General features: G+C 67.9%; 51 protein-coding genes and 1 pseudogene. 24 read left to right on the top strand and 28 right to left on the bottom strand.

What is annotated here, in order from left to right; genetic code table 11:
• The first annotated feature begins 530 nt into the window (after positions 1-530).
• The 5 genes from MFF07_RS15480 (at position 531) to MFF07_RS15460 (ending at position 4,703) form a co-directional block, all read left to right on the top strand.
• Positions 531-743 carry a hypothetical protein gene (locus MFF07_RS15480; protein WP_147818009.1) on the top strand — a complete coding sequence of 71 codons (213 nt, stop codon included), beginning with the start codon at positions 531-533 and terminating at the stop codon, positions 741-743.
• A 365-nt stretch (positions 744-1,108) separates the two neighbouring features.
• A complete protein-coding gene (gene gmd / locus MFF07_RS15475; RefSeq protein WP_147818008.1) occupies positions 1,109-2,092 on the top strand; it encodes a GDP-mannose 4,6-dehydratase in 984 nt (327 codons plus the stop codon).
• Between the two features lie 268 nt (positions 2,093-2,360).
• On the top strand, positions 2,361-3,320 hold the full coding sequence (locus MFF07_RS15470) for an NAD-dependent epimerase/dehydratase family protein (RefSeq protein WP_147818007.1): 960 nt from the start codon (positions 2,361-2,363) through the stop codon (positions 3,318-3,320).
• Positions 3,321-3,403: 83 nt separating this feature from the next.
• On the top strand, positions 3,404-4,453 hold the full coding sequence (locus MFF07_RS15465) for a cysteine synthase A (protein WP_238232315.1): 1,050 nt from the start codon (positions 3,404-3,406) through the stop codon (positions 4,451-4,453).
• 97 nt (positions 4,454-4,550) lie between these two features.
• Positions 4,551-4,703, top strand: a complete 153-nt coding sequence (locus tag MFF07_RS15460) for a DUF3309 family protein (RefSeq protein ID WP_147818005.1) — start codon at positions 4,551-4,553, stop codon at positions 4,701-4,703.
• A 131-nt stretch (positions 4,704-4,834) separates the two neighbouring features.
• On the opposite strand, the gene MFF07_RS15455 is transcribed toward MFF07_RS15460, so the two are convergent.
• The 4 genes from MFF07_RS15455 to MFF07_RS15440 form a co-directional block, all read right to left on the bottom strand.
• The gene (locus tag MFF07_RS15455) at positions 4,835-5,617 is read right to left on the bottom strand and encodes an ABC transporter permease subunit (protein WP_147818004.1); all 783 of its coding nucleotides are present in this window, start codon (positions 5,615-5,617) and stop codon (positions 4,835-4,837) included.
• Entirely contained in the window at positions 5,614-6,525 is a 912-nt protein-coding gene (locus MFF07_RS15450) for an ABC transporter permease (protein WP_147818003.1), read from the bottom strand. The genes MFF07_RS15455 and MFF07_RS15450 overlap by 4 nt, the downstream gene beginning before the upstream one ends.
• Positions 6,522-7,616 carry an ABC transporter ATP-binding protein gene (locus MFF07_RS15445; protein WP_373322362.1) on the bottom strand — a complete coding sequence of 365 codons (1,095 nt, stop codon included), beginning with the start codon at positions 7,614-7,616 and terminating at the stop codon, positions 6,522-6,524. The genes MFF07_RS15450 and MFF07_RS15445 overlap by 4 nt, the downstream gene beginning before the upstream one ends.
• 79 nt (positions 7,617-7,695) lie before the next feature.
• The gene (locus tag MFF07_RS15440; protein WP_147818002.1) at positions 7,696-8,400 is read right to left on the bottom strand and encodes a Crp/Fnr family transcriptional regulator; all 705 of its coding nucleotides are present in this window, start codon (positions 8,398-8,400) and stop codon (positions 7,696-7,698) included.
• A gap of 406 nt (positions 8,401-8,806) precedes the next feature.
• Between MFF07_RS15440 and MFF07_RS15435 the strand changes: the two genes are divergently transcribed.
• Positions 8,807-9,295, top strand: coding sequence for a BA14K family protein (locus MFF07_RS15435; protein WP_238232314.1), 489 nt, complete (start codon positions 8,807-8,809; stop codon positions 9,293-9,295).
• A 58-nt stretch (positions 9,296-9,353) separates the two neighbouring features.
• Here MFF07_RS15435 and MFF07_RS15430 read toward each other — a convergent pair whose 3' ends face one another.
• Together MFF07_RS15430 and MFF07_RS15425 are read right to left on the bottom strand one after the other, a co-directional pair.
• Positions 9,354-10,358 (bottom strand): LLM class flavin-dependent oxidoreductase, encoded by a 1,005-nt coding sequence (locus MFF07_RS15430; RefSeq protein ID WP_147818019.1) that lies wholly within the window; start codon positions 10,356-10,358, stop codon positions 9,354-9,356.
• A gap of 114 nt (positions 10,359-10,472) precedes the next feature.
• The gene (locus MFF07_RS15425; protein ID WP_238232313.1) at positions 10,473-10,781 is read right to left on the bottom strand and encodes a hypothetical protein; all 309 of its coding nucleotides are present in this window, start codon (positions 10,779-10,781) and stop codon (positions 10,473-10,475) included.
• A 184-nt stretch (positions 10,782-10,965) separates the two neighbouring features.
• Here MFF07_RS15425 and MFF07_RS15420 point away from each other — a divergent pair, with 184 nt between their 5' ends.
• Positions 10,966-12,834 (top strand): ABC-F family ATP-binding cassette domain-containing protein, encoded by a 1,869-nt coding sequence (locus tag MFF07_RS15420; RefSeq protein WP_147818001.1) that lies wholly within the window; start codon positions 10,966-10,968, stop codon positions 12,832-12,834.
• A 308-nt stretch (positions 12,835-13,142) separates the two neighbouring features.
• Here MFF07_RS15420 and MFF07_RS15415 read toward each other — a convergent pair.
• The 4 genes and pseudogenes from MFF07_RS15415 to MFF07_RS15405 form a co-directional block, all read right to left on the bottom strand.
• Positions 13,143-14,251 (bottom strand): annotated as a pseudogene (locus MFF07_RS15415) (IS3 family transposase); the annotation flags it as partial.
• A 30-nt stretch (positions 14,252-14,281) separates the two neighbouring features.
• Positions 14,282-15,187, bottom strand: coding sequence for an autotransporter-associated beta strand repeat-containing protein (locus MFF07_RS15410; protein WP_238232311.1), 906 nt, complete (start codon positions 15,185-15,187; stop codon positions 14,282-14,284).
• Positions 15,188-15,208: 21 nt separating this feature from the next.
• On the bottom strand, positions 15,209-15,340 hold the full coding sequence (locus tag MFF07_RS22545; RefSeq protein ID WP_281407172.1) for a hypothetical protein: 132 nt from the start codon (positions 15,338-15,340) through the stop codon (positions 15,209-15,211).
• A 507-nt stretch (positions 15,341-15,847) separates the two neighbouring features.
• Positions 15,848-17,389: a porin gene (locus MFF07_RS15405; RefSeq protein WP_147817999.1), complete on the bottom strand. Its 1,542-nt coding sequence runs from the start codon at positions 17,387-17,389 to the stop codon at positions 15,848-15,850.
• Between the two features lie 413 nt (positions 17,390-17,802).
• Between MFF07_RS15405 and MFF07_RS15400 the strand changes: the two genes are divergently transcribed.
• Positions 17,803-18,813 (top strand): alpha/beta fold hydrolase, encoded by a 1,011-nt coding sequence (locus MFF07_RS15400; protein ID WP_147817998.1) that lies wholly within the window; start codon positions 17,803-17,805, stop codon positions 18,811-18,813.
• A 135-nt stretch (positions 18,814-18,948) separates the two neighbouring features.
• Positions 18,949-20,736, top strand: a complete 1,788-nt coding sequence (locus tag MFF07_RS15395; RefSeq protein WP_147817997.1) for an ATP-binding protein — start codon at positions 18,949-18,951, stop codon at positions 20,734-20,736.
• A gap of 121 nt (positions 20,737-20,857) precedes the next feature.
• Here the strand turns inward: MFF07_RS15395 and MFF07_RS15390 are convergent, their stop codons facing one another.
• The 3 genes from MFF07_RS15390 to MFF07_RS15380 all read right to left on the bottom strand — a co-directional run bounded on the left by MFF07_RS15390 (position 20,858) and on the right by MFF07_RS15380 (position 25,863).
• Positions 20,858-22,090 carry an MFS transporter gene (locus MFF07_RS15390; RefSeq protein ID WP_147817996.1) on the bottom strand — a complete coding sequence of 411 codons (1,233 nt, stop codon included), beginning with the start codon at positions 22,088-22,090 and terminating at the stop codon, positions 20,858-20,860.
• A gap of 182 nt (positions 22,091-22,272) precedes the next feature.
• Positions 22,273-24,630, bottom strand: coding sequence for an OmpA family protein (locus MFF07_RS15385; protein ID WP_444543602.1), 2,358 nt, complete (start codon positions 24,628-24,630; stop codon positions 22,273-22,275).
• A gap of 234 nt (positions 24,631-24,864) precedes the next feature.
• Positions 24,865-25,863, bottom strand: coding sequence for a DUF2865 domain-containing protein (locus tag MFF07_RS15380; protein ID WP_147818368.1), 999 nt, complete (start codon positions 25,861-25,863; stop codon positions 24,865-24,867).
• 152 nt (positions 25,864-26,015) lie between these two features.
• On the opposite strand from MFF07_RS15380, the gene MFF07_RS15375 reads away from it, so the two are divergent.
• Positions 26,016-26,546 carry a CreA family protein gene (locus MFF07_RS15375; RefSeq protein ID WP_147818369.1) on the top strand — a complete coding sequence of 177 codons (531 nt, stop codon included), beginning with the start codon at positions 26,016-26,018 and terminating at the stop codon, positions 26,544-26,546.
• A gap of 10 nt (positions 26,547-26,556) precedes the next feature.
• Here MFF07_RS15375 and MFF07_RS15370 read toward each other — a convergent pair whose 3' ends face one another.
• Together MFF07_RS15370 and MFF07_RS15365 are read right to left on the bottom strand one after the other, a co-directional pair.
• On the bottom strand, positions 26,557-26,811 hold the full coding sequence (locus MFF07_RS15370; RefSeq protein WP_147818370.1) for a type II toxin-antitoxin system Phd/YefM family antitoxin: 255 nt from the start codon (positions 26,809-26,811) through the stop codon (positions 26,557-26,559).
• A gap of 83 nt (positions 26,812-26,894) precedes the next feature.
• Positions 26,895-27,221 (bottom strand): hypothetical protein, encoded by a 327-nt coding sequence (locus MFF07_RS15365; protein ID WP_147818371.1) that lies wholly within the window; start codon positions 27,219-27,221, stop codon positions 26,895-26,897.
• 318 nt (positions 27,222-27,539) lie between these two features.
• Between MFF07_RS15365 and cysS the strand changes: the two genes are divergently transcribed.
• Both cysS and MFF07_RS15355 read left to right on the top strand, forming a co-directional pair.
• A complete protein-coding gene (gene cysS / locus MFF07_RS15360; protein WP_147818372.1) occupies positions 27,540-28,922 on the top strand; it encodes a cysteine--tRNA ligase in 1,383 nt (460 codons plus the stop codon).
• A 103-nt stretch (positions 28,923-29,025) separates the two neighbouring features.
• Positions 29,026-29,334, top strand: a complete 309-nt coding sequence (locus tag MFF07_RS15355) for a hypothetical protein (protein ID WP_187272615.1) — start codon at positions 29,026-29,028, stop codon at positions 29,332-29,334.
• Between the two features lie 43 nt (positions 29,335-29,377).
• Here the strand turns inward: MFF07_RS15355 and MFF07_RS15350 are convergent, their stop codons facing one another.
• The gene (locus MFF07_RS15350; RefSeq protein ID WP_147818387.1) at positions 29,378-29,980 is read right to left on the bottom strand and encodes an LOG family protein; all 603 of its coding nucleotides are present in this window, start codon (positions 29,978-29,980) and stop codon (positions 29,378-29,380) included.
• Between the two features lie 324 nt (positions 29,981-30,304).
• Between MFF07_RS15350 and MFF07_RS15345 the strand changes: the two genes are divergently transcribed.
• Positions 30,305-31,933: a LysM peptidoglycan-binding domain-containing protein gene (locus MFF07_RS15345; protein ID WP_147818374.1), complete on the top strand. Its 1,629-nt coding sequence runs from the start codon at positions 30,305-30,307 to the stop codon at positions 31,931-31,933.
• A gap of 91 nt (positions 31,934-32,024) precedes the next feature.
• Here the strand turns inward: MFF07_RS15345 and MFF07_RS15340 are convergent, their stop codons facing one another.
• The 3 genes from MFF07_RS15340 to leuS form a co-directional block, all read right to left on the bottom strand.
• Positions 32,025-32,492, bottom strand: a complete 468-nt coding sequence (locus tag MFF07_RS15340; RefSeq protein ID WP_147818375.1) for a YaiI/YqxD family protein — start codon at positions 32,490-32,492, stop codon at positions 32,025-32,027.
• A 131-nt stretch (positions 32,493-32,623) separates the two neighbouring features.
• Positions 32,624-33,187 (bottom strand): LPS assembly lipoprotein LptE, encoded by a 564-nt coding sequence (gene lptE, locus MFF07_RS15335; RefSeq protein ID WP_147818376.1) that lies wholly within the window; start codon positions 33,185-33,187, stop codon positions 32,624-32,626.
• A gap of 121 nt (positions 33,188-33,308) precedes the next feature.
• Positions 33,309-35,894, bottom strand: coding sequence for a leucine--tRNA ligase (leuS, locus tag MFF07_RS15330; protein WP_147818377.1), 2,586 nt, complete (start codon positions 35,892-35,894; stop codon positions 33,309-33,311).
• Positions 35,895-36,087: 193 nt separating this feature from the next.
• Here leuS and MFF07_RS15325 point away from each other — a divergent pair, with 193 nt between their 5' ends.
• The gene (locus MFF07_RS15325; protein ID WP_147818378.1) at positions 36,088-36,813 is read left to right on the top strand and encodes a YggS family pyridoxal phosphate-dependent enzyme; all 726 of its coding nucleotides are present in this window, start codon (positions 36,088-36,090) and stop codon (positions 36,811-36,813) included.
• Between the two features lie 7 nt (positions 36,814-36,820).
• On the opposite strand, the gene MFF07_RS15320 is transcribed toward MFF07_RS15325, so the two are convergent.
• Entirely contained in the window at positions 36,821-38,086 is a 1,266-nt protein-coding gene (locus tag MFF07_RS15320; RefSeq protein ID WP_147818379.1) for an FAD-dependent monooxygenase, read from the bottom strand.
• A 154-nt stretch (positions 38,087-38,240) separates the two neighbouring features.
• On the opposite strand from MFF07_RS15320, the gene tesB reads away from it, so the two are divergent.
• The 5 genes from tesB to MFF07_RS15295 all read left to right on the top strand — a co-directional run bounded on the left by tesB (position 38,241) and on the right by MFF07_RS15295 (position 43,535).
• A complete protein-coding gene (tesB, locus tag MFF07_RS15315) occupies positions 38,241-39,116 on the top strand; it encodes an acyl-CoA thioesterase II (RefSeq protein WP_147818380.1) in 876 nt (291 codons plus the stop codon).
• A gap of 319 nt (positions 39,117-39,435) precedes the next feature.
• A complete protein-coding gene (locus tag MFF07_RS15310; RefSeq protein WP_147818381.1) occupies positions 39,436-39,774 on the top strand; it encodes a P-II family nitrogen regulator in 339 nt (112 codons plus the stop codon).
• 192 nt (positions 39,775-39,966) lie between these two features.
• Positions 39,967-41,463 (top strand): ammonium transporter, encoded by a 1,497-nt coding sequence (locus MFF07_RS15305; RefSeq protein ID WP_147818382.1) that lies wholly within the window; start codon positions 39,967-39,969, stop codon positions 41,461-41,463.
• Between the two features lie 360 nt (positions 41,464-41,823).
• Entirely contained in the window at positions 41,824-43,101 is a 1,278-nt protein-coding gene (locus MFF07_RS15300) for an outer membrane beta-barrel protein (RefSeq protein ID WP_187272612.1), read from the top strand.
• A gap of 134 nt (positions 43,102-43,235) precedes the next feature.
• On the top strand, positions 43,236-43,535 hold the full coding sequence (locus MFF07_RS15295) for a hypothetical protein (protein ID WP_147818383.1): 300 nt from the start codon (positions 43,236-43,238) through the stop codon (positions 43,533-43,535).
• 99 nt (positions 43,536-43,634) lie between these two features.
• Here MFF07_RS15295 and MFF07_RS15290 read toward each other — a convergent pair whose 3' ends face one another.
• Complete coding sequence (locus MFF07_RS15290) at positions 43,635-44,105, bottom strand: Hsp20 family protein (protein WP_147818384.1); 471 nt, start codon at positions 44,103-44,105, stop codon at positions 43,635-43,637.
• A gap of 157 nt (positions 44,106-44,262) precedes the next feature.
• Between MFF07_RS15290 and MFF07_RS15285 the strand changes: the two genes are divergently transcribed.
• From MFF07_RS15285 to MFF07_RS15275, 3 genes are all read left to right on the top strand, one after another.
• Positions 44,263-45,252 carry an alpha/beta fold hydrolase gene (locus tag MFF07_RS15285; RefSeq protein WP_147818385.1) on the top strand — a complete coding sequence of 330 codons (990 nt, stop codon included), beginning with the start codon at positions 44,263-44,265 and terminating at the stop codon, positions 45,250-45,252.
• Positions 45,253-45,371: 119 nt separating this feature from the next.
• Positions 45,372-46,028 carry a DJ-1/PfpI family protein gene (locus MFF07_RS15280; RefSeq protein ID WP_147818389.1) on the top strand — a complete coding sequence of 219 codons (657 nt, stop codon included), beginning with the start codon at positions 45,372-45,374 and terminating at the stop codon, positions 46,026-46,028.
• A gap of 128 nt (positions 46,029-46,156) precedes the next feature.
• Positions 46,157-47,653, top strand: a complete 1,497-nt coding sequence (locus MFF07_RS15275; RefSeq protein WP_147818386.1) for an amino acid permease — start codon at positions 46,157-46,159, stop codon at positions 47,651-47,653.
• Between the two features lie 133 nt (positions 47,654-47,786).
• On the opposite strand, the gene selD is transcribed toward MFF07_RS15275, so the two are convergent.
• On the bottom strand, positions 47,787-48,836 hold the full coding sequence (gene selD, locus MFF07_RS15270; RefSeq protein WP_238232309.1) for a selenide, water dikinase SelD: 1,050 nt from the start codon (positions 48,834-48,836) through the stop codon (positions 47,787-47,789).
• 158 nt (positions 48,837-48,994) lie between these two features.
• On the opposite strand from selD, the gene MFF07_RS15265 reads away from it, so the two are divergent.
• Both MFF07_RS15265 and MFF07_RS15260 read left to right on the top strand, forming a co-directional pair.
• Positions 48,995-49,882: a putative selenate ABC transporter substrate-binding protein gene (locus tag MFF07_RS15265; protein WP_147817455.1), complete on the top strand. Its 888-nt coding sequence runs from the start codon at positions 48,995-48,997 to the stop codon at positions 49,880-49,882.
• 383 nt (positions 49,883-50,265) lie between these two features.
• Positions 50,266-50,496 carry a hypothetical protein gene (locus MFF07_RS15260; protein WP_238232308.1) on the top strand — a complete coding sequence of 77 codons (231 nt, stop codon included), beginning with the start codon at positions 50,266-50,268 and terminating at the stop codon, positions 50,494-50,496.
• A 170-nt stretch (positions 50,497-50,666) separates the two neighbouring features.
• Here the strand turns inward: MFF07_RS15260 and dnaQ are convergent, their stop codons facing one another.
• Genes dnaQ through MFF07_RS15230 form a run of 6 tightly spaced genes read right to left on the bottom strand, consistent with a single transcriptional unit; the run spans position 50,667 to position 55,351 of the window.
• Positions 50,667-51,401 (bottom strand): DNA polymerase III subunit epsilon, encoded by a 735-nt coding sequence (dnaQ, locus tag MFF07_RS15255; RefSeq protein WP_147817456.1) that lies wholly within the window; start codon positions 51,399-51,401, stop codon positions 50,667-50,669.
• A 42-nt stretch (positions 51,402-51,443) separates the two neighbouring features.
• Complete coding sequence (gene coaE, locus MFF07_RS15250) at positions 51,444-52,067, bottom strand: dephospho-CoA kinase (RefSeq protein ID WP_147817457.1); 624 nt, start codon at positions 52,065-52,067, stop codon at positions 51,444-51,446.
• Positions 52,064-52,903 (bottom strand): shikimate dehydrogenase, encoded by an 840-nt coding sequence (locus MFF07_RS15245; protein WP_147817458.1) that lies wholly within the window; start codon positions 52,901-52,903, stop codon positions 52,064-52,066. Before MFF07_RS15245 ends, coaE begins: the two co-directional genes overlap by 4 nt.
• Positions 52,900-53,865, bottom strand: coding sequence for a cation diffusion facilitator family transporter (locus MFF07_RS15240; protein WP_147817459.1), 966 nt, complete (start codon positions 53,863-53,865; stop codon positions 52,900-52,902). Before MFF07_RS15240 ends, MFF07_RS15245 begins: the two co-directional genes overlap by 4 nt.
• 17 nt (positions 53,866-53,882) lie before the next feature.
• A complete protein-coding gene (locus MFF07_RS15235) occupies positions 53,883-54,509 on the bottom strand; it encodes a Maf family protein (protein ID WP_147817485.1) in 627 nt (208 codons plus the stop codon).
• 11 nt (positions 54,510-54,520) lie between these two features.
• On the bottom strand, positions 54,521-55,351 hold the full coding sequence (locus MFF07_RS15230) for a pyruvate, water dikinase regulatory protein (RefSeq protein WP_147817460.1): 831 nt from the start codon (positions 55,349-55,351) through the stop codon (positions 54,521-54,523).
• Between the last annotated feature and the right edge of the window lie 273 nt (positions 55,352-55,624).

Genomic DNA, 55,624 nt, shown 5'->3' with positions numbered 1-55,624 from the left:
TCTGCGCCTCGTCAGGCCGAGGCTTCACTGCGTGTTTTCGAGAAGATCTCATCGGAAAACCCGAAAATGTCTTTCCCGAAATCTGTTCGAAGCGGAAGCCGGCCCTAGAACCTGCTTCGTTCACGGCCGTCCTTCGGCGAAACGGGCACCGTTTCGCCGAGTAGGACTTCAATCGAAGGCGACGGCGACGAGAGAGAACAGCCCGGCGAGAAGAAGATTGCCGGCGAGCACGAGAGCGATGACCGTCATGGGGATGTCGGGAACCTGATCCGGAGATTCGGGATGGGCTGTGTAGCGGTTCGGGCCGCGCGCCGCTGCTACGCTCCCGCCTCACGTCGCCGGAAACCGGCAGCCGAACCGAGTGCGATGCAACACGGCAACGCTTTCCGTCCCGCACAGGCCACGTTTGCGCCCGAACACTTGCCGAGACTGCAAATTCTCGCTGCCGCGGACCGATTCGCCGCAAATCGGTTGCAATTGGGTTAACGGTTGTCCGCAGCGGCCATGGCGCGCCGCGAGGGCTGTCGGCGATGATCACGGCAAGCGATACGATCCTGGCAGCCGCCGGGTTCTTCGGCCTCGGCGCGTCCGGGCTCGTGGTGAAAAGCTCCAGCTCGGAGGTCGACGCGGAGCCCGTCTCCCAATCCGACGGGCCGGCCTCTCCCGACCAGCTCTCGGTGGGCGAGCCGTATTTCGAGGCGGTTGCCGCAGCGCTTCGCAGGACCGGCTACCTGGATTCGTGACCCGGACGCCCGTCCTTCTCGGATCCCGCCGGCCGGCCGGTCCCGGCCTTGCGCGATGGTTGACCGATCGGGGAGACTGGCTATAGCGGCCCGCACGTACCCGAAGGCCGGGTGACGCAACGGCCGGTCTGTCGGCAGTGATCGCGGGCGGCTACGAGGGTGGATCGCCACTCCCGGCTACTGCCTCGGATTGGACGACAGACCGACGACTTGAGAATATTCCATGAAGATCGAAATATTCGGTTTTCATTCGCCCACTGGATCGAGTTTTCTTGATCCGAAGGACACCGTTCCGGATGTATTACGTCTATAATACAATCAGATTATAGGCAGATACTGCATTTGCGACAAGCATAGAGTGCTTCATGACTGGCAAGCGTGCGTTGATCACAGGCATCACGGGGCAGGACGGCGCCTATCTGGCGCAACTGCTCCTGGGCAAGGGCTACGAGGTGCACGGCGTGGTGCGCCGCTCGAGCCATGCGGGTGTGTTCGACCACCGGCTGAAATGGCTCGGCATCGAGAACGACGTCGAGCTCCATGACGGCAACCTGCTTGACCTGTCGAGCCTCGCCCGCATCGTGCAGCTGGTCCAGCCCGACGAGGTCTACAACCTCGCGGCGCAGTCCTTCGTCACCGCCTCCTGGCAGCAGCCGATCCTGACGGGCCAGATCACCGGCCTCGGCGCCGTCAACCTGCTCGAATGCGTGCGCACGCTGAAGCCCGATGCGCGCTACTACCAGGCCTCCTCCTCGGAGATGTTCGGCCTGATCCAGGAGCAGGTCCAGAGCGAGGCGACGCCGTTCTACCCACGCTCGCCCTACGGTGTGGCCAAGCTCTACGCCCACTGGATGACCATCAACTACCGCGAGAGCTTCAAGCTGCACGCCTCGAACGGCATCCTGTTCAACCACGAGAGCCCGCTGCGCGGCGTCGAATTCGTCACCCGCAAGGTCACGGACGGCGTCGCCCGGATCAAGCTCGGCCTCGCCAGCGAGCTGCGGCTCGGCAACATCGACGCCAAGCGCGATTGGGGCCACGCCAAGGACTACGTCCGGGCCATGTGGATGATGCTGCAGCAGGAGACACCGGACGACTTCGTCATCGCCACCGGCCGCACCACCACGGTGCGCGACATGTGCGAGATCGCGTTCCGGCATGTCGGCCTCGACTCGGCCGCCCACCTCATCATCGACGAGAAGCTGTTCCGGCCGGCCGAGGTCGAGGTGCTGCTCGGCAACCCCGCCAAGGCGGAGAAGGCCTTCGGCTGGAAGGCCGAGATCTCGCTCGAAGAGATGATCCGCGAGATGGTCGATGCCGATCTCGCCCGCTTGAAGCCCAGGGTCTGATCGCCGGTCGAATCGAGACGGCCCGTCGGCCACTGTTCGGGCTGCGTGCCGGCGTGCGCGGTCCCGCTCAGCCCAGTGGGGTCTGCGCGACGCTCGGCCGGTGCCGGCTCGGATCAGGACCTCATCCCTATGAGCCGATGTCCTGTCCTCAGACCCGCCTGCACCGTTATCTCGGTGGAAGTTTTGCCGTGTTCACCAAAAACGGCGTGGTTTGGCGCTAGAAAGCATGGAGGCCGGGGTAACGGGTTCTGAGCGAGCCGAGCAGCGTATGAGACGGATACTCGTCACGGGGGCGGCCGGCTTCGTCGGTCGCCACGTCGTCACGGCCCTGCGCGGCCGGTTCGGGGCCGGTGACGCCATCCTCGGCCTTGGCCGGAGCGCGCTTGCTCATCCGCTCGACGGCGTCGAGTACCGGCAGGTCGACCTGCTGGATGCCGATGCGCTGGCGCAGTGCCTTGCCGCGTTCCGGCCCACCGACATCCTGCATCTCGCCGCGATCTCGGCCGTGCAGCAATCGGCGGCCGATCCGCTCTCGGCTTGGCGGGCGAATGTCGGCGGCCTGTTCAATCTGGTCGACGTCGTTCTGAAGGAAGCCTCGAACGCCAACCTGTTCTTCGTCAGTTCGGGGGAGGTCTACGGCCGCGCCTTTCTCTCGGGGCGCTCCACCGACGAGACCGTCTTGCCGGAGCCTGCCGGGAGCTATGCCCGCTCGAAATGGATCGGCGAGCAGATGCTTCTCGACATCCTCGCACCCACGGACGTGCGGCTGGTGATCCTGCGGCCGTTCAACCATACCGGCCCCGGCCAGGACGAGCGCTTCGTCGTGCCGAGCTTCGCCGGGCAGATCGCCCGGATCGAGGCCGGATTGTCCCCGCCGCGCCTGGAGGTCGGCAACCTTACCGCGCAGCGCGATTTCCTCGACGTCGCCGACGTGGCCCGAGCCTATGTCGATCTGATCGCCTCAGCCGAAAATCTCCCGAGCGGCACGATCCTCAACATCTGCTCCGGCCAGCCACGCTCCATCGAGAGCATTCTGAACGATCTGAGAGCGCTGGCGCTACGGCCCTTCACCGTCGCGCAAGCCCCGGACCGGATGCGCCCCTCCGAAATCCCGATCGCCATCGGCGATGCCGGCCGCCTCCACGCCGCCATCGGCTGGGCACCGTCGATCGATTGGGCCAAGACGCTGTCCGACGTCCTCGCCGCGGCCCGCAGTGCTATCGGTTGAGGAGCGGCTTCATCTCCCGCGGCCACGGCATAGAAAAAACCCTTCTCTCGCCAAGCGCTCCGGCCCCGCTTAAATCTGCGGCCATGCAGACGAAATCCGACATCCTCGCCGCGATCGGCGGAACCCCGCTGATCAGGCTCGCCCGTGCCTCGGGCGAGACCGGATGCACCATTCTCGGCAAGGCCGAATTCCTCAATCCCGGCCTCTCCGTAAAGGACCGGGCGGCGCTCTCGATCGTGCGGGATGCCGAGGAGAAGGGGCTGATCCGGCCCGGCGGCACCATCGTCGAGGGCACGGCCGGCAATACCGGGATCGGGCTGGCGCTCGTGGCGGCGGTGCGCGGTTACCGCACCGTCATCGTCATCCCGGAGACCCAGTCGGCCGAGAAGAAGGCGACGCTGCGCCTCGCCGGTGCACGCCTCGTCGAGGTGCCGGCCGTGGCCTTCGCCAACCCGAACAATTACGTCCATGCCGCACGGCGCCTTGCGGACAAGCTGGCTGCGAGCGAGCCGGCCGGCGCCTTCTTCGCCGATCAGTTCGACAACACCGCCAACAGGCAGGCGCATGTAGATACGACCGGCCCGGAAATCTTCGATCAGACGGGTGGAACGGTCGATGGCTTCGTCTGTGCGGCCGGCACCGGCGGTACGCTCGCCGGCGTCGCCGAGGCGTTGCGGGCGAGAAAGCCCGGCGTGACGATCGCCCTGTCCGATCCCGAGGGTTCGGCGCTCCACGCGCACTACACCACCGGCACGCTCAAGGCCGAAGGTTCGTCCATCACGGAAGGCATCGGCCAGGGCCGGATTACGAAGAACCTCGAAGGCTTCACGCCCGACGTCTCGTTCCGAATCCCCGACACCGAGGCGGTCGCAATCGTCTTCCAGCTGATGCGGGAGGAAGGGCTCAGCCTCGGGGGGTCCTCGGGCATCAACGTCGCCGGCGCGATCCGTCTGGCGCGCCATCTCGGCCCGGGCCACACCATCGTGACCATCCTCTGCGACGGCGCGGCGCGCTACGCCTCGAAGCTGTTCAACCCCGAATTTTTGAGAGAACGCGGCCTGCCGACGCCGGATTGGCTGGGGGCGGACACAGGTGCGTTACCGGATTGGCGGGCTCCATCCCCAACGTCCTGACAAATCTTTGCAAAATCACGTGAACGGAATGCCGCGTCACCGCGTTGCAACGGTCTAGCTCAAGCGACGACGCTTGGGCGTATCGGAGTTCCCGTCGATGCTTACCACCATCATTCTCATCATCCTGATTCTGGCTCTGTTCGGCGGCGGCAACTTCCTCGGCGGCGGCAATTATCGCGGTGCCGGCTTCGGCCTCGGCGGCATCCTGATCATCGTCCTGATCGTGCTGCTGCTCACCGGACGCATCTGATTTTTCACGCGGCTTCGCGTGTTTCAGGTGAAGCATTTTTGTGTGTTTTCCGACGAAGCGGTCACCGCTTCATCGGGATAGGACGTTTCGAAACAGAACAGCCGCGGATTCGTCCTGCGGCTGTTCTGCGTTCAGACAGTCTCCGTCGTGCCCCGACGTGCACCGAGCCAGGACGCGGCGAGCACAACGAGGCTGACCGCGCCGATCAACAGGGTCGAGGCAGCGTTGATCTCCGGGTTCACCCCAAGCCGCACCTGGCTGTAGAGCCGCATCGGCAGGGTCGTCGCGCCCGGTCCCGAGACGAAGCTCGCGATGACGAGGTCGTCGAGCGATAGTGTGAAGGCGAGCAGGAACCCCGCCGCGAGTGACGGGGCGATCAGCGGCAAGGTCACCGTCAAAAACACCCGTGCAGGGCTGGCCCCGAGATCGGCCGCGGCTTCTTCGAGCGAGCGGTCGAATCCTTTCAGCCGCGCGCCGACCACCACCGCGACGAAGCCGGTGCCGAAGGTCGCGTGGGCGATCACGATGGTGGGAATGCCACGCTCAACGTCGAGGCCGACGAAGAGCAGCAACAGCGACAGTCCGGTGATCACCTCCGGCATCACCATCGGCGCGTAGAGCAGCCCGGTGAAAACGCTTCGTCCGGTGAAGCGCCCATGCCGGTCGAGCGCCAGCGCAGCGAGAGTCCCAAGGGCTACGGCAATCGCCGCGGCCAGGGTCGCGACCTTCAGCGAGACGAGGGCCGAGGCCAGCAGCGGGCCGTCGCCGAACAGCACGCCGTACCAGCGCGTCGAGAACCCGCCCCAGACGGTCACGAGGCGCGAGTCGTTGAAGGAGTAGACGATCAGCACGAGGATCGGCGCGTAGAGAAAGCCGAGCCCCGCCGTGAGGGCGATGCGATTGAACGCGGTCACCGCAGCGCCTCCTCCCGCTGCTCCTCCGCCCCGCGGAAGATCACCACGGGGCCGACGACGAGGATCAGCAGCAGCACCGCCACGGCCGAGGCGATCGGCCAGTCCCGGTTGGAGAAGAACTCGATCCAAAGCATGCGGCCGAGCATCAGGGTCTCGGAGCCGCCGAGCAGGTCCGGGATGATGAACTCGCCGACCATCGGGATGAAGCAGAGCAGCGCCCCGGCCACCAGCCCCGGCATCGCCAGCGGCAACGTAATGGAGAAAAAGATGCGGCTGCGAGAGGCGCCGAGATCAGCCGCAGCCTCCGGCAGGGCGGTGTCGAGCCGGCTCATCACGGCATAGAGCGGCAGCACCAGGAAGGGCAGGTAGGCGTAGGTCAGCCCGATCATCACCGCGAGCGGCGTATTCAAGATCTCGAGCGGCTGCACGAGGAGCCCGAACTTGAGCAGTGCCGCATTGAGCAGGCCCTCGGGCTTCAGGATCGCGATCCAGGCATAGACCCGGATCAGAAAACTCGTCCAGAACGGCACCACCACCAGCGCCACAAGAAGCGGCTGCGTCCGTGCGCTTGCCCGGGCCATCGCGAGCGCCATCGGCGTGCCGATCAGAACGAGGATCGCGGTGGCCCCGGCCGCGTAGGCCAGAGAGGACAGCGTCGCCTCCCAATAGAGGGAATCGGCCGCCAGCATCGCGTAGTTGGTGAGTTCGAGTCCCTCGAAGAACGCGCGCCAGCCCGCGATGCCGGCGCTCCAGTCGAGCACCGGCCGGTAGGGCGGCTGCGCGGTGACGGGCGTCGACAGGCTGATCTTAACCGTGATCGCGAAAGGCACGAGGAAGAACACGCCGAGCCACAGGACCGGCGGTGCCCGTACCAGCCAGCGCCCGAGAACGGGGCCGCCGCGTCTCATGCCGGCAGCACCCATCCGGCCTGCGGCGCGAAGCCCAGGCTGACGCTGTCGCCGACGACCGGACCTCCCGCCTCGTCCAGCAGGCTCGCGCTAGCGCACAAAATGGTGCCGTCGGCCATGCGGATCCGCCGCCGCACACGGTCGCCGAGATAGGCCGTGTCGACGAGTGTGCCGGAGAGGGCATTGTCGCCCACTCCGAGCCGCAGCCGTTCGGGCCGCAAAGCCACGACGACCGGATCGCCCGGGCCCGCACCGGCGAGCGCCTCCGAGGCGAGGGCGCGGACCGGCCCAAGCTCCGTGTGCACGCTTCGCAACCCTCCATCGGCGAGACCCAGAAGACCGGCGATCAGGTTCACATCTCCCAACAGCCCGGCGACGAAGCGGCTCGCCGGGCGTTCATAGAGTTCGCGCGGCGGCCCGACCTGTACGAGCCGGCCGCGATCCATCACGCCGATGCGGTCGGCGAGCGCCATCGCCTCTTCGGGATCGTGCGTGACGACGACGAAGCCCGTGCCGAGCCGGCGCTGCAGGGCCCGCAGCTCGCCTTGCGTCTCTTCGCGCAAGGCGCGGTCCAAGGCACCCAGTGGTTCGTCGAGAAGCAGCAGCCGCGGCTCGCGGGCGAGCGCCCGGGCCAGCGCCACCCGTTGACGCTGCCCGCCGGAGAGCTTGTCGGGTCGGCGCCTCTCGAAGCCTTCGAGCTTCACGAGCCGCACGAGCCCCTCCACCCGTTCGGCGATGGCGGACCGCGACAAACCGAGCCCCTGCAACCCGTAGGCAAGGTTCTGAGCCACGCTCATATGCGGAAACAGCGCGTAGGATTGGAACATCATGTTCACCGGCCGCCGATGCGGTGGCAGCCCGGTAAGGTCCTCGCCCCCGAGCCGGATCATGCCCGCATCCGGCGTCTCGAAGCCGGCAAGCAGCCGCAGCAGGGTGCTCTTCCCACAGCCGGAAGGCCCGAGCAGACAGAAGAACTCGCCCTGAGCCAGATCGAGCGAGACCGTGTCGACGGCGCGATGCGCGCCAAAAGATTTCGTGATGCCGTCGAGGCGCAGCAGCGGTTCGAGGCTTTGGGGAATTGGAATGGGCAAGGTGGCGCTGCGATCGGCGAGTTTGTGCCGCCAAGCTATAGGCGATTCCGACGCTGCGACATCGCGGGCGACACCGGAGCTACCCGTCCTCCCGCAACGCCTCCGCCACCCGCGCCTCGAGCAGGTCCGGCCGGCGCAGCACGAGGGCGCCGCGGGTGCGGTCGATCAGGCCCTCGCCGGCCATCACCGTGAACTCGCGGGTCACCTGTTCGCGGCGGCAGCCGATGCGGGCGGCGAGCACGTGGTGGTAGGGCGGGGGGGTGACGACGCGCTCGCTCGATGAATCGCCACCCTGGCCGGCCCGCGGCACCGAGAGGCGCAGCAGCTCCGAATAGAGCCGGTGGCGCAGGTCGAGCAGCGCGTGCTCCATCAGGCGGGTGTTCAGCTCGCGCACGCGCTTGGCGAGGAGCCGAAAGAGACGGTCGGCGATGATCTCGGAGGCGGAGACCATCTGGCGAAACACCGCGGCCGGCACCACGCAGACCTCCCCGCGGGTCAGCGCCGTGACGTTGGCCGAGCGGCCGATGCCGTCGATCGCCGCGAGTTCGCCGAAGAAGGCGCCCGCACGCATCTCACCGAGAATCACCTCCTTGCCGGACTGGGTCCGGTTGAGGATGCGCACTTCGCCGGTGGCGAGAAAATAGACGTCGGTCGAGATGTCGTCGAAGTCGACCAGCACCTCGTTCTCGTCGAACCGGCGCCAGTGGCAGCGGGTCTCGTAGGGTGCGAGATCGATCTCCGGTTCCTTGAAGAACGGAATACTCGCCAGCCGGCCACTCGACACTGCTCACCCCCCGCCCCGACGCCGCACCGCCGTAGCACGATCGAGCGGGGGAAAGATCCGCGAAGTCGCTGCGACGGCGACCTCAGGCACCGCATGCGGCCCGACGCCTCCGATCACGCGGGCGTCGTCGGCCTGAGGGCCTCCGTGATCGTGGCGCTCCGCTGGGGCAGGGTCAAGGCGTCGTCGGCGGAGATCGTTCGCCAATAGTTCCGCGAGGCCGCGCGGGTGCGGCGTCGCGCGATCCATCGACGAGTCGGTTACGGGCGAGCCGGCTCGGCAATCCCGCGCAGACCATGAAACAAACTCCAGAAAATCCTTTCGAAACAAGGCCCTCACCATTCGTTCGCCGCAGATACCTTCGGGTCGTGTTGACGGTCAGGCCGTCGTTCGAAGAAGAGTTTTGTCGATGTTTCGTATGTTGAAGCCGTTGTTCGTCGCCGGCATGATCGGGTCCGCCGCGATGCTGGCAGCGCCCGCCTCCGCGCAAGAGGCCGGACAGGGGGTTGGATCGCTCCTGACGCAACTCAAGCAGAGCGGGGCCGAGACGGCCTATATGCAGGGCCGCAGATTTCGCGGGGGTCGTGGCGGCTTCGCGGGACGCGGCTTCGGCGGCGGGCGCGGGTTCCGCAACCGCGGTTTTGCCGGGCGCGGCGGCTATGGCCGAGGCTATGGCTACGGCCGCCGTGGTGGCATCGGTGGCGGAGCAGCGGTCCTCGGCGGGCTTGCGGCAGGCGCCCTGATCGGCGGTGCGATCGCGTCGCAGGCGGCGCCAGCCCCGGTCTACGGTGCCCCGGGCAGCGACGCGGTCGCCTATTGCCAGCAGCGCTTCCGCTCCTACGACCCGGCGTCGGGCACCTATCTCGGCAACGAAGGCGCACGGCACGCCTGCCCGTAGTCGCCGATCACCCAGATCGCTTGAAGATCGAGCCCCGCACACACGTGCGGGGCTTTTGTCAGGCGACGTGCCGCAGCGCCTCGCCGCCGTGGACCTCCGACAGGATCTCGTAGGACCGAAGCCGGGCACCGTGATCGTGGATGGCGGAGGCGACCATGAATTCGTCGGCGCCCGTCTCGGCGATCAGGCGATCGAGGCCGAAGCGGATCGTTTCCGGCGAGCCGACCAGGGCGCGCGACAACATCCGCGAGGCGTGCAGTTTCTCGGTCGGCGACCAATACGCCTCAATATCGTCGACCGGCGGCCGGAGCAGGCCGCGCGTACCGCGGATCAGGTTGGTGAATTGCTGCTGGGCCGAGGTGAACAGGCGGCGCGCCGCGCTATCCGTTTCCGCCGCGACGACGTTGACGCCGACCATCGCATGAGGGCGCTGCAGCTGCTCGGAGGGGCGGAAGCCCGAGCGGTAGGCGTCGAGCGCCGGCAGCAGCGCATCGGGCGCGAAATGCGAGGCGAAGGCGTAGGGCAGCCCCAGGGCGGCGGCGAGCTGCGCGCCGTACAGGCTCGATCCAAGAATCCAGAGCGGCACGTTGGTGCCGGTGCCGGGTACCGCCTGGATGGCTTGGTCCGGCCGCGCCGGCCCGAGCAGCGCCTGCAACTCGATCACGTCCTGCGGAAAGGTGTCGGCCCCACTCGACGAGCGGCGGAGCGCGCGCATCGTCGGCTGGTCGGTGCCGGGAGCCCGCCCAAGTCCGAGGTCGATCCGGCCGGGATGAAGCGTCTCGAGCGTGCCGAACTGCTCGGCGATGACGAGGGGCGAGTGGTTCGGCAGCATGATGCCGCCGGCCCCGACCCGGATCGTACGCGTGCCGGCCGCGACATGGCCTATCACCACCGCCGTCGCCGCGCTGGCGATGCCGATCATGTTGTGGTGCTCGGCGAGCCAGAACCTCGTGTAACCGAGCCGCTCGGCATGGCGCGCCAGATCGAGGCTGTTGCGTAGGGCGTCGGCCGGCCCAAAACCTTCGGGCACGAAGGCGAGATCGAGGATCGAGAGCGGAGGCATGGTGCGCACGTCATCACCTTCGGGCCGCACGCGATGCGGCCATAACGCTCCCTCACCGCCGAAGATCGTGCGCCTCACGCCGCTTCGCAAGGAAGTCCCAGCGATCGACGGGGCCTATCGCCCGCCGACCTGCCGTCCGGCCTCGGCGACGAGGCGGGAGAACGCCACGGCGGCGGCGGAAGCCTGGACGCGGCTCGGATAGTCGACATGCGACTGGGCGACTTCCTCGCCATAGGCGTTGCGCAGGGCCCATCCCCAGCTGCTGCTCTCCCGCTCCAGCAGGTCGAAATGCACGGAGCGTGCGCCCAGCCGACGCGCGAGATCCGCCGGCGGGCGGGTCGGCCCGCGCCGGGCGGCCGATCGTCCCGGCTGGAAGCCATCGCCGAGCCCGTTTCCGGTTGTCCACAGGTCCGCAGTCTGCATGATGCCCTCGACGCTTGATTCTATGTTCTTGATATGTTCTCAAGCGCGGCTTGTCCAGACGTCCCGCAAATCCGACGTCAATTTTCTCGGCGTGCACGCGACCGGATGCGGGATGCGCATCCGCCGGGATCGGCGACGCGCATCCCGCCTTGCACCGGAGCCCCGCGGCCCTCAGAACGCGCGCATGCTGCGCGTCAACGACCTCTCCTATCGCATCGGCGAACGGCTGATCCTCGATGCGGCGACCTTCGCGATTCCCGATGGGGCGCGCGTCGGGCTCGTCGGCCGCAACGGCGCCGGCAAGACCACTTTGTTCCGGGCGATCCTCGGCGAGCTGCCGGTCGATGGAAAGTCTGTCTCGATGCCGAAAGGCATGCGCATCGGCGCGGTGGCGCAGGAAGCGCCGGCCGGCCCCGAGACCCTGCACGCGGTCGTGCTCGCGGCCGACACCGAGCGCTCGCGCCTGATGGCGGAGGCGGAGGACGCCGACGGGATCCGCCGCGCCGAGATCGAGACGCGGCTGGTCGATATCGGCGCGCATTCCGCCCCGGCCCGCGCGGCGGCGATCCTGCACGGCCTCGGCTTCGATGCGGCAGCGCAGTCGCGTCCCTGTGCCGACTTCTCCGGCGGCTGGCGCATGCGTGTGGCGCTCGCCGCGGTGCTGTTCTCCGAGCCCGACCTGCTGCTGCTCGATGAGCCGACGAACTATCTCGATATCGAGGGCACGATCTGGCTCTACGACTACCTGGAGCGCTACCCGCGCACCGCGATCATCATCAGTCACGATCGCGACCTGCTCGACGAGTGCGTCGACCACATCCTCCATCTCGACCGGGGCAAGCTCACGATCTACCGCGGCGGCTACACCAGCTTCGCCCGGCAGCTCTCGGAGAAGCGCGTGCTGCAGGCCAAGGCCAAGGCCAAGCAGGACGTCGAACGGGCGCATCTCCAGAGCTTCGTCGACCGATTCAAGGCCAAGGCGACCAAGGCCCGGCAGGCGCAGTCGCGCATGAAGCGCCTCGCCAAGATGGAGCCGATCGCGGCCTTGCTCGAGGACGACGTGCCGGTGATCCACCTGCCGAGCCCCGAACGCCCGCTCTCGCCGCCGATCATCGCGATGGAGCGGGTGCAGGCGGGCTACGGCGAGCGCGTGGTGCTGTCGGGCCTCAACCTCAGCCTCGCGCCGGACGACCGCGTGGCGCTGCTCGGCGCCAACGGCAACGGCAAATCGACCTTCTGCAAGCTGATCGGCGGCCGGATGCCGCCGCTCTCGGGCGAGATGAAGCGATCGTCGAAGATGGAGGTGGCGTATTTCGCCCAGCACCAGCTCGACGAGCTGCGTCCCGCCGAGAACGCCGTCGCCCATGTCCGCGACCTGATGCCGGACGCTCCCGAAGCCCGCGTGCGCTCGGCCGCGGCGCGGCTCGGCTTCCCCGCCTCCAAGGCCGACACGCCTGTCAGCCAACTCTCGGGCGGCGAGAAGGCGCGGCTGCTGATGGGGCTCGCGGCCTTCTCAGGTCCGCACCTGCTCATCCTCGACGAGCCCACCAACCACCTCGACATCGAGAGCCGTCAGGCGCTCGTCGAGGCGATCAACGATTACGAGGGTGCCGTGATCCTCGTGAGCCACGACCGCTTCCTGATCGAGGCCTGCGCCGACCGGCTCTGGATCGTCGCCGACGGCTCGGTGAAGAGCTTCGACGGCGACATGGACGACTATCGCCGTCTCGTTCTTTCGGGCCCGGAGCGCCCCGACGACCGCGCCGCGGAGAGCGCTGGCGGCAAGCAGGCCGAGGCCCGCCGCTCCGCCGTCGAACGCCGCGCTGCGCTGGCGCCACTCCGCAAGAAGCTCGAAGCGGCGGAGGCGCGCATGCAAAAGCTCTCGGCCGCCATCGCCAAGATCGACGCCGCGCTCGGCGACGGCACGGCGTTTCTCAAGGACGCGGCCAAGGCCGGCGAACTCGCGAAGATGCGGGCGGACGCAGCCACCGCGCTGGAGCGGGCGGAGGAGGAGTGGCTGGAGCTGAGCACGGAGATGGAGGCGGCGGCCTGACGGCCTGCTGAAGGCACTTGGTCTCCACTCGGCGGCCCGCGACGAGCGCTTGATGCCGGTGCCGATTGATCTCTTCGGGAGCGCAGACTCGTCCAGGACGCCAACGGCGAGGCGGAAGACGCTCGGGATGCAGGGGAACGTAAGGCTGATCCTACTCCAGCGTCAGGACGATGGAGCGGATCTCCTTCGGCCCCATCCGGGCTTGATCCTCCCCCGGTTTCACGGACAGAGGTTTAGCTCGCGTTCCGTTCGGCTTGCTCGGGCGTGATGTACCCGAGAGCGGAATGGATGCGCTGGCGATTGTAGTAGTCTTCGATGTAGACGAACAAGTCGCGTCGGGCCTCGTCCCAGGTTGCCCATCGTCGCTGATGGACGAGTTCGACCTCGAGGGTGTGGAAGAAGCTTTCCATCGGGGCGTTGTCGTAGCAGCAGCCGGTCCGGCTCATGGAGGGCGTCGCCTTCATGTCGGCGAGCTGCGATCTGTAGGCCTCGGCGGCGTATTGGCTGCCGCGATCCGAGTGACAGATGAGCCCAGCCGCTGGTCGCTGCCGTTGGGTAGCCATCATCAGGGCCGCCGAGGTCAGTTCGGTCCGCATGTGCTTGCGCATGGACCAGCCAACGATCTTGCGGGCGGCGAGATCGAGGACGGCGGCCAGGTAGAGCCAGCCCTCTCCGGTCGGCAGTAGGTGATGTCGGCCAGCCAGACCGTGTTGGGCAGCGCGGCGGAGAACTGCTGCTTCAGGAGGTTGGCTGCAATCGGCAGGTCGTGACGGCTGTCGGTTGTGCAGGGCCGGAATCGACGCACTGCCAGGGCCCGAATGCCATGACGGCGCATCAGACGCTCCACCCGCCCGCGACCGACTGTTCGGCCCTCTGCCTGCAGGGCAGCATGCACCCGAGGCGAGCCGTAGCGCCTGTGATGCCCGGCGTGGATTCGGCGGACGTCGTCGAGAAGGCGACCGTTGGACGCCGACCGCGCGCTCTCGGGGCGTGATCGCCAATCGTAGTAGCCGCTGTGAGAGACTTCGAGCACGCGGCACATGAGACGCACCGGCTTGGGTCGCTCGCATGCTGCTCGATGAAGGCGAACGTCACTTGGGCATCTCTGCGAAGATGCCGATCGCTTTTTTAGGACGTCGCGCTCCATGCGCGTCCGGTCGAGTTCACGCCGCAGGCGAGCGATCTCGGCTGCCTGGTCGGAGGGGGAAGCCACCGGGCTCGCGGATGCAGTTCCTGGCGATCCGGCTGCGCGCTGCGGTGGGGAGCCCCCCACCAGCCCCGCGCGCCACTGCCTCAGCATCGAGGGTTGGATCCCGAGTTCAGCCGCGATCTGCATCTGCGGTCGGCCGCTGCTCTCCAGCAGCGCCACCGCCTCGCGTTTGAACTCCGGGGTGAACGCGCGTCTCGTCTTCGCCATCAAACACCTTCCCCGCCCGCAAGGAGCGTATCAGAGGTGTCCGTGAAACCGGGGGAGGATCACTTGGCCAGGCTGCCCCCACCCGTGATCGCGCCGCTCAGGGTCGTGATCGTCCCGGTATCGACCTGCACGGTGCCGGCGGTGCTCAGCGTGACGGCGCGCGCTGGTGAGATCGGCCGTGGTTTCCAGGGTGCCGCCGGTGAAGGTCAGCCTGCCCGATGCCGCGCCGAGATTGGTGTCGGCGCCCACGCTCAGGATGCCGGCGCCCAGCGTGGTGCCACCGGAATAGGTGTTCGCGCCCGCCAAGGTCAGCGTGTTGGCGCTGTCCTGGATGACGCCGCCGGCACCAGTGATGACGTTGGCGAGCGTCGAGCCGCCGGGGGCCGCATTGATCTGCAGCGTGCCGGCGAGGATGCCGATGGCGCCGGAGATCGTCCCGCCCGTGGCGAGGGTCAGGCTGTTCGTGTTTCCGAGAAAGATCAGGGCATTCGCACTGCCGCCACCGCTGATCGTGCCACCGCTGAGCGTGACGGCAAGTCCGGTGCCGACGACACCTGCACCGCCCGGAGCGACCTGCGCGCCCGTACCACCGGTAATGCTGCCACCGGCGACGAGGAGGGAGGACCCAGCGGTATCGAAGTAGATGCCACCGCCGCAGGCACCAGCACCATCACCACTGAATTGGCCGCTGCCGCCTTCGCCGCCCGTGATCGTCGCGTTGACCGTCAACGCCGAAAGCCCGATGCCGGCCAAGCCGTAACCGCCCGCGCCGCCTCCACCGCCAGCAAAGAAGCCGCCTCCGCCGTTACTTCCTAGTGCCGTCACGTTGATTGTTTGCGTGCCGCCGGTCTCGATCCCGGCGCCGCTGCCGGCGCCGTCGAGCCGAGCCAGCAGCGATGCCGGCGTCTCGATCGCCAGCGCGAGGAGGCGGGCCAATCGCGCCTGCAGCAGCGATTGCTAAGAGGCGACGTGCAGCACGCTCGGCGCCGGCTGCGGCAGGAGCCGGATCCCGACCAGTGCCGTCGAGGCGAGCCACAGGCCACGCATCCGGAACGATCCCGATACGGCCGTGCCGTTGACGCTCTCCATGACTATGCCCCCTCAGGCGATCACCGCGGGCGCTGCCGCGCCCCTTTGCGGGGTTTTCGGCGCGCTCTCAGCCTGCTCGGGTTAGAGAGGAGTCAGACCGGGCGCCATTGACTGGGTCTACCAATCGACAGTCGCGCCCCGGCAATCGATTCGCGGCAAGGGAAAAGCCGAGGGTCTCGATCAGCGTGCCGGCCCGCGTCATCCCGTCGGTCGTGTCGAGGGCAACACGCCGATGCCGACGATTCCGATCGTGATGAGCGCCTGCAGCATGACCGCGACGACGGCCCGGCAAGTCTAGGATCGGGCTTCGCCGGTGGTCCATCTGTCCGCAGAAGGGCACGTCATGAAACCGAAGCGATCAGCCTGGAACCATGGAACGCATGAAAACGGCCCCGCTCGTGCGGGGCCGTTTTGCTTGTCGGGCTCATCCGGATCTGCGGATCGAACCCTGTCTGTCCCGGTTTCCGCCCATCGGGCGAAAGCGGTCTCCGGGAAACGAGGTTCCAATCAGTAGTTGATCTGCAGCTGCCCGCGGAACAGGTCGCCCTCGGCGCGGCCGAAACGGCGCTCGTCGGCCTCGTTCGCCCGTCGCTTCGCATAGGCCAGGGTCAGCTCGACCTGCTTGATCGGCTGGAACTCGATGCCGACCTCGACTTCGTCGGAGGCCAGCCGGGGCGTGTTGACGCTGGACTTGTAGCCGCCGTCGTAGTGCTGGAAGCGCAGGTACGGGTAGAAGGGTCCGACCGGCGAGTCGTCGACCTTGTACATCGCCTGGATGTAGCCGCCCTCGAGACCCTTGCTCTGGATCGTCCGGGTGGCGACGTCGAATTCCGGCCCTCTGCCCCAGTTCCACTCGGCCTGGATGCCGAAGGGCTGCGGATACAGGATGGCGTGCAGGCCGAGGCGGGCATCCTCGAAGTCGCGCGCGCCGAGGGTGGTGCCCGCCGTCGGCGTGAGCCGAACCTCGGGCCGGAACCGGTTGTGGTAGGCCGAGGCGCCGAACTCCACCACCTGTCCCTTGGCCCACGGACCCAAGCCGTCGAGTTCGAACGGCCAGGTCACCATGCCGGCGACCATCAGGGCATCGTTCTGCTCGACCCGGTTGATGGTCTGGCCGTTGTAGATGCCGACGCCGAAGGTGCCGTAATTGCCGAACAGCTTCTGGCCGCTCTTGGCGAGCCGGTCCCAGATCGCCTGCACGTGCCACGGCGTGTAGTAGGCCGTGATGCCGATGTCGCGCTCGCCCGGGACGGCGCTGTTGATGCCGTCCGAGCGGTCGAGGGCGAGGCGGTTCTGCGAGGATTGCAGGTTCTCCCAGCCGTAGGGCACCTTCTGCTGACCGAAGCGGAGCTTCGTGCGGCGCTCGTCGTCGAGGAACACGTCGGCGAAGGCGTCGCGCAGAGCCGCGAAGTGCAGGCGCTGCTCGGTGCCGCTCTGGCCGGCCACGCTCACCGCGAAGTCGGGCTGCAGGTATAGGAACACGCGCTCGTGGATGTCGCCCTGGATGATCAGGCGCACCCGGCGGAAGGTGAAGTTGTTCTTGTCGGTGATGCCGCCGTCGTTGACGCCGCGCAGGCGCGAGATCCCGGCCGGAGCCGTGCGGTCGCCGGCGATGAACTCGTTGCCGCGCAGCTGGGTGTAGCCGCGGATCTGGATCCGCTCGAACCAGGTCTTCGGGGCGGTGCCGGGCTTGTCGATCAGCGGATCGTAGTCCGGCGGCACGATCGCCGGCCACCAGGTCTCCGGGTCCTCGATGTGGAAGGGATGCTCGGCGGCGTGTTCGGCGGCCGTCTTGTGATGCACCGGCGACGCCGCGGACACCACCGGCCGGCCAGCGGCCGGGATGGTGCCGGCATCGGTGTTGCGGGCCGTGAGGACCATGCCGCGGGTCCCGCGCCGCGGGGCGTTCGCGGCGGCCTGCGCGGCCACCATCGCCTTGAGCTCGTTGATCTGCTTCTGCAGCTCCGCAACCGTCTGTGCCTGTGCGCCGACGGACGGCAATGTCACGGCACTCAAGCCCAGCGCCGCCGCGAAGATGTGCTGTTTCATGACTTGATCTTTCTTCGGCTAACCTTGAGACCCGCGCGACCCTGCGAGTGAATGCCGCGCCGCGTTTGATGCCGGCACCGAAGATCCCGGCTGCAAGCATTCATATCGGCCAACTAGCATTCGGGTTGGAACCAAGAAAGTGGACTCCGAGTTGTTCGGAGCAGGTGTCTCATCGAAACCATAGTCAGTTCTGTTGATATATTGCTGAATCCATCTTTAGTTGCGTGGGGCATGTCACGGGCCCGTCATAGTGATTTGTGTAGGGATTAAGACGTTCGGGTTATCCGTGACGGGTCATTCCGGCAGGGACTCAGAGCGGCGGCGTCCGGAATCGGTTGGAGCCGTCGTTCGTTCGGGCGGCACAAACCCCCGCGTCCGGCGTTGTCGCGCGATCTCCGCCACGCGAGCCAGCCATGCGCGAAACGCCGAACAGCCGACTCCCCCGGGCAAAAGGGCCCGCCGCCAAGGCACTCGCCCTGCTGCCGCTGGCCGTTGCAGGCGCCTGGATCGCGCGGAGCCACCTCGGGCTGAACCGTCCGGCGCTGCCGCCCGCCCTGTCCGGCCGCCGCCGGGTGCTGCGCACGGGGGCCGGCGCCGTGAGCTTCTACGCGGCCGACACGCGGGCCGGGGTGCCGCTGCTCCTGATCCATTCGATCAACGCGGCAGCCAACGCCTACGAGGTCCGGCCGCTCTACGAGCATTACCGCCGAAGCCGGCCGGTCTACGCCATCGACCTGCCGGGCTTCGGCTTCTCCGAGCGCTCGGACCGGATCTACACGCCGCGCCTGATGACGGACGCGATCCACGCCGTCACCGCCGAGATCCGCCACCGTCACGGCGGCCCTGCGATCGATGCACTCGCCCTGTCTCTGCCGAGCGCCTACCTCGCCCGCGCCGCCCTGGAGCGCCCTTCGGACTATGCGAGCCTCGGCATGATCAGCCCGCCAGGCTTCGACGGCCGGCTCTCCGGCTCGGGGCCGGATGGCGGCGACCGACGCCGCCCGCTGGCGCGAGGGATCGTCGGCTTCCCGCTCTGGGGGCGTCCGCTCTTCGACGCCTTGGTGAGCCGGCCGAGCATGCGCTATTTTCTGGAGCGGACCTGGGGCTCGAAGGACATCGACGAAAGCCTGCTGGAATACGACCGGCTTTCCGTCCGCCAGCCCGGCGCCGAATACGCGCCGTTCTCGTTTCTCTCGGGCTATCTGTTTCCGACGGATGTGAGCCGAATCTACGGAGAGCTGCGCCTGCCGGTCTGGATGCTACGCGGGGCACGGGGCGATTTCGTCGACTACGACCGGATCGGAGACGTGGTCGCCCGGCCGAACTGGACCGTGCGACGGCTGCCTACAGGCGCCTTTCCGCACTTCGAGAACGAACGAGCCGTTTTCCAACTCTACGATGATTTCCTGAGCCGGATCGGGTGAGTTACCGTATCGATGCAACCTGTGCTGCGCTGTATTCCTGCACAGACCGATCGAATTCCGGGTCCATGACTTGCTAAACTCGGATCGTGTCATGATGGTCGCGAACGAATCGCCTCGTGCGAGCAGGACGCGGGTATGCGCGAAGTCATGGGAGGTCGTCTGCGGAAGGTCGAAGGTGCCGTCGGCGTTCTGCGAATTCTGCTCATCCTGTCTCTGACTGGCCCGATAGCGGTTCTGGCCTTCGTGACGCTGCAGGGTCGCGCGCTATTACTCGACAATGCGACGAACCGTACCACGCGTATGGCGGAGCTTCTGGCGCAACAGGTCTCGTCGACCTTCGACGGCTACAACGTCGCCCTGAGCCGGATCGAGGAGCACCTTCAGCACGCCGAAGGCGTGTTCCAGGAACGGCCGCTGCACGACTATCTTGCCGAGATCGACCAGGACATGAGCACCGTCGACAGCTTGTCGCTCGTGGACGCGGACGGCAGCGCCATCGCACATAGCCGCTACTTCCCCGTCCCCAGGACCTATGTCGGCGACCGCGAATATATCCGCAACGTGGATGCGGCGCCCGAGGAGGATGCCGCCGGGCGCGACCGGCTTGCTCTCCTCCAGGGCCGCGATGGCCTTGCGCTCGGCCTGCCGGTGACGAGCCGCTATTCCGGCAAGGTCGTACTGGCGGCCTCCCGCGCCCGCCGCGACGTCACCGGCCGCCCGTCAGGCACCTTCGTGGTGTCGATGTCGCAGCGCTATTTCGAGGACTTCTTCAGCACGCTCGCTCTCACGAAGAGCGACCGGGTGGCGCTGGTCAGGGCCGATTCGCGCGTGCTCGTGCAAATTCCGGCTCCCGCCGGCCACCCCTCGATTGACCCGCAGGAAACGGGAACCCTCGATGCCGTCGGCCTCGCGTCGCGCCATCCAAACCTCGCACGCCGCCTCGAGGAGGGCACGATCGACTATGTCTCGCCGCTTGACGACACCCGACGGATCTCGGGTTTTCGCAAGGTCGACGGCTACCCGGTCTATGTCGAGGTGGGCTTTGCCGTCGACAGCGTACTGGTGCCATGGCGGCGGCAGGCGGCGATCAATCTCGTCATCGCGGCGATCGCTACCCTGGTGCTGTTCACCGTAGCCCGCCTCGCGCTGGTGAAGACGCGCGACGAGGCGGCGATGCATGGGCTGTTGCTCGCCGAGGCGCGCCAGCGGGTCGAGGCGGAATCGGCGCTTCGGCAGGCACAGAAGATGGAGGCGCTCGGCCAGCTCACCGGCGGCATCGCGCATGATTTCAACAATCTGCTCAACGTCGTCCTGGTGAACCTCGAACTCGCGACCAGACGCCTGCGCGACCGCCAGGGTCCGGACCTCGACAAGCTCGACGGCTACGTGAGGGGCGCGACGCAGGGGGCGGAGCGCGGCGTTGCGCTGACCCGCCGGCTCCTCGCCTTCGCCCACCGGCAGGAATCGACGCCCGATCCCGTCCAGGTCTCGGACCTCGTGATCGGCGTGGTCGATCTGCTGGGGCAGGCGGCAGGCGCGCGGGTGCGCATCACCCTCGACACGCCGAGGGGTCTACCCGCTGTGCTGGCCGATCCGAACGAATTGGAGACGGCGCTGCTCAACCTCGTGGTCAACGCCCGCGACGCCATGGCGGATAGCGGGCGCATCCACATTGCCGTGCGGGTGGAAGGGACCTCGCCCCGCTTCCTCATCCTCTCGGTGAAGGATACCGGCTGCGGCATGGACGCGGCGATGCTCGAGCACGTCACCGAGCCCTTCTTCACCACGAAGGAGTTGGGCAAGGGCTCCGGCCTCGGCCTCACCATGGTCGAGCGTTTCGCGACCCAGTGCGGCGGCAGCCTCAAGCTGGAGAGCTCCCCCGGCGCGGGCACGACCGTCGAGATTCAGCTGCCGGTCGCGTGAACGGGGGTTGGACCCATTCCGTTGTCGCGAACCGATCCGGAACCGCGCCTTCGATGGTCAGGGCGTTGGCCCGGATCGCTTGGCGGCGATGATGGTGATGGTGAGGGCTGGATCCCTTCCCTCACGACCTCGGGATTTCAGCCGCGATCAGTTCGGGCAGCGGCGGCAACCGCGAGAGCCGGATCGCGACCAGGAGTGCCAGGACGTAGAGGCCGCCGAAGAATCCGGCCACGCCCGGCCAGCCGGCATGGGCGAAGAACCAGCCGCCCGTGGTGCCGAGAACGGAGGAGCCGAGATAGTACAGGCACAGGTAGATCGAGGAGGCCTGCGCCCGATCGGTCATGGCACGACGCCCGATCCAGCTCGACGCCACCGAATGCGCGCCGAAGAAGCTGATCGTGATCACGACGATGCCGGCGATGATCGCGATCAGATTGTCGGACAGGGTGAGCAGGATGCCGGCAAGCCCGAGCAGGATCGCCAGCCAAAGCACCTTGCGCCGCCCGAGCCGGCTCGCGATCTCGCCGGTGATCGCGGAGCTCGCGGTCCCGGCGAGATAAACCACGAAGATCGCGCCGATCGCGGTCTGGCTCAGCGAGAAGGGCGGATCGAGCAGGCGGAACCCGATGTAGTTGTAGACGCAGACGAACCCGCCCATGAGCAGGAAGGATTCAGCGAAGAGCCAAGGCAGGCCGGCATCGGTGAAGTGATGCCCGAAACTCGCCGGCACCTCGCGCCAACGCATCGGATGTGCCTTGAAATGCCGCGAGGCGGGCAACGCGAACTGGAAGGCGACCGCCGCCAGCAGCGCCAGCACGCCGATGAGTCCGAGGCCGAGCCGCCAGGAGGCGTGGTCGGCGATGATGCCGGCAAGCAGCCTCCCTACCATGCCGCCCAGCGCGTTGCCGCCGATCAGCAGGCCCATGGAGAGGCCGATCGCGCGCCCGTGCATCTCCTCGCTGAGATAGGCCATCGCCACGGCCGGCAGGCCGCTCGCGGCGATGCCCGTCAGGGCGCGCAATAGCAAGAAGCCGTGCCAGCTCGGCATCATCACCGCGGCGATGGTGAGGATCGCCGAGGCGAACAGCGAAACCGCCATCACCGGCTTGCGGCCCCACACCTCGGAGAGTGGGCTGACGATCAGCAGGGCGATCGCGAGAGTCGCGCAGGGCAGCGACAGGGCGAGGCTGCTCTCGGCCGGCGAGACCTGGAAGGCGTCGGCGAAGACCGGCATCAGCGGCTGCACGCCGTAGAGCACGGCGAAGGTCGAAAAGCCGGCGGCGAAGAGGGCAAGCGTGGTGCGGCGGAAGTCCGGCGTCCCGGCCTCGATCAATCGGTTGGGCGCCTCGTCCATTGCTCTTGGCCGTCTTTCCCGTGCCATGGCGGGGACGAGGTGCTCCACCCGGCGCCGCCCGCCTGTTCCCTCAAACTGGCCTCCCACATCAGCTTGGGCAGGGGACGGCGCACAAGGCGGCCCCGCCACGCCCGCATGCCCACAAAAAACCGGCCCGCATCGCTGCGGGCCGGGATGAGTGGTCACTGAGGCGGAGCCGCCGGCGGTGTCCCCTGCTGGTCCGCCTGCTGCTGCAGCAGAGGCGTGATCCGGCGGACGGTGACGCGGCGGTTCTCGCGGTTGGCCTCCTGGGTGTTCACCTTCAGGTACTGCTCGCCGTAGCCCTGGGTGGTCAGGTTCTCGGGCGGTACCTGGAAGGATTGCGTCAGGATCGTCGCCACCGACTGCGCGCGGCGGTCGGAGAGCGAGAGGTTGTCGACGTCGGCGCCCACCGCATCGGTGTAGCCCTCGATCAGGAAGACCTCCTGAGGGTTGGCCTGGACCGTCTGGTTGATCGCGTCGGCGATGTTCTTGAGCTGGCGGCCCTGCTCAGGCGTGACCGTGAAGGATCCCGAATCGAAGGTGATCGTGTTGATGTCGACGCTCGGCATGCGCGCCCGCAGCTGCGGGCTGTAGCGCACCTGATCGAGCGTATAGCGGCGGTCGATCGCCATCACCGGCGGGGCCGAGAGGGCACCGTAGACGGCGCGGGCATCGGCCCGCTCGTAATCCACCACGTAGCGGTCGCGCGGGATGCGGATGTCGGGCGGCGGCAGGTCGACCACGTCGTCGTAGATCGGGCGCGGTCCGCCGGGGCCGTAGCTGTTGTTGATCAGGATGACCTCGCGGCCGTCGCGGAAGCGGCGCGAGCGGCGCACGAGACGGCCGTCGTCGTCGACGATCGTGACGATCTGCTCGCCGCCCGGACGGTCGATGAAGCTGTAGGTCTGGCTGCCGCGGCGCTCGCTGCGATAGCCGCGCCGGTCGAGATCGCGGAAGCGCTCGTTCTCGTCGTGGCGGATGAAGTAGTTGTCGCGGTCGCGCACGATGATGCGGCCGGGCTCGCGATAATAGGCGCGGCCGTCCACCTCGTATTCACGGCGGTCGCGCTGCACCCGCCCGTAGTCGCGGATGTCGTCGTCCTCGCGGCTGTCCCGGAATCCGCCGGGGATGTAGCCGGGCCGTCCGGGCTGGTTGAAGCCGTCGCGTGGGCCGCCGCCGCGACGATCGTAGCCGTCGCGACGGTCGTCGTCGTTGCGGCCGTCCCGGCGATCGAGGTCGCGGCGGTCGCCGTCGTTGCGGCCGTCCCGGCGATCGTTGTCGAGGCCAGGACCGCGGCGGTCGCCGTCACGCCCGACGCCACCCGGCTGCTGGCCGGGCTGGAGCCCGTTCTGCTGCAGCGTGTTCGGCTGTTGGCCCGGCTGGACCTGTCCGGGTGGCACTTGCCCCGGCTGACCCGGTGCGGTCTGGCCCGGAGGAAGCTCGCCGGGCTGACGGCCCTGCCGCGGCTGGTTCGGATCCCGGCCCGGCTCGGTGCCGGGCTGTGCGCCCGGCTGCACGGCGTTGGGCTGCTGGCCCGGCGGCGTGAACGGACGGCCGGGCACGCCCGGACGCTGGTTCGGAGCGGCGGGTGCTGCGGGCGCGGCACCCGGAGCCGCGCCGGGCGGGGTGCCCGGCGGCGTGGCGGCGTTCGGCTGGGTCGGCTGCTGGCGGTTCTGTGGTGTGGGCGCCTGCGGATCGGCGGGGCGGCCGGGCTGCGGCGTGGCAGGCGGTGCCGCGGTCGGCGGCGTCGGCGCATCCGGGGCGCGGCGCTGGGCGGGAGTCGGAGCCGTCTGCGGCTGCGCGGCCGGGGGCGTGGCCGGCGCAGTCGGGCGGGTCGGTGCCGTCCGCGCAGGCTCGTCGCTCGACGGCGGAGTCGGGCGCGTCGGCTGGGCGGGCACTGTCGGACGCTCGGGTGCTTCGCGGGCCGCAGGAGCCTGACGGGGCTCGGGACGCTCACGCGCCGCCGGTGGCGTCGTTGGCTCGGGACGCTCGCGGGCAGCGGGAGCCTGACGGGGTTCGGGACGCTCGCGCGCGGCCGGCGGCGTCGCCGGCTCGGGGCGTTCGCGGGTGGCGGGGGCTTGACGGGGTTCGGGACGCTCGCGCGCCGCCGGCGGGCTTGCCGGCTCGGGGCGCTCACGCGCGGCCGGGGCCTGCCTCGGCTCGGGCCGCTCGCGCACGGCCGGCGCCTCGGGGCGCTCACGGGCAGCGGGTGCCTCGGGGCGCTCACGGGTAGCCGGTGCCTGACGCGGTTCCGGCCGCTCGCGGGCCGCCGGGGCTTCCGGGCGTTCGCGCGCCGCCGGGGCACCGCCACCGCCACCACGCTCCAATCCGCCGCCGCGCTCGCCGCCAGCGCCACGCGGTCCGGCGCCACCGCCGCCACGTCCGGGGGGGCCATCTTCGCCGAGCTGCGCCATCTCCATCCGTGCGGATGGCGAGTCGTCGACGGAGCGTGCCCAGGCCGGCGCGGCCAGGATCAACGCCGGCAGGATCGTGCCGGTCAGAAGCAGCGAGCGGGTCATCCGCATTCAGTCACCTTCGTCCAAAGTCGTGGAAACCCGATCGGGGCTTCCGAACGGCGTCCGTGCGATATGGTTCCGAATTCGAAGGCGTCAAATTGCGGCAGGGGCGGCCACGCCGCCGGCGCATCGCGTCGCAGGCCGACGAAAGCCTGCCGGGTCAGAGACTTGGCGGCCAGCTGACGGGTGCGGCAGGACAAGCTGTTCGAAAGCCCGGAGCCGATCCGAAAACAGACCTCAGGGCGTGCCGCCGCGCGCCGGAACCGGGATCATCGACGGCTCGATCACGCGCACGTTCGTGCGGTCCTGGTTCGCCTTGGCCACGGCCAGAGCCGCATCGACCGGACCGGCGGTGGCCGTGGTGTCGGTTCCGGTGCGGCTGGCCGCGTCTGCGGCGAGCTCGGCGGCAGTCTTGTCGGCCCGGCCGACGAGGGTCAGGCGCACCTTGGGCGGCCGCGACAGGCGCTCGGCCTGCATCGGGGTCACGAAGATGTCGCCCTTGTGCCGGACCAGCATGCTCTCGGCCTTTGCGAGCGACTGCGCCCAGCTCTGGCCCTCGCGCTTGCAGGAGCAGTTCGGTTCGAACTGCGTCCGGAACTTGAAGGCGGTCTTCAGAGCCGCATAGGCGCGGCTGCCCTTGATGGTGGCGGCCGAGCGCAGGCCCTCGTCGCTGTTCGGCATCGAATAGGCGACGGCCTCGGTGCCCGGGCAGAGTGCCTGGCACATCTCGTCCGCCCCGCCGCGCCCGTCCGGCAGGTTGTTCATCGGGAAATACGAGCCGTCGCAGGTCTTGACGCAGATCACCTTTCCGCCGCCGCGCGCCGTCTGCGAGACCGGATCGCCGTCGGCCGGCAGGGTCGGATCCGTGCAGGCGGTTCCGATCGCCGCGAGCAACTGGCGGCGGCGGGCCGCGACGACCTCGCCGTTCTGCGCACCGTAGCCGGCATTCAGCGCGCGAATGCGCTGCTCGACCGCGCCGCATTGGGGCGGGCGCGTATCGAAGAACAGGAACTTGCCGCCCTCGCAGTTGAGCGAGCGGAAATAGGATTCGAGCCGGCCGATCTCGCTCTGCAGGGCGCGTCGCGTGGCGCCGTTGTCGTTCAGGCTCGCGAGTTCGGCCTTGTAGCGCTGGCACGCGAACGGGTTCGCAGAGGCCGGCAGGACCGTGCCGAGCGCGAGCGCGCCCATCGCGGCGGCGGCGGCGCGTCGGCGAAGGGTCGGGGCGATCAGCGGCATGGGAAAAACGCGATGCGTGTCACGGGAGGGCGATGTCCGGCTCGTGTGAATCGGGGCGCGACCGTGTCGACTGCCAGACAGGATAGCCCCCCTCGCGCGGCGGCGACAGACACACCACATCCTCACGGCCGAGTTTGGAGGGGAATGGTGCGATGATGTGGCGAACGGGCACCATGCGGTGCGGGATGGCCTTGCTTGGGGCGATGGTGCTGGCTGGCGCGACGGTGCCGGCGCGGGCGGAGGATCCCGACCGGATCTTCGACAAGTCCACGGTCTGGCGGCCGCTGACGCCGAACGACAAGCTCGTGGTCTACGGCATCGACGACCCTGCCGTGAGCGGCGTCGCCTGCTGGTACACCCAGCCCGAGAAGGGCGGCATCAAGGGCACCCTCGGGCTGGCCGAGGACGTCTCCGACATCTCGCTCGCCTGCCGACAGACCGGGCCGGTGGTGTTCAAGGAGAAGTTCAAGCAGGGCGAGGTGGTGTTCAGCGAGCGCCGCTCGCTGATCTTCAAGTCCATGCAGATCGTGCGCGGCTGCGACGCGAAGCGCAACACGCTGATCTACATGGTCTATTCGGACCGCGTGGTGCAGGGCTCACCGAAGAACTCGACTTCCGCCGTGCCGCTGATGCCGTGGGGCACGGAAGCCTCGCAGAAGTGCGGGGACTTCGCGAAGGGGTGATTCTTCCGACTCAAGGCTCGATGACGTCATGCTGCTGGCCAAGACCAGCATCGAGCTCCGCGATCGACCTTCGGAGGCGCTCCGCGTCCACCGGCGATTCGAGAATCCGTCGAGTCGTTTTGAGGCCTTCGAGCTCGGATCGCGGCAGGATCACGAGATCGGGGCATCCGCGGCGGGTGATCACCAACTCGCTGCCCTCAGTCTCGACGCGATCGAGATGGATGTCGAGGGCTTCGCGAAAGGCCATGATGCCGATGCGCTTCATGGTATCGGCCCCCAAAGTCGAGAGGCCGATACTACAATCCTAGACACCGAACGTCAGCCGGAAGCCGAACAACCCCAAAAAAATCAATCCTGGCAGGTGATGCGGATCGGGCGCTCGGCGGCCTTGCGGACGGGGGTGATGTCGATGGCGCCGGTGTATTCGTCCTGAGCGGCGACGCCGTAGGAGGTGGCGGAGGCGAACCCTTGCGACTCGCACCAGGCGTTGGCGACGACCTGACCGCATTCGCTGTTGCCGCCGGTGAGGCACTCGCCGGTGCCGTAGCCCTCGTTGGCCGGGATCAGGAAGGCCTTTTCGACATGCGGGACGGCAGCGGTCTCGGCGGCGGTGGCCTGGGTCGCGGCGGCGGAGACCAGGGCGAGAGCGAAGACGGCGGCGGCCTGAAGGCGCATGGTCGGGACCTCGTGAATCGGTTTCGCGCGATTGCGGAGTGTTCGAACGGCTCGGTAAACAAACCCTTGCCGCAACAGCTCGTCGTCGAGCGATCGGCGGGGTCGTTCTCGAATCGATCACCGTTTTGGGGTAGCGGATGCAGGCGGCCGCGACCGTCGCCCATGCGCCACAGCGCCGTCGGGCAATGGGGCGGGACGGTGGCAGGGGCGGCGGGGCCGGGTGAGGTTCCTCGCGAAAGCGGCCACGGCACAACGGGATAGGGGCCAGGACCGGCGCAGGCGGCGCGGGACGGGCGGCTCCGAGCGGGATGGACTCTGATGACGCCGACGTTGCGGCTCTACAACACGCTGACGCGCGAGAAGGCGGCGTTCACGCCGATCGATCCGACGCATGTGCGCGTCTATGCCTGCGGCCCCACGGTCTACGACGCGGCCCATATTGGCAACGCGCGGCCGATCATCGTCTTCGACCTGTTGTTTCGGCTGCTACGCCACCTCTACGGCGACGCCCACGTCACCTACGCCCGCAACGTCACGGACGTGGACGACAAGATCAACGCCCGCGCGGCGCTCCGCGGCATCACCATCCGCGAGCTGACCGACGAGACGCTCGCGGCCTTTCACGCGGACGTGCGCGATCTGGGCGTGCTGATGCCCGACGACGTGAACGTCGCGGGCGAGCGCCCGCGCTTCATCGAGCCCCGCGCCACCGACCACATCGTCGAGATGGTCACGCTGATCGAGGGGCTGGTCGCGGCCGGTCACGCCTACGTCGCCGCCGACCACGTGCTGTTCGACGTGCCCTCGATGCCGGATTACGGCGGCCTCTCGCGGCGGCCCCTTGACGAGATGGAGGCGGGAGCCCGCGTCGAGGTCGCGCCCTACAAGCGCTCGCCCCTCGACTTCGTGCTGTGGAAGCCCTCGAAGCCGGGCGAGCCGTCCTGGCCCTCACCCTCGGGCATTGCTGCACCGGGCCGTCCCGGCTGGCACATCGAGTGCTCCGCGATGTCGTGGAAGCATCTCGGCAAGACTTTCGACATCCATGCCGGCGGCATCGACCTGATCTTTCCGCATCACGAGAACGAGGTGGCGCAATCGCGCTGCTGCTTCGGCACCGACGTGATGGCCAATGTCTGGCTGCACAACGGCTTTCTCCAGGTGGAGGGAGAGAAGATGTCGAAGTCCCTCGGCAACTTCATCACCATCCGCGAGGTCCTGGCCGACTGGCCGGGTGAGGTCGTGCGGCTGGCGATGCTGAAGACGCATTATCGCCAGCCGATCGATTGGACGCTGCGTGGGCTCGAGGAGGCGAACCGGACGCTGGAGCGCTGGTACGGCCTCGTCGGCGATGTTTCGCCGGCGCATGACGTGCCGCCCGCGGTGCTGGGACCGCTCCTCGACGACCTCAACACGGCTGCGGCGCTGGCCGAGCTGCACCGGCTGGACGAGCCCGCACGGCTCAAGGCCGGCGCGGGTCTGCTGGGCTTGCTCGGGCAGACCCGGAGCGGGCGTGCCGAGGCGAGCGTCCAGGCCGCCGGGATCGACGTCGCCGCCGTCGAGGCGCTGATCGAAGACCGCCGGGCCGCCCGTGCCGCCAGGGATTGGGCGGCGTCCGACCGGGTGCGGGATGCCTTGGCCGCGATGGGCGTCGCGGTGAAGGACAACAAGGACGGGACGACCACTTGGAGCGTGATCACGTAGCCGCGAGGCGGCAACGGCCGGCGTTCAGGTTGCTCCTGCTAGCCCCGACTTCGCGCCGGGGCTTTCCGCGGCGCGCCCGAGGAGAAGTCCTTTGATCAAATCCATGACGTTCGCGGCCGGTGTCGTCGCAGCCGGACTGGTGCTGGCAGCTCCCGCATCGGCCGCGCCGATCGGCGTGACGGCCACATCGGACGCAGGCAGCCTGATCGAGTCGGTTCAGTACGGTTACGGCGGCTACGGTGGCGGCGGGTATGGCCGCGGTCGTGGTTACCGTGGCTATGGCGGCGGTGGTGGATACGGCTACGGCCGGCGCTTCGGCGGCCATCATCACCACCACGATGGGTTCGGCTACGGCCGGGGCCGCGGCTTCGGAGGCGGTCACTACGGCCGTGGCCGGCGCGACTTTTTCTGAACGACGCGGGCGCCTCGAAGATATCCGGGGCGCCCGGCTCCCCCTACATCCGCTCCTTGACCAAGTTCTCTCCCTCGGGGGAGGGCTCCCGCCGCGCCGCCGCATCCTGCAGCATCCCCACCACGTCCGCCGCATCGGTCGCGACGAGGAAGGCCGGGTCGAGCCCAGGCCGCAGGAAACCGTGGCCGCGCATGTGGTCGAGCAGCGTCAGCAGCGGGTCCCAGAAACCGTTGATCGAGAGCAGCAGGATCGGCTTGGCGTGCTGGCCGAGCTGGGCCCAGGTCATCTGCTCGATGAGTTCTTCGAGCGTCCCGATGCCGCCGGGCATCGCCACGAAGGCGTCGGCGCGATCGAACATCAGCTTCTTGCGTGTGTGCATATCACCGACGACCACCGTCTCCTGGATCTCGTCGAGCATGCGCTCGCGCGATTTCAGGAAGTCCGGGATGATGCCGGTGACGTGGCCGCCGGACTGCAGGGCGGCATGGGCCACGGTGCCCATCAGCCCGACATTGCCACCACCGTAGACGAGTCCGATGCCGGCCTTGGCCAGCCCTCGACCGACCGTCACTGCGGCTTCCTTGAACGCCGGATCGCCGCCGAAGCCTGACCCGCAATAGACGCAAACCGAACTCAGGTGCACGATCCCGCCTCCCCCCGCGTTACGCGACATTCGCAAATCCTAGATCACGCTGCGTTTTGATCGAATCGATCAAAACGCAGCGTGATCGATTCAAAAGTTGAGAGCAGGCTTCGCGCGAAAGCCCGTTGCCACTTTTTCGCAGCCTGCTCGAGCCGGCGAAGAACCGGGATGGCCCGGTCCTACACTCGGTATTCGCCGCCCGGGCCGCAGCTGCGCCTTGGTGTTCCCGTCATGTTCAGTGATATGTCATGAGATCTAGACGGGTTGTCGACAAGCCCGCGAGGGGGCGCGGCATCGCTTCGGCCGGACGTTGAGGAGTACGACGCCATGACGGCGGGTTTGGGACGGGGCCTGGCGCTGGCCGGCATCGGCGCGGCGGTCGGGCTGGCCGTGGTGGCGGCGCTCTTCGGCACCGGAGACCTCCTGAAACGCGTCCGGGGCTCCGCCGTCACCGGTGAGACCTCGCGGCCGGCCGCCGACCTGCCGCAGGGCAAGGCGGGCTCCGAAGCGAACGCGGAAAAGCCCCGCCCGAACACCGGTGACCAAGCCGCCATCGAACCAAACAAGAAGCCTCTTGCCGGTCCCGGAGGCGTGCTGCAAGCGGAAACGGGGCGGGCGGATGAAGCGAGGACGCCCAGCCTCGATATCCTTCGCGTCGAGCCTTCCGGCGATGCGGTACTCGCGGGCCGCGGTGCGCCGAAGGCGTCGGTGGAGCTGCTGCGCGACAACAAGACGGTCGCCCGCGCCACGGCCGACGAGTCCGGCCAGTTCGCCATCGACAGCCTGACTCTGCCCCCCGGCAACAGCGAGCTGACCCTTCGCAGCACCACCCCCGACGGCAAGACCACGGAGGGCCGGGCGAGCGCCGTGGTAGTGATCGACAGGGACAGGAAAGCGCAGCCCCTCGTCGCCGTTAGCGAGCCCGACAAGCCGACTCGCGTTCTTTCGATGCCGAGCCCTGCCGTGCCGAAGTCGGCCGAGGCGGCCAGGGATGCGGGGAGCGAACAGGGCAAGGATCCCGGCAAACCTGCCCCAGCCGGCGGGACGCCGCCGCGACGCGAGGCGGCCCTGTCGGCGGCAGGGGGCAAACCTGCCGCCCCCATGGCCGAATCCACACCGGTCAAGATCGTCAGCGTCGATGCGCAGGATGGCGGGCGGCTGTTCGTTTCGGGGCAGGGGGCAGCCTGGACCTCCTTGCGCCTCTACCTCAACGACACGCTCGTCGCGTCTGGGCGCTCAGGCGCCGACGGTCGTATAGCCTTCACCATCGGTCGCGGCGTGAAGCCCGGCGGCTACCAGATCCGCATCGATCAGGTCGACGACACGTCCGGCAAGGTCGGCCAGCGCGCGCAGGTCGGCTTCACCTTCCCAAGCCAGCTCGCCGCCAAGGAGGCGGCAAGGCACCCGGTCAGGACGGCTTCGAAGGAGGCGTCGAGCACGCCGACGAAGCCCGAGACCCAGCCGGCGCGTTCCCCCGAATCGGCTGCATCCCCTCCCTCCTCGGCGGAACCGCACGCGGCCGCTGGCGTGGCGGGATCGAACGCCGCGATGCTCTCGGCGGAGACGGACAAGCGCACGGCGGAAGCGGTGTCGCCGAAGCTGCCGGGAGCCGGGACCTCGGCCCCCAGGCAGAGCCCGCTCGGCGCATCACCGCCTCCTGCCAAGCAACTGCCGACACAGCCGCAGAGACCGGACATGGCGGCGGCCGTCGCGCCCACGCCGGGCGATCCGCCGGCCACGGTGTTCGTGCCGGAGATCGACACGGCAAAGATCACCCGCGGCGACAACCTGTGGCAGATCAGCCGGCGCAGCTACGGCGACGGCAAGCGCTACACCGTGATCTACGATGCCAACCGCAACCAGATCCGAGACCCGAACCTGATCTATCCGGGCCAGATCTTCGTCATGCCGAAGGACGCACCGGCTTCCGACCGGCAAGGTGCGAACCGGGGCTGAGGCAGGCGTCGATCCCGTGCAGACGGAAGCGATCACGGCGCCGCCATCAAGCCTTCCGCAGATCCCGAACGCCGGCCGTCCTAACGCGATGTCATAGTCCCCGCTCGCGTCGCAGCCTGACGATCGCCCGATCGAGCGCTCCGAGGAAGGCCGAGCGGTCCTTCGGAGAGAAAGGCTTCGGGCCGCCCGTGATCGCACCGGCCTCGCGTAGGTCCTGCATCAGGTTACGGGTCGCCAGCGCCATGCCGACGGACGAGTCCGTGAAGGCCTTGCCGTTCGGTGCGATGGCGACGGCGCCCGCCTTCACGCAACGGCTCGCCAGCGGCACGTCGTTGGTGATGACGACGGAGGCCGCGTCGGCCCGTTCGGCGATCCAGTCGTCGGCAGCGTCGAAACCGTCGCTCACGACGACGCGCTCGATCCAGGGCTCGCGCGGCAGGTTCATGAAACTGTTGGCGACGACGATGACGTGGAGCCCGTACCGCGCCGCCACGCGAAATGTCTCGTCCTTCACCGGACAGGCATCTGCGTCGACGTAGATCGTGATCGCGTCGGGCATGGGACGCCTTTTTCCTCAGTGGTCGTCGCGGCTAGCGCCTCGACGACCGTCCGCCTCATCAGCGGCGGCGCGCAGTCGCGCTTGCCGACATGCGTCGGTCGGAGCGGTGATGCGTAACGCTTCGAAAGAACTTAAGAGCCCGAAGGCTTGATCACCGCCAGCACGGAGGCGATGCGGGTCTTGATCTGGTCGGCCAGCACCTTGGCGAGCCGGATTTCGGCGTCGCGTGCCGCGCGCAAGCTGGCGAAGCGCTGGATCGAGCGATCGTAGGTCGCGGTCGAGGTGGCGACGCCCTCGGTGACGACCTTGGTGCCGTCGAGGTTTTCCAGCGAGAAGTTGATGGTTCCGATGATGGTGCCGGCTTCAGCGCGCGCCGTGGTCGAGGAGACGATCGGCGTCGTCACCGACTCGCTGCCGCGCAACTTCAGCCGATAGCGTTTCGGCGTCGCGTTCTGGCCCGACCCGTCGAGGCCGAAGATCAACTCGCTGCGCAGATAATGCCCGAGGCGATCCTGATCCTGCGCCATGATGACGTCGTCGATCTGCACCGAGGCGAGCGCCACCTGCATCGATTCGCCCGAGGCCGTGGGCCCGTAGAGCGGTCGGAAACAGGCCGAGACGCTCAGCGCGAGGCTGGCCGCCAGGGCGAGCCGCATCGTGCGGGAAGCCGCCTCTCGTGTCCCGAACCGCATCATCGTCCGTGGTCGCCCCGACTCGTATGCTCAAGCTTGTACGGCAAGCGCCGCGTCCGGTCATCAGCCTGCCATGACGGGGTTTACGCTTCGTCTGCGGCGAGAGTGGGGTGAAGCCGCGGCTTCACACCACGAGGTTCACGATACGCCCCGGCACGACGATCACCTTCTTCGGAGACCGTCCTTCGAGGGCCCGCTGCACCGCCTCGTCGGCCAGCACTGCGGCCTCGACGGCCGCCTTGTCGGCCCCGCTCGGGACGGTGACGTCCGCGCGCTTCTTGCCGTTGATCTGCACCGGCAGGGTGATCTCGTCCTCGACCAAGAGCGCCCGTTCGACCGCAGGCCAGGGCGCGTCGGCGACGAGCCCATCGCGGCCGAGGGCGGTCCAGCATTCTTCCGCGAGATGCGGCATCATCGGCGCGATCAGCTGCACCAGGATTCCTGCAGCCTCGGCGGCCACCTTGCGGGTGCTGCCGGCGCGCAAAGCCTCGTCGAGGGCGTTGACCAGGGTGTAGACATGGGCGACGCAGCGGTTGAAGCGCAGCCGCTCGACGTCCTCCTCCACCGCGGCCAGCGCCTTGTGGGCTGCCTTGCGCAATGGGGCGTCGGCGCCTTGCGTCTGCCCGTCGGTGTGGGCTGCGAGGTTTACGAGGCGCCAGATGCGCTGCACGAAGCGCGCGGCGCCCTGCACGCCCTCCTCGGTCCAGATCACGTCGCGCTCGGGGGGCGAGTCGGAGAGCACGAACCAGCGGGCGGTGTCGGCGCCGTAGCTCGCGATGATGTCGTCGGGGTCGACGACGTTCTTCTTCGACTTCGACATCTTTTCGATGGGGCCGATGGCGATCTCGGCCCCAGTGCCGACGTGGAAGGCGCGACGCGTGCCGCCCTCGTTGTCGAGGCGGATCTCGGCCGGCGGCACCCAGGCACCGGCCGCGTCCTTGTAGGTCTCGTGGACGACCATCCCCTGCGTGAACAACCCCGCAAACGGCTCGGAGACGCCGGACCAGCCGGTCTCGCGCATCGCCCGCATGAAGAAGCGCGAGTAGAGCAGATGCAGGATCGCGTGCTCGACGCCGCCGATATATTGGTCGACGGCGAGCCAGTGATCGACCGCACCCCGGTCCGTCGGCGCGTCCTGCAGCCAGGGCGCGGTGAAGCGGGCGTAGTACCAGGACGAGTCGACGAAGGTGTCCATGGTGTCGGTCTCGCGCCGCGCCGCCGCCCCGCATTTGGGGCACGGCACGTTGCGCCAGGCGTGGTCGCGCTCCAGCGGGTTGCCGGGGATATCGAACGAGACCGCGTCCGGCAGCTTCACCGGCAGGTCGGCGACGGGGACTGGCACCGGGCCGCAGGCGTCGCAATGGATGATCGGGATCGGGCAGCCCCAGTAGCGCTGGCGCGATACGCCCCAGTCGCGCAGCCGGAACTGGATCTTTGTCTCGGCCACGCCCTCGGCTTCGAGGCGGGTGGCGACGGCGGAAAAAGCCGCGTCGGTGGTCATGCCGTCGAGGAACGCCGAGTTGATCATCCGGCCGTCGCCGTCATAGGCGGTGTCGGTGATCGTGAACGTCGCAGGGTCCTGCCCCTCGGGGCAGACCACCGGCGTGTTGCCGAGGCCGTACTTGTTGGCGAAGTCCAAGTCGCGCTGGTCGTGCGCCGGGCAGCCGAAGACCGCGCCGGTGCCGTACTCCATCAGCACGAAATTCGCGATGTAGACCGGCAGGGTCCAGCTCGGGTCGAGCGGGTGCCGCACGGTCAGCCCGGTGTCGAAACCGAGCTTTTCGGCGGTGTCGATCGCGGCCTGCGCCGTGCCCAGCCGTCGGCATTCCTCGATGAAGGTCTGCAGGTCGGGCCGATCCGCCGCGAGTGTCGCCGCCAGCGGATGGTCGGCGGCGATGGCGAGGAAGCGCGCGCCGAAGAGCGTGTCGGGCCGGGTCGTGAACACCGTCACCGCCTCGGCCGCGCCCGCAGGGGCGGACGACAACGAAAACCGGACCTCCAGCCCCTCCGAGCGGCCGATCCAGTTCTTCTGCATGACCCGGACCTTCTCCGGCCAGCGGTCGAGCCCGTCGAGGGCGCTCAGCAGATCCTCGGCGAAGTCGGAAATCCGAAAGAACCACTGGGTCAGCTCGCGCTGCTCCACCAGCGCGCCCGAGCGCCAGCCGCGACCGTCGATGACCTGCTCGTTGGCGAGCACGGTGTGGTCGACCGGGTCCCAGTTCACCTTCGCCGTGCGGCGGGTGACGAGGCCTTTCTCGAGGAAGTCGAGAAACAGGCGCTGCTGGTGGCGATAGTAGTCGGGATCGCAGGTGGCGATCTCGCGGCTCCAGTCGAGGGACAGGCCCATCGATTGCAGCTGCTTCTTCATCGTGGCGATGTTGGCATAGGTCCACTCGCGCGGGTTGACCTTCCGCTCCATCGCCGCGTTCTCGGCCGGCAGGCCGAAGGCGTCCCAGCCCATCGGGTGCAGCACGTTGAAGCCGCGCGCCCGCTTGTAGCGCGCCACCACGTCGCCCATCGCGTAGTTGCGCACATGTCCGACATGGATGCGCCCCGATGGGTAGGGGAACATCTCGAGCACGTAGTATTTCGGGCGCGGATCCTCGTTCTGCGTCTCGAACAGGCGCGCCGCGTCCCAGGCCTGCTGCCAGCGCGGCTCGGCATCCTTGGCATTGTAGCGCTCGATGGCGCGGTCGGGGGTGCTGGTCATGGGCCGGGACGCCGCGAGATCCGGAGGAAGAAAGCGAGCGGCGGCACTAGCATATCCGCGGCGCGAGGCGTCAACGGATCGGCTTTCTCCGACTTTCGTCCAGGCGCCCGGACCCCAGGGCTCCCGGCCCGCGTTCCGGGAGGGTAAGGCGAGCAGCGTCGCCCCGAGACCCGACCAAGAAACCCGAGACCCCATGACGGACCCCTGGATTCCCGCCGTGCCCGACGAAAAACCGCCGCTCGGCGAAGCCGACGTCGCGGCGGGCCTCGCCGAGGTGCGTGCGCTGATCGCCCGGGCCGCCGAGGACAGCGAGCGGGATCCGCAGGACATCCACCTCGTCGCGATCTCGAAGACGGCGCCCGCCGAGGTGATCCTGCCGGCCTTGGAAGCCGGGCAGCGGCTTTTCGGCGAAAATTACGTGCAGGAGGCGAAGGCCAAGTGGCCAGCCTTGCGCGAGCGCTTTCCGGATGTCGAGCTGCACTTCGTCGGGCCGCTGCAATCGAACAAGGCGCGCGAGGCCGTCGAGCTGTTCGACGTGATCCACTCCCTCGACCGGCTCTCGCTCGCCGCGGCGATCAGTAAGGAGAGCGAGCGGGTGGGGCGCCAGCCGCGGCTGCTGATCCAGGTCAACACGGGCGGCGAGGAGCAGAAGGCCGGCGTCGCGCCGGACGCGGTCGACACCCTGCTGGCCGAGTGCCGCGACACGCACGGCCTCGTTGTGCAGGGGTTGATGTGCATTCCACCCTTCGACGAGCCGCCCTCACCGCATTTCGCGCTGCTGGCCCGCATCGCCGACAAGCACCGCCTGCCGATCCTGTCGATGGGCATGAGCGCGGACTATCCGGCCGCGATCCAGATGGGCGCGACGCATATCCGCGTCGGCACCGCGATTTTTGGGGCGCGGGCCAAAAAGGCCTGATCGTCCTTCAGAGCGCCTCGCCGCGCAGCAGCCGCGGTTGGGCACCGCGGATTGCCGAGGCCTCGCCGATGAAGAAGCGCTTGAGGCCCGGCAGCCGGTCGACGAGGCCGAGGCCGAGATCACGGGCGAGGCGCACCGGCAGGGCGTCGTTCGAGAAGAGGCGGTTGAGGCCGTCGGTAGCCGCGGCCATCGCCACGGTGTCGAAGCGGCGGGCGCGCTCGTAGGCCCGCAGCACCTCCGGCGCGCCGGGGTCCGTGCCGAGCCGCAGGGCTTCCGTCACGGTCTCGGCCAGGGCGGCGGCGTCCGAAAAACCGAGATTGAGCCCCTGGCCGGCGACCGGGTGGATGACGTGGGCGGCATCGCCCAGCAGCGCGAGGCGATCCCCGAAAAAGCTGCGGGCGATACCGAAGCTCAGGGTATGGGCGCTCGGTCCGTCCTCCAGGGCGATATGGCCGAGGCTCAAGCCGAACCGGCGCTCGATCTCCGCCAGCGTGTCCTCCGCGCTGCCGCCGAGGAGCGCCGGAACGTCGGCCTGCCGCTCGGTCCACACGATCGAAGAGCGGTGCCGGCCGTCGCACGACGGCAGCGGCAGGATCGCGAAGGGGCCGCTCGGCAGGAAGTGCTCGTACGCGCGGCCCTCGTGGTCGCGTTCGTGCGTGATCGTCGCGACGATGCCCGATTGCGGATAGGACCAGCCGACCCAGCCGATGCCGGCGGCCTCGCGCAGGCGCGAGCGCGCCCCGTCCGCCGCGACGACGAGAGACGCAGCGAGTTCGCGCCTGTCGCCGAGCGTCGCGCGGATGCGCGCGCCCTCCGGCACGGCGTCGGCGATGCCCGTCGGCTCGAACGTGACGCCGACCTCCTCGGCGGCGCCCAGCAGCACGGCGACCAGCGGCTCCGCCTCGACCATGTGGGCGAAGGGTTCGCCCCGGCTCTCCTCCTCCGCGCTTCGCTGCGCGAACGTCAAGAATGTCGGGCGCACCGGGTCGCCGAGGCGGCTGTCGGTGATGACCATGTCGCGGATGGGCTCGGCTGCCGGTGCGATCCGCTCCCACAGGCCGAGCCGTTCGAACATCCGGCGCGGGCCGGCCGCCACGGCGAAGGCGCGGCCGCGATGACGCGCAGCGCCGACGGACAGGCCGGGATCGCAAACCGTGACGTCGAGGGCCGGGCCGTTCGCCTGCTTCAGGGCGATGGCGAGGGTCAGGCCGGGAATGCCGGCGCCGGCCACGAGCAGGCTGCGGCTGCCCGCGCGATTCTTCGCACTGCTCATGCTGCTCTCCCAGCCCATTGTCGCGACTTCGGAATGAAGTGGCACTCCCTATCATTCCCGGCAATCCGCCCGGCGTCGCAGGCATGAATGCGCGACATGGCCGGCACCAGTCCTCGTGCGCTATATCGCGACCCGCATCCGCCCCCGGGAGACCATGACAGCCGCCGTCCGCGAACTCCTCGACATCCTCGATCTCGAATGTCTTGAGACCGATCTGTTTCGCGGCACCTGCCAGAAGAACGGCTGGCCGCGGGTTTTCGGCGGGCAGGTGGTGGCGCAGGCGCTGGTGGCGGCCTCGCGTACGGTGAGCGAGGCGCGCCCGCCTCATTCGCTGCATGCCTATTTCCTGCTCGGCGGCGATCCGGCGGTGCCGATCGACTACGAGGTCGAGCGCATCCGCGACGGCGGCAGCTTCACCACCCGTCGGGTCAAGGCGATCCAGCATGGCCGCGCGATCTTCGCGATGTCGGTGTCCTTCCACGGCGAAGAAGCAGGCTTCGACCACGCGACCGCGATGCCGGACGTACCGCCGCCGGAGGACCTCGCCGATGCCGGCAGCTTCGTCGCCGAGGGCCGCGAGCAGGACGCGATCATCGTACCGCCCCTGAAGTTTGCCTACTTCACCCAGAAATGGCCGATCCAGCTCAGGCCCGTCGAGATCGAGCGCTATCTCAGCCGGGCGCCGCGTGCGCCGCGCTTCCACGTCTGGATGCGGGCGGCCGACACCCTGCCGGACGATCCGGCGATCCACCGGGCCGTCCTCGCCTACGCCTCGGACATGACGCTGCTCGATTCGACGCTGATCGCCCACGGCCGCACCGTGTTCGATCCCGAGATCCAGTCGGCGAGCCTCGACCACGCCCTCTGGTTCCACCGCCCGGTGAAGGCCGACGAGTGGCTGCTCTATGCGCAGGACAGCCCGAGCACATCGGGTGCGCTCGGCTTCGCCCGAGGCGCGATTTTTTCGCGGGATGGACAGCTTGTCGCGTCGGTCGCCCAGGAAGGGCTCATCCGTCGGCGTGGTCGCTGAAGGCTCGCGCTGAAAGCGATAGATTCTTGAGCGTTTCCATCGTGGGGCTGTGTTGCCAGCCTGATCTGCCGCAGCGTTAAGCCATGCGCCTAATTTTTACGCAGCTTGAGCGTTTGCTGTGCCCAACCGAGAGTCAGGCCCGGCTCAGTTTCTGGGCACGGGAGCAAAATCCGAAAAAGTTCCGACTGGCATAGTCCTTGAATAGTGCGGGCCGGTCGCAGGTTCATTCCGAGCCCTGCGGAACCGCCGGACCTAAAGCCGTCCCAGTGACGAAGAAGGCGACCGGCGGCACATCGAGCGAACCCAGGGGGCGCCGCCCATGAAAATCGTGATGGCGATCATCAAGCCGTTCAAGTTGGAGGAGGTCCGCGACGCCCTGACCGGCATCGGCGTGCACGGCCTCACCGTGACCGAGGTCAAGGGCTACGGCCGCCAGAAGGGCCATACCGAGATCTACCGCGGTGCCGAATACGCCGTCAGCTTCCTGCCGAAGCTCAAGATCGAGGTCGCGGTCGCCGCGGATCTCGTCACCAACGTCATCGACACCATCGCGGGTGCCGCCCGCACCGGTCAGATCGGCGATGGCAAGATCTTCGTCATGCCGCTGGAGAAGGCCATCCGCATCCGCACCGGCGAGACCGACGCGGACGCCCTCTAGAGCTCTCTCCGACCCGATCGCATCGGGCCGACCGCTCTAAACCTCTGTTGCGACGCGCTCTCCTTCGACCAACCGGTGCCCACTTGGCCGGAAAGCGCTCCAGTCCTTGAAAGAATTGGCGATCCGGCCCGGCCGGACCACCGCGCCTCCTCCTTCCATCAGAATCGCAGTGCGATCGGGAGCCTCGTGTCCATGAAACTTCGTACCCTTCTTGCGCTCGGACTGGGAGGAGCCGCCGCCGGCCTTCTCCTCGCCGAGCCTTCGCTCGCGCAGGACGCCGTCGCCGCGGCCACCGCGCCGCCGGCACCCGTGCCCAACAAGGGCGACACTGCCTGGATGCTGATCTCGGCCGCCCTCGTGCTGATGATGAGCGTGCCGGGCCTGGCCCTGTTCTACGGCGGCCTCGTGCGCACCAAGAACATGCTCTCGGTGCTGACGCAGGTCTTCGCCATCGTCTGCATCGCCGGCCTGCTGTGGGTGTTCTACGGCTACAGCCTCGCCTTCACCAACGGCGGCGGCCTCAACGACTTCGTCGGCGGCTTCTCCAAGGCCTTCCTCAAGGGTGTCGATGCGACCACCACCGTCGCGACCTTCTCGAACGGCGTCGTGATCCCCGAATACGTCTACATCTGCTTCCAGATGACGTTCGCGATGATCACACCGGCTCTCATCGTCGGCGCCTTCGCCGAGCGGATGAAGTTCTCGGCGCTCATGGTGTTCATGATCCTCTGGATCACGCTCATCTACTTCCCGATGGCGCACATGGTCTGGTACTGGGGCGGCCCGGATCTGGTCGGCAACGCCGCCAAGGCGCTCGCAGCTGCCACCGACGACGCCTCCAAGGCCAGCGCCCAGGCGGCTCTGGACGCGGTCAACGCCGATGCGGGCTTCCTCTTCAAGAAGGGCGCCCTCGACTTCGCCGGCGGCACGGTGGTGCACATCAACGCGGGCATCGCCGGCTTCGTCGGCTGCCTGATGCTCGGCAAGCGCATCGGCTACGGCCGTGACCTGCTCGCCCCGCACTCCCTGACCATGACCACGATCGGCGCCTCGCTGCTCTGGGTCGGCTGGTTCGGCTTCAACGCCGGCTCCAACCTCGAGTCGAACGGCAATGCCGGCCTCGCGATGATCAACACCTTCGTCGCCACGGCGGCGGCGGCGGTGGCCTGGCTGTTCGTGGAATGGGCCCTCAAGGGCAAGCCGTCGCTGCTCGGCATGCTCTCGGGCGCCATTGCCGGTCTCGTGGCCGTCACTCCGGCCGCGGGTTTCGCGGGGCCGATGGGATCGATCGTCCTCGGCTTCGTCGCAGGCGGCGTCTGCTTCGTGATGTGCTCGACGGTCAAGAACGCCCTCGGCTACGACGACTCCCTGGACGTCTTCGGTGTCCACGGCGTCGGCGGCATCCTCGGTGCTCTGGCGACCGGCATCCTGGTCGATCCGAAGCTCGGCGGCGCAGGCATCCCCGACTACACCACCAAGCCCGGTGAACTCGTCGTCGGCGCCTACGACATGATGAGCCAGTTCATCGTGCAGGCCGAGGCCGTCGGCCTGACCGTCCTCTGGTCGGGCATCGGCTCCGCCATCCTCTACAAGCTCGTCGATCTCACCATCGGCCTGCGCGTGAAGGAAGACGAGGAGCGCGAGGGCCTCGACATTGCCGACCACGGCGAGCGCGCCTACAACTACTGATCCAGACGAATCGTCGTATCTGGATTGAAGACCCCGGCGCCATGCGCCGGGGTCTTTTCGTTTGCGACACGATCTTGCGCGCCGACAAACAGGGCATGCGATTCGAAGATCAGGGCAATACACGAACGAAACGGCTCGATTTGCCGACCGATTAAGAAATGATGAACCCATTCGCACCGTAGACCGAGCGATCGCGTGACGAGACGGCAACAGAAATGTTGCGCAAAGGCAACAACTCTGAGCGACTGGGGCACTTGGGCTGAATTTGCCTATTTGCTAGGCAATTGCTCGAAACTTCCTTTTGCGGTGCAGGACGCTTTCGGCAACCTTGACCATAGAAAGAAACAAGGGGCTCGATCGATGTCTTCCAAACTGGTGCTGCGGGGATCCGTAGCGACGCTTGCACTGCTCGCCGCCGGTTCCGCTTTCGCGGCCGATCTGCCCTCCAAGGCCGCCGCGCCGATCCTGGTCGAGGAGCACTGCAAGGCTGCGATCTCGACGCCGGGCTACGGCCCCACCATCAAGGCCCCTGCGACCTCGTCCTGCTGGGCCTCGCCGATCGGCGACCTCTACCTGGGCGGCGCCTTCTCGGCCATGGCCTACAGCTTCTCGAACCCCTTCAACGCGGCGCTGACCCCGGTCAACACGGACCCGGACCGGAACCAGCGTCTCGACGCCAGCAACGCGATGCTGTTCATCCAGAAGGCCGACGGTCCGTTCCAATTCTTCGTGGCGGCCGGCCTCTATTCGATCCCGACGCTCGGCCTGCCGGTGTTCCAGTCCTACGACCAGAACAGCGCCCTGTTCGGACCCGTGCCGATCGCCTACGGCAAGTACCAGATCAACGACGAATGGTCGTTCCAGGGCGGCCGGATGTTCACGAACATCGGCACCGAGCTGCTGTTCACCTTCCAGAACATCAACATCTCGCGCGGCCTGCTGTTCAACCAGGAGAACTTCGTCAACCAGGGCGTTCAGGTGAACTACGCGAGCGGCCCGTGGGCGGCTTCGCTGGCGGTCACCGACGGCTTCTTCTCGGGTGAGTTGAACTGGGTCACCGGTCTCATCACCTACAAGATCGACGATGCCAACACGATCGGCGTCAACGGCGGCACGAACTTCTCCAAGTTCAACAATGCCGGCCGCGGTTCGCAGTTCAGCTACGCGACGCCCCTGAACCTGCAGAACAGCAGCATCGTCAGCGTGAACTACACCTACGCCAACGGTCCGTGGACCATCACGCCCTACCTCCAGTACACCGACGTCTCAGGCGACGTCGGCCTCGGCATTCCGACCAGCGCCTCGACCTTCGGCGCGGCGATCCTCGGCGCCTACGCGTTCACCGACTGGTTCTCGCTCGGCGGCCGCTTCGAGTACATCCAGCAGGACGGCAATCGCCTGAGCGCAGTCCCGCAGACCAACCTGCTCTACGGCCCGGGCAGCTCGGCCTTCTCGTACACGGTCACGCCGACCTTCACCTTCGACCGCTTCTTCATCCGCGGCGAGTACTCCTTCGTGGATCTGCAGGACATCCAGCGCGGCAACGTGCTCGCCGGCACCCTCGGCACGGGCTTTGGCCGTACCGGCAACCGGACGACGCAAGAGCGCTACATGATCGAGACGGGCATCACCTTCTGATCCCATACGACATCCCGCGCGACGAAAGGCCCCGGAGCGATCCGGGGCCTTTTTTCGTCGTCGCCGGCACCATCGGGCGGTCGCGGACTTGTCCGGTTGCGGCGTCGCAGGACGCCGGAGGAAAGACCGGTATCATGATCCGCTCCACCGGCCTCTCGGCGGTGATCCTGGTAGCCTGCGTCGCCGCTGCCGCCGCACGGCCCACCACCACCACGATGACCTGCGCCCAGGCGCGCGGCGTTGTCCTGCGAGAGGGCGGCGTCGTACTCGGCACCGGCGGGCAAACCTACGACCGGTTCGTGCGCGACCGCAGCTTCTGCGAGCCGACAGAGGCGGGCAAGCGGGCCTTCGTCCCGGCCCGCGACACACCGCAATGCTTCGTCGGCTACACCTGTTACGAGCCGGGCCGCGGCGACCGCTTCGGTGATTTTTGAGTCTTTTGGACGTTTTGGCAGGGAGCGCCCACGATCCGAAAGCGCCCCGGTCGATCGACCGAGGCGCTCGTCTGTCGAGGGGGCTGAAAGCCCGGCCGCTTATGCCGCCTGCTGGACCGAGCCCTCGATCGTCGGCTGGCTCGCAGGAGCACTTCCGGCGATCTGGATCCGCCGGGGCTTCTTCGCCTCCGGGATCTCGCGGACGAGATCGACATGGAGCAGCCCGTGCTCCAGCGAGGCGCCGGTGACTTGGACGTAGTCGGCGAGCTGGAAGCGACGTTCGAAGGCCCGGGCGGCGATGCCCTGATGCAGAACCTCCGCCTTGCCCTCCACGGGCTTGCGCTCGCCCTTGATGGTCAGCGTGCTCTCGCGGGTCTCGATCGAGAGATCGGACTCGGTAAAACCGGCGACCGCGACGGTGACGCGATAGGCGTTCTCGGCGGTGCGCTCGATGTTGTAGGGCGGATAGGTGGGGGCCTGCTCGGCGCTGACGAAACCGTCGAGGGCGGCAAACAGCCGGTCGAAGCCGACGGTGGAGCGATAGAGCGGGGCGAGGTCGTACTGACGCATGACATATCCTCTCGATGAGCAACATGTAGACTGTGCCGGTCCGCCCGAAGGCCGGACCGCTGCGCCGCCGTATCGGCCGGCGCTAGACTGATATCGGGACGGTTTTCGACGGCTTCAAGATGTTTCGCAGACGCTCTCGGCAAGGTTCCATTCGACGATGCTGACGCTCAAGCCCACGCCCGGAAACCCGGTTCCGCCCGGCGCGACGCTGGTGCCCGTCAGGACGGCCGACGGCCTGACGCTGCGTGCCGCCTACTGGCGTCCGTTGACCCGCACCGAGAAGGGCACGGTCTGCCTGCTGCAGGGCCGGGCCGAGTTCATCGAAAAATACTACGAGCCGATCGGCGAGCTGCGCCGGCGCGGCTTCCACGTCGTCGCCTTCGACTGGCGCGGCCAGGGCGAGTCTTCGCGACAGGTCGAGGATGCGCACAAGGGGCATGTCGCCCGCTTCGACGATTACCGCCTCGATATGGCGGCGGTGGCCGAGACGGTGCTGGTGCCCTCGACCCCCGAGCCGCATTTCGGCCTCGCTCACTCCATGGGCGGCGCCATCGCCTTTACCGGGGCGCTGGAAGGCTGGCTGCCCTTCGAGCGGTTGGTGACGGTCGCACCGATGCTCTCGATCCGGATGGTGAAGTATCCGCTCGCCGCCTCACTGCTGTCGCGGAGCCTGCACCGCCTGGGGCTCGGCAAGGCCTATATCCCGTTCGGCAGCGCCGTCTCGATTGCCACGAAACCCTTCAAGGGGAACCGGCTCTCGGGTGATCCGGTACGCTATGCCCGCAACGCGGCGGCGGCCGCCGAAGTCGGCGCGGGAGCGGTCGGCGATCCGACCATCGCTTGGCTCGCCTCGGCTTTCCGCGCCATGCGCCGCCTGCGCGATCTGCGCGTCGCCCCGCGCATCGACATGCCGGTGCTGGTGGTGGGGGCGGGGGCCGACCCGGTCTGCGGTCTGCCCGCCACCGAGCGCTTCGCCGGGCGGTTGCGCGCCGGACACCTCATCGTGCTGCCGGGCTCGCGCCACGAGATCCTGACCGAGACCGACGCGATCCGGGCAGATTTCTGGGCCGCCTTCGACGCCTTCATCCCCGGGCACACCCGGGTCGAGAGCGCCGGCTCTCGCCGCTCCGTATCCGAGCCGGCCTGACGGCGCGCGGAGGGACCATGGACCGGCGCGACTTCACGGTGTCGGCCTTGGCCGCGACTCTGCTCTCCCGGCCGACGTCTGCGCGCTCGGATTCGGGCGCCGAGGCGACCTCGATCGCCATGCTGCTCTATCCCGGCATGACCGCGCTCGACGTGGTGGGCCCGCAGGAGCTGCTCGCGGGCCTGGCCGGCGGCAACCTTCATCTCGTCGCGAAGGATATCGGTCCCGTGGAGAGCGACACCGGTCTCGCGATCGTCGCCACGCACGACTTCGCCACCTGCCCGCGCGACGTCACGGTGCTGTTCGTGCCCGGCGGCGACGGCACGCCGGCGCAGATGCGCGACGCCGACACCCTCGCCTTCCTCCGCGACCGTGCCGCGCGCGCTGCCTGGATCACGAGCGTCTGCACCGGCTCTCTGATCCTCGGGGCCGCGGGCCTCCTCGACGGCTACCGCGCCACCTCGCATTGGTGTGTGCGCGACACCGTGCTGCCGCTCCTCGGCGCGACGCCCGTCGATAAGCGCGTGGTGTTCGACCGCAACCGCGTCACCGCCGCCGGCATCTCCGCCGGGCTCGACTTCGCCCTGGCACTCGCCGCCCGGTTGAAGGGCGAGGTTTTCGCGAAGACCGCACAACTCGTCGCGGAATATGCGCCGCAGCCACCCTTTCAAGCCGGTACGCCGACGGAGGCCGGCCTCGAGATCACGCGGGCGGCCGGCGAAATCCTGAAGGCGTTGGCGGAGGGTTCGCAGAAGGCTGCCACCGGACGTCGCTGAGGGACGATTCTACCGGTGAGGACAGCCGGCGGATCGCACGCGGGCGCCCCGGAGACCCTTGCACGATCAGCGTTTTCAACGCTTGATCGTACCTATCGGGATCACGGCTGCGGCCGGAGGAAGCGCACATGGCGGCAGGTATTGCAGGCGATCTGTTCCGCATCAAATCGCTCGAACGGCTCAACAAGGACGCGGAGGAGGGCGAGAACTCGCTCGAACGGACGCTGGGGCCCTGGAGCCTGATCGGACTCGGCATCGGCGCGGTCATCGGTGCCGGCCTGTTCTCTTTGACCGGCATCGCCGCCGCCGAGCATGCCGGCCCGGCCGTGGTGATCTCCTTCGCCATCGCCGCCATCGGCTGCGCCTTCGCCGGCATGTGCTACTCGGAGCTCGCCGGCATGATCCCGGTGGCCGGTTCGGCCTACACCTACAGCTACGCCACCATGGGCGAGTTCGTCGCCTGGATCATCGGCTGGGACCTCGTACTCGAATACGCGGTCGGCGCCGCCACCGTGTCGGTGAGCTGGTCGCGCTACGTCACCCGCTTCCTGCGCGACACGCTCGGCATCAACCTGCCCGGCGCCTTCGTGAACTCGCCCTTCGAGACCTACAAGCTCGCCGACGGTTCGATGGCGCACGGCATCGTGAACCTGCCGGCGATCTTCATCATCGTGGCGGCCTCGGCCCTGCTGATCGTCGGCATCCGGGAATCGGCCCGGGTCAACGGCGCCATCGTCATGGTCAAGATCGCCGTCGTGCTGGTCGTGACAGGCGTCGGCCTGTTCTACATCAAGGCGCAGAACTACGACCCCTTCCTGCCGCCGAACACCGGCACCTTCGGCGAGTACGGCATCTCGGGCGTGATGCGCGCGGCGGGCGTGGTGTTCTTCGCCTATGTCGGGTTCGACGCCGTCTCCACCGCGGCGCAAGAAGCAAAAAATCCCCAGCGCAACATGATGATCGGCATCCTCGGATCGCTGGCCATCTGCACCGCGCTCTACATCGCCTTCGCCGGCGTCCTCACCGGCCTCGTCCATTACGACGCCCTGCGCGGCGACGCCGCACCGGTGGACACCGCCATCGCGCAGACGCCGTTCCCATGGCTGCGCGGCCTCGTCACCTTCGGCGTGATCTGCGGCTTCTCCACCGTAATCCTGGTGCTGCTGATGGGCCAGAGCCGGGTGTTCTACACCATGAGCAAGGACCGGCTGCTGCCGGGCTTCTTCTCGGCGATCCATCCGAAGTGGAAGACGCCCTACCGCTCCAACATGTTCTTCATGGTGTTCACCGGGGCGCTCGGCGGCTTCCTGCCGATCAGCCAACTCGGCCACATGACCTCGATCGGTACGCTGCTCGCCTTCATCCTGGTCTGCCTCGGCGTGATCATCCTGCGCCGCACCCAGCCCGACGCGAAGCGCGAGTACCGCACCCCGCTGGTGCCGTTCGTGCCGATCCTCGGCATCCTGTTCTGCGCCGCGATGATGGTCTCGCTCGACGGCGAGACCTGGCTGCGCCTGATCATCTGGATGGCGATCGGCATCGTGATCTATTTCGCCTGGAGCCGCCGCAACAGCCGCGTCGGCCGCGAAGAGGGGCCAGACGCGCCGACGGCGATGGCGCCGTGAAGAAGCACTCCAGGGCCGACATGCCGACGTCGGAGCGTTGGCCCTGGTATTGCTTCGGCTTCGCCTCGCAATGACGGCTGGGCCGTTCTCCACGATCGCCCAAACTGATCGAGCGGGAACGGCATGAACGCGTTCACACCACGCTGATCCGCCCCACCCCCGCATCCCCCACCCGCCCGACGATCCCGGCTTGCGCAAACCCAGCCTCACGGATCCGCGAAAGAATCGCCTCCGCGCGATCGGCCGCACAGGCCACCAGCAGGCCGCCTGAGGTCTGCGGGTCGGTGAGCAGGTGCCGGCGCCAGTCGGGAAAACCCGCCGGCAGCGCGACGGCCTCACTGAACGCCGACCAGTTGCGGTGCGAGGCGCCGGTGACGAAGCCCTCCCGCGCCAGGGCCGCGGCGGCCGGCAGCAGCGGCACGGCGTCGGCCGTGATCGTCAAGGCGACGCCGGCCCCCCGGGCGAGTTCGAGCCCGTGGCCGAGCAGCCCGAAGCCGGTGACGTCGGTCATCGCATGCACGGCCGGGTCGACGGCGAGTTCGGTGCCGACCCGGTTCAGCCGCGTCGTCGTCGCGATGAAATCGGCGTAGCCGCCCTCCGGCAACGCCTGCTTCTTGATCGCCGCCGAGTAGATCCCGACGCCGATCGGCTTCGTCAGGATCAGCGCGTCGCCTACCTGAGCGTCCGCGTTGCGGCGCACGTCCTCGCGGCGGCAGGTCCCGATGACGGCGAGCCCGTAGATCGGCTCCGGCGTATCGATCGAATGGCCGCCGGCGATCGGGATCCCGGCCTCGGCGCAGAGACTGGCGCCGCCCTTCAGGATCTCGGCGACGATCTCGGGAGAGATCTTGCCCACCGGCATGCCGAGGATGGCGAGCGCCATGATCGGCTTGCCGCCCATGGCGTAGACGTCCGAGATCGCGTTGGTCGCCGCGATCCGCCCGAAATCGCGCGGGTCGTCGACCATCGGCGTGAAGAAGTCGGTGGTGGCGATGACGCAGGTGCCGTCGTCGAGCGCCCAGACCGCGGCATCGTCCGAGGTCTCGTTGCCGACGATCAGCCGCTCGAACGGGCCGGCCGCCGGCTGGTCGGCGAGGAGCCGGCGCAGCACGGCCGGATCGAGCTTGCAGCCACAGCCGCCGCCGTGGGCGAGGGTACTGAGCCGGACCGGTTCGGCATCCATGCGGGTCTCCGTGTGAGAAAACGGGGAAGTTGGGGCGGCAGCCGGCGCGATGTCACGAAGGTGTCAGGCGCCGACGCTCTGTAGAACCTGCGTGCCCGAGGGCTCGGCGCAATATCGCGTCGCGGCCTGCCGGGCGCAACGCGACCGGGAGCTGCGGCATGGTTGGCTGGGTGCGGGCGATCGGCCGCGTTGCGATGCTCGCGGCCGTCATGGCCACCGGTACGGCGCGTGCCCAAGATGCGGCCAAGCCAACTTTCGTCTTCACCGGCATTCCCGACCAGGACGAAGCCCGGCTGGTCGAGCGCTTCGGTAAGGTCGCGAGCTATCTGCAGCAGAAGCTCGGCGTGCCGGTCAAATATCTGCCGGTGAAGAACTACTCCTCCGCCGTGACGGCCTTCAGCAACGGCGAGGTTCAGCTCGCCTGGTTCGGCGGCTTCACCGGCGTGCAGGCCCGCCGGCTGGTGCCGGGGTCTCAGGCGTTGGCGCAGGGAGCCGAGGACGCTGTCTTCCGGACCTACCTCATCGCCAACACCAGGCTCGGGCTGGAGAAATCCGCGGAGTTTCCCAAGGGGACGCCGGGCAAGACCTTCACCTTCGGCGCACGCTCCTCGACCTCGGGCCGGCTGATGCCGGAATACTTCATCCGCCAGGCCTTCCCGGAAAAGACGCCCGACGAAGTGTATTCCCGCATCGGCTATTCGGGCGAGCACAGCCGCACGATTCAGCTCGTGCAGTCCGGTGTGTTCGATCTCGGCGCGGTCGACTACACGGTCTGGGACCTCGACGCCAAAGCCGGCAAGATCGACCCGGACAAGGTCAGGGTGGTCTGGGAATCGCCGCCCTTCGCCAACAACCAGTGGTCCGTGCGCGGCGACGTCGACCAGACCTGGGGCAAGGGCTTTACGGAGAAACTCCGGCAGGCGCTGCTCGGTATGAGCGATCCGATCCTGCTCGCGCCCTTCGGCCGCTCGAAGTTCATCCCGGTGAAGAACGACGCCTACGCGCCGCTGATAGAGGTGGGTAAGACCAGCGGCATGCTGGATTGAATGTCCTGGCCGAAGACGTGAGGATCTCGTACAGGTCGCGCTCCAAGCGTTGCTGTTTACGCGAGCGATGTGTGAAACATCCGGAATGGCCGCGCCGTGAGCACATCGTAAAGAATCGTCTGCCTTCGCCCTCTCGCGCGAAACTTTCTTCCACACGCCATCGTAACTGATCACCGGGTCTCGCGAGAGCGAGAGCCGAAGCCTCGCGTGGGCCGCGTCCGTGCCCCCGGCTCGTGACTCACGCGAGGTTCACCTGCCCGAGACGGGCGCATCCGGTGCTCACACCCGTCTCACCCTTGCCGACCACTGGGCAGGTGAAGGCTCACCCTCCAGGGCCGCCCCACCCGGGGAGACCGGACAGGGTCTGTCATGAGCACGTGATAGTGGAGCAATCGATCATGAAGACAACGACAGTTGCGCTCGCAGCCGCCACCCTCCTCGGCGGTCTGACCCTCGGCCTCGGCTCGGCCTCGGCCGCCACCGCGACGGGTGTGCAAGCGAGCGGCGCGCCGACGTCCTACGTGAAGATGATGTCCAAGCGGCAGATGATGATGCGCGACAAGAAAATGATGATGCGCAAAAAGATGATGATGAAGAAAAAGGGTATGATGTAGTCCGCGCATAGATCACGCTGCGTTTTGATCGAATCGATCAAAACGCAGAAAACGTGATCGAGTCAGAAGTTTAGCGCAGGCTTCGCGCGAAAAACCGTTGCCACTATTTCGCAGCCTGCTCTAAGAGCGCGTTCTGACGAAATCTACTTCTTACACCTGGAAGAGACGCCTCACGGCGTCTCTTCGCCCATATAGTCCTTCCAGATCGCGTTCGTTCCGAGCGTCGCCACGAAAGTCGCGTGGCGGTCGCGCTCATCGTCGGTCAGGCGACTGCGAATCGGCCTGGAGGGAAGGGTCGTATAGTCCTCGTACACCCGAATTGCCGCCGTGCTGGGGGCAGCGGTGCCGTCTTCGGCGACAGCCGCAAGACCGAGGCTGGTCTGCTTGCCGCCGAGCAGCTCGATATAGACCTCGGCCAGGATTTCGGCGTCGAGTAGCGCCCCGTGCTTGGTCCGCTTCGTCGTGTCGATGCCGTACCGATTGCACAGGGCATCCAGGTTGTTGGCGGCGCCCGGATGTCGGCGGCGCGCGAGCGTGAGGGTGTCGACGACCTCCTCCAGCACGATCGGCGGGGGTGACGACGGCTTGAGCCGGGCGAACTCCATGTTGAGGAAGCCGACATCGAAGGGTGCGTTGTGGATCACGAGTCGGCCGTCGCCGCAGAAATCCAGCAGCGCATCGACGATGTCGCCGAACAGCGGCTTGTCGGCCAGGAACGCGTCGGAGATTCCGTGAACGCCGAACGCCCCTGCCGAGACCGCCCGCTGCGGATTCACGAAACGGTGAAAGGTCTGGCCCGTACGGATGTGGTTGATCAGCTCGACGCAGCCGATCTCGATCAGGCGGTCACCGCCCTTCGCATCCGTGCCGGTGGTCTCGGTATCGAGGACGATCTCGCGCAGCATGGTCTTTGGACGTTTCGCGTTGGAGCTTGGCCGGCTCCGACCCTATCGCGAATCCCTTAATCGCGCGACGAGCGCCGCGACCTCGGCCTCGGCATGAGTGAAGCCGCGGCTCGTATCGATCACGACATCGGCGCGCCGGCGCTTCTCGGCATCCGGCATCTGCTTGGCGAGGATCGCCGCGAAGGCCGCTTCCGTCATGCCGGGCCGGGCGAGCACGCGGGCGCGCTGCACCTCGGCCGGAGCGCTGACGACCACGACGGTGTCGCACCGTTTCTCGGCTCCGGTCTCGAACAGCAGCGGGATGTCGAGCACGACGAGGGGCGCATCGCCGTGCCTGCCCAGGAAGGCACGGCTTTCCTCCGCAACCAGGGGGTGGACCAGCGCTTCAAGCCGCTGCAGGGCCTCGGCGTTTCCGAGTACGGCTTTGCGAAGAGCCTCGCGATCGACGCCGCCGTCCGGTCGCAGACTTCCCGGAAAGGCCGCGCCGATCGCCTCGGCTGCAGTACCGCCGGATTCGTAGAGGCGATGTACGGCCGCATCCGAGTCGTGAACCGGTACGCCGTGCTTCGCGAACAATGCGGCCGTCGCGGACTTGCCCATGCCGATCGAGCCGGTGAGCCCGAGGATCGTCTTGGGTCTTCCGCCGCTCGGCTGCGCCTCGTTCATCGCCTGAGGTCCGCGACGACGAGAGCGCGAAGTTCCGGAGTGACCTCGGGTCGAACGCCGAACCAATCCGAAAAGCCGGGCACGGCCTGATGCAGCAGCATGCCGAGGCCATCGACCGTGGCGAGGCCGCGTGCACGCGCAGCCGCAAGCAGCGGTGTCTCCAGGGGCGCATAGACGATATCCGCCACAGCCGCCCCGTTCGGTAGGGGTCCGAGGTCGATATCGAGCGGCGGATGACCCGTCATGCCGAGCGAGGTCGTATTCACCAGAAGCCGGGCTTCGGACAGCGCTTCCGGCAACGTGGCCCAATCGAGGATGCCGACCCGCCGAGGGTCGATCTCGACCAGGGCTCGTGCCCGTTCCGGCGTTCGGTTGGCGATGCGGATCCGCGACATGCCGCGCTCGGCGAGGCCGGCGACCACGGCCCGCGCCGCCCCCCCCGCTCCGAGGACGACCGCCGTTCCGTTCGAGTGCTCCAGCCAGCCGGTGCCGAGCGTCTGCTCGAGATGGGCGATGAAGCCCGGCGCATCGGTGTTGTCACCATGGATACCGCCGTCCTCACCGACGACGAGCGTGTTCACCGCCCCTATTTTCGTCGCACGCGGCGTCAGCGTGTCAGCCAACCGGAAGGCCGCCTCCTTGTGCGGGATCGTCACGTTGCCGCCGGCAAAACCCGCTGCCGCCAAACCGCGAACGAAAGCCTCGAAACGCTCCGGCGGTACGTCGATGCGCTCATAGGACCCAGCGATGCCGTGTTGCGTCAGCCAGTGGCCATGGATCAGCGGCGAGCGGGAATGCGCGATCGGATGCCCGACGACGAAAGCCTTGCGCATCATGCCTCGCACTGCGCGGGAAGGGTGCAATCGGCGCTGCCGGTCCGCTCGATCTGGAGAGTGGCGTGGGCGATGCCGAATGCTTTTCGGAGCTCGTCGGCGGTATCGCGCAGGAAACGATCGGGCAGGTCGCCATCGCGCATCACGAGATGCGCGGTGAGGGCGACCTCCGTCGTGCTCATCGGCCAGATGTGGAGATCGTGCAGCGTGCTGACGCCGGGACGCGCCTCGAGGGTCGCGCGCACGGCGACGGGATCGATGCCGGGCGGTACGGCGGAGAGCGCCATGCCGAGGCTGTCGCGCAAGAGGCCCCAGGTCGCCCAGACGATCAGCCCGGCGATGACGAGACTGACCATCGGGTCGATCCAGTCGTAGCCGGTCGCGAGAATCACGAGACCCGCCAGCACGACGCCGGCCGAGACGACGGCATCGGCCAACATGTGCAGATAGGCGCCACGGATATTGATGTCGGTGCGACCGCCCGAAGCGAAGAGCCAGGCGGTGAAGCCGTTGATCGCGATCCCGATTCCGGCCACCACCATGACCGTGACGCCGGCGACGGGCGCCGGATCGAAGAACCGCTGCACCGCCTCGAGCATGATCGCCCCGGTGGCGATCAGCAGAAACACCGCGTTGAACAAAGCCGCGAGGATCGAGGAGCCACGCAGGCCGTAGGTGAACCGCGTGCTCGGCCGCCGTTTTACCAGCACCGAAGCGATCCAGGCGGCGGCGAGACCCAGCACGTCCGACAGGTTGTGGCCGGCATCCGCCACCAGCGCCATCGAGTTGCTCGCCAATCCATAGCTGGCTTCGATGATGACGAAGCCGACATTCAGGGCGATGCCGATCGCGAACGCCCGCCCGAAATCCTTCGGGGCGTGGCTGTGGCCGGCATGGCCGTGATGCGCGTGGTCGTGATCGTCGTGAGCATGCGGGTGCGGGTGCGGGTGACCGTGATCCGGCATCTCTGGGCTCGTCTCCGTCATTGGATCGTCAGGAGCCCCATGCCGCGAAGCCGGGCGAGAAGCGGAATCAGAGGAAGGCCCAGAACGGTCGTGTGGTCGCCCTCGACCTGCGCGAACAAGTGGATGCCGAGGCCTTCGAGCTGGTAGCCGCCGACGCTCGACGTCACACGCTCCGGCCCGGCCGCGGCGAGATAGGTGGCAATGGACTCGGGATCCAGTGGCCGCATGGTCAGCCGCGCGGTCTCGTGAAACGTTTCGGTCGTCCCGCGAGCGGCAATCGCCACCGCTGCATGGAGCGCGTGGGTTCTCCCCTGGAGCAGGCCGAGATGTTCGGCCGCCTCGGGCAGGTCGGCCGGCTTGTGAAGCACGGTGCCGTCGATCTCCAGCACCTGATCGGCACCGATGACGACGCGCTCGGGATGCTTTCGGGCGACGTCTTCGGCCTTGGCGGTTGCGAGGCGCAGTGCGAGGCTGACAGGTGAGAGGCCGCCGGCAGCGGATTCGATCCGGCGTTCGTCGACATCGGGCCTGATCACCTCCGGCACGAGACCGGCGCCGGACAGTAGATCCGCCCGGGTGCGGCTCCCCGATGCGAGGACGAGTGGCGCTGCGCCGAGCCAGAGACGCTGTACGGGATCGAGCATCGAGGTGTCGTTCACGTGGCGATGAACTTCAGACGATGCTCGCGGTAGAGATCGAGGATCGCCGCGGCGGTTTCCTCGATCGAGCGGCGCGTCACGTCGATCGTCGGCCAGCGATGTTTCGCACAGAGTTTTCGCGATGCCGCGACCTCGTCGGCGACGGCGCTGCGATCGACATACATCGAGTTGTCGTCGGCCTTCAGGCTCAGCAACCGGTTCTGGCGGATGTGAACGATCCGCTCCGGCGAGGCGATCAATCCGACGATCAGCGCCTTTCGTGTCGCGGCCAGCGCAGGCGGCAACGGCATGGAGGGAACGAGCGGAAAATTCGCGGTCTTGAGGCCACGATTGGCGAGATAGATCGAGGTCGGCGTCTTCGAGGTCCGGCTGACGCCGACGAGCACGACATCCGCCTCGTCGATATCCGGCGGCAGGTTGCCGTCGTCGTGCGCCAGGGTGAAGTTCATCGCGTCGATGCGCTTGAAGTACTCGGCGTTCAGCATGTGCTGCGCCCCCGGCCGCGCCGTCGAATCCGCGCCGAGATAGGAGCGCAGCAGCGCGTGAACCGGCTGCAGCACGTTGAGCGTCGGCGAGCCGGTCTCGCGGCAGGCCTCGTCGAGGCGCGCGATCAGCTCCTGGTCGACCAGGGTGTAGAGCACGAGGCCGGGTGCCGCCTGGATCTCCGAGATCACCCGTTCGAGCTGCGCGCGGGAGCGCACCAGCGGATAGACGTGCTCGATCGCCGAGACGCCTTCGTACTGGGCCGCCGCAGCGCGGCCGACATTGATCAGCGTCTCACCGGTCGAGTCCGAGACCAGGTGGAGATGGAAGTAGCTGCGACTCATCGCGAATTGGCTTTCCCCTGCGCGCTCGCGGACCGGCGAAACGGAGGCTTGTCCCCAGGCCGTGCCTCGGGGGATCGACGGATGGGGATAAGCCGGCTTCGCAGGAGGGTCCAGCGGCGGGAGGCCCGTCTTGTCGACTCCTGCGTCAACAGGCCGTCGAGTCGAACTCGTACGGACGGACTTTTGGGAGAATCCGGGACCGTGCGACGGCGCTGGGCGCGCATCGCCGTGCAAGCCGCTGGCGAGGCTCGCGATTGAAGAAGACTAGAGCGG

Origin of the sequence: Methylobacterium thuringiense (assembly GCF_022179645.1) — a bacterium.
Lineage (GTDB): Bacteria > Pseudomonadota > Alphaproteobacteria > Rhizobiales > Beijerinckiaceae > Methylobacterium > Methylobacterium thuringiense.
The sequence above is the reverse complement of the archived record's forward strand: the minus strand, read 5'-3'. Positions and strand labels throughout refer to the sequence as shown.

What these genes read in the sequence shown, in the direction of transcription:
- MFF07_RS15300 (WP_187272612.1), top strand. Translation starts at nt 41,824, where the DNA reads ATGTCTTCCAAACTGGTGCTGCGGGGATCCGTAGCGACGCTTGCACTG.
- MFF07_RS15400 (WP_147817998.1), top strand. Translation starts at nt 17,803, where the DNA reads ATGCGCGAAACGCCGAACAGCCGACTCCCCCGGGCAAAAGGGCCCGCC.
- leuS (WP_147818377.1), bottom strand. Translation starts at nt 35,894, where the DNA reads ATGACCAGCACCCCCGACCGCGCCATCGAGCGCTACAATGCCAAGGAT.
- MFF07_RS15450 (WP_147818003.1), bottom strand. Translation starts at nt 6,525, where the DNA reads ATGAGACGCGGCGGCCCCGTTCTCGGGCGCTGGCTGGTACGGGCACCG.
- MFF07_RS15425 (WP_238232313.1), bottom strand. Translation starts at nt 10,781, where the DNA reads ATGCAGACTGCGGACCTGTGGACAACCGGAAACGGGCTCGGCGATGGC.
- MFF07_RS15305 (WP_147818382.1), top strand. Translation starts at nt 39,967, where the DNA reads ATGAAACTTCGTACCCTTCTTGCGCTCGGACTGGGAGGAGCCGCCGCC.
- MFF07_RS15370 (WP_147818370.1), bottom strand. Translation starts at nt 26,811, where the DNA reads ATGAAGCGCATCGGCATCATGGCCTTTCGCGAAGCCCTCGACATCCAT.
- MFF07_RS15230 (WP_147817460.1), bottom strand. Translation starts at nt 55,351, where the DNA reads ATGAGTCGCAGCTACTTCCATCTCCACCTGGTCTCGGACTCGACCGGT.
- MFF07_RS15365 (WP_147818371.1), bottom strand. Translation starts at nt 27,221, where the DNA reads ATGCGCCTTCAGGCCGCCGCCGTCTTCGCTCTCGCCCTGGTCTCCGCC.
- MFF07_RS15465 (WP_238232315.1), top strand. Translation starts at nt 3,404, where the DNA reads ATGCAGACGAAATCCGACATCCTCGCCGCGATCGGCGGAACCCCGCTG.
- MFF07_RS15405 (WP_147817999.1), bottom strand. Translation starts at nt 17,389, where the DNA reads ATGAAACAGCACATCTTCGCGGCGGCGCTGGGCTTGAGTGCCGTGACA.
- lptE (WP_147818376.1), bottom strand. Translation starts at nt 33,187, where the DNA reads ATGATGCGGTTCGGGACACGAGAGGCGGCTTCCCGCACGATGCGGCTC.
- MFF07_RS15390 (WP_147817996.1), bottom strand. Translation starts at nt 22,090, where the DNA reads ATGGACGAGGCGCCCAACCGATTGATCGAGGCCGGGACGCCGGACTTC.
- MFF07_RS15295 (WP_147818383.1), top strand. Translation starts at nt 43,236, where the DNA reads ATGATCCGCTCCACCGGCCTCTCGGCGGTGATCCTGGTAGCCTGCGTC.
- tesB (WP_147818380.1), top strand. Translation starts at nt 38,241, where the DNA reads ATGACAGCCGCCGTCCGCGAACTCCTCGACATCCTCGATCTCGAATGT.
- MFF07_RS22545 (WP_281407172.1), bottom strand. Translation starts at nt 15,340, where the DNA reads ATGGAGAGCGTCAACGGCACGGCCGTATCGGGATCGTTCCGGATGCGT.
- MFF07_RS15380 (WP_147818368.1), bottom strand. Translation starts at nt 25,863, where the DNA reads ATGCCGCTGATCGCCCCGACCCTTCGCCGACGCGCCGCCGCCGCCGCG.
- MFF07_RS15395 (WP_147817997.1), top strand. Translation starts at nt 18,949, where the DNA reads ATGCGCGAAGTCATGGGAGGTCGTCTGCGGAAGGTCGAAGGTGCCGTC.
- gmd (WP_147818008.1), top strand. Translation starts at nt 1,109, where the DNA reads ATGACTGGCAAGCGTGCGTTGATCACAGGCATCACGGGGCAGGACGGC.
- MFF07_RS15345 (WP_147818374.1), top strand. Translation starts at nt 30,305, where the DNA reads ATGACGGCGGGTTTGGGACGGGGCCTGGCGCTGGCCGGCATCGGCGCG.
- MFF07_RS15320 (WP_147818379.1), bottom strand. Translation starts at nt 38,086, where the DNA reads ATGAGCAGTGCGAAGAATCGCGCGGGCAGCCGCAGCCTGCTCGTGGCC.
- selD (WP_238232309.1), bottom strand. Translation starts at nt 48,836, where the DNA reads ATGGATGCCGAACCGGTCCGGCTCAGTACCCTCGCCCACGGCGGCGGC.
- MFF07_RS15385 (WP_444543602.1), bottom strand. Translation starts at nt 24,630, where the DNA reads ATGACCCGCTCGCTGCTTCTGACCGGCACGATCCTGCCGGCGTTGATC.
- MFF07_RS15325 (WP_147818378.1), top strand. Translation starts at nt 36,088, where the DNA reads ATGACGGACCCCTGGATTCCCGCCGTGCCCGACGAAAAACCGCCGCTC.
- MFF07_RS15340 (WP_147818375.1), bottom strand. Translation starts at nt 32,492, where the DNA reads ATGCCCGACGCGATCACGATCTACGTCGACGCAGATGCCTGTCCGGTG.
- MFF07_RS15460 (WP_147818005.1), top strand. Translation starts at nt 4,551, where the DNA reads ATGCTTACCACCATCATTCTCATCATCCTGATTCTGGCTCTGTTCGGC.
- coaE (WP_147817457.1), bottom strand. Translation starts at nt 52,067, where the DNA reads ATGAACGAGGCGCAGCCGAGCGGCGGAAGACCCAAGACGATCCTCGGG.
- MFF07_RS15375 (WP_147818369.1), top strand. Translation starts at nt 26,016, where the DNA reads ATGATGTGGCGAACGGGCACCATGCGGTGCGGGATGGCCTTGCTTGGG.
- MFF07_RS15280 (WP_147818389.1), top strand. Translation starts at nt 45,372, where the DNA reads ATGCTGCTCTATCCCGGCATGACCGCGCTCGACGTGGTGGGCCCGCAG.
- MFF07_RS15420 (WP_147818001.1), top strand. Translation starts at nt 10,966, where the DNA reads ATGCTGCGCGTCAACGACCTCTCCTATCGCATCGGCGAACGGCTGATC.
- MFF07_RS15240 (WP_147817459.1), bottom strand. Translation starts at nt 53,865, where the DNA reads ATGCCGGATCACGGTCACCCGCACCCGCACCCGCATGCTCACGACGAT.
- MFF07_RS15285 (WP_147818385.1), top strand. Translation starts at nt 44,263, where the DNA reads ATGCTGACGCTCAAGCCCACGCCCGGAAACCCGGTTCCGCCCGGCGCG.
- MFF07_RS15275 (WP_147818386.1), top strand. Translation starts at nt 46,157, where the DNA reads ATGGCGGCAGGTATTGCAGGCGATCTGTTCCGCATCAAATCGCTCGAA.
- MFF07_RS15435 (WP_238232314.1), top strand. Translation starts at nt 8,807, where the DNA reads ATGTTTCGTATGTTGAAGCCGTTGTTCGTCGCCGGCATGATCGGGTCC.
- MFF07_RS15290 (WP_147818384.1), bottom strand. Translation starts at nt 44,105, where the DNA reads ATGCGTCAGTACGACCTCGCCCCGCTCTATCGCTCCACCGTCGGCTTC.
- MFF07_RS15430 (WP_147818019.1), bottom strand. Translation starts at nt 10,358, where the DNA reads ATGCCTCCGCTCTCGATCCTCGATCTCGCCTTCGTGCCCGAAGGTTTT.
- MFF07_RS15235 (WP_147817485.1), bottom strand. Translation starts at nt 54,509, where the DNA reads ATGCTCGATCCCGTACAGCGTCTCTGGCTCGGCGCAGCGCCACTCGTC.
- MFF07_RS15470 (WP_147818007.1), top strand. Translation starts at nt 2,361, where the DNA reads ATGAGACGGATACTCGTCACGGGGGCGGCCGGCTTCGTCGGTCGCCAC.
- MFF07_RS15310 (WP_147818381.1), top strand. Translation starts at nt 39,436, where the DNA reads ATGAAAATCGTGATGGCGATCATCAAGCCGTTCAAGTTGGAGGAGGTC.
- MFF07_RS15265 (WP_147817455.1), top strand. Translation starts at nt 48,995, where the DNA reads ATGGTTGGCTGGGTGCGGGCGATCGGCCGCGTTGCGATGCTCGCGGCC.
- MFF07_RS15480 (WP_147818009.1), top strand. Translation starts at nt 531, where the DNA reads ATGATCACGGCAAGCGATACGATCCTGGCAGCCGCCGGGTTCTTCGGC.
- MFF07_RS15355 (WP_187272615.1), top strand. Translation starts at nt 29,026, where the DNA reads ATGACGTTCGCGGCCGGTGTCGTCGCAGCCGGACTGGTGCTGGCAGCT.
- cysS (WP_147818372.1), top strand. Translation starts at nt 27,540, where the DNA reads ATGACGCCGACGTTGCGGCTCTACAACACGCTGACGCGCGAGAAGGCG.
- dnaQ (WP_147817456.1), bottom strand. Translation starts at nt 51,401, where the DNA reads ATGCTGCGCGAGATCGTCCTCGATACCGAGACCACCGGCACGGATGCG.
- MFF07_RS15245 (WP_147817458.1), bottom strand. Translation starts at nt 52,903, where the DNA reads ATGATGCGCAAGGCTTTCGTCGTCGGGCATCCGATCGCGCATTCCCGC.